The following is a 57671-nucleotide window of genomic DNA, read 5'->3' as shown; positions in this document are numbered from 1 at the left end:
ATCGCCTGCCGCCGGCCAAACTGCTGCGGACCGGGCCACCGGCGAAGACCCGCAGCAAGGCCAACGACGAGGTGATCGCCGCGCTGCAGGGGGTGTTCGAGCAGTTCGACGTCGACGCGGCGGTCACCGGGTTCACCCGTGGCCCGACGGTGACCCGCTACGAGGTGGAGCTCGGCCACGGGGTCAAGGTGGAGCGGATCACCCAGCTCTCCCGCAACATCGCGTACGCGGTGAAGTCACCGGACGTGCGGATCCTCAGCCCGATCCCGGGCAAGAGCGCGGTCGGCGTGGAGATCCCGAACACCGACCGGGAGGACGTGTCGCTCGGTGACGTGCTGCGCTCCCGGGCCGCCAGCGCCGACCACCACCCGATGTTGGTGGCGCTCGGCAAGGACATCGAGGGCGGCTTCGTGGTGGCCAACCTGGCGAAGATGCCGCATATCCTGATCGCCGGGGCGACCGGCGCCGGCAAGTCGTCCTGCCTGAACTCGCTGCTCATCTCGATCCTCAGCCGGGCCACCCCGGACGAGGTACGGCTGCTGCTGATCGACCCCAAACGGGTCGAGATGACCGGGTACGAAGGCATCCCGCACCTGGTCACTCCGATCGTGACCAACCCCAAGAAGGCGGCCGAGTCGCTGGAGTGGGTGGTACGCGAGATGGACATGCGCTACGACGACCTGGCCGCGAACGGCGTCCGGCACATCGACGACTACAACCGCAAGGTACGGGCCGGGGAGATCACCGCTCCCCCCGGCAGCGAGCGGGAGATCCGGCCGTACCCGTACCTGCTGGTGATCGTCGACGAGCTGGCCGACCTGATGATGGTCGCCCCCCGGGACGTGGAGGACTCGGTCGTCCGGATCACCCAGCTCGCCCGGGCCGCCGGCATCCACCTGGTGCTGGCCACCCAGCGGCCGTCGGTGGACGTGGTGACCGGCCTCATCAAGGCGAACGTGCCGTCCCGGCTGGCCTTCGCCACGTCGTCGCTGTCCGACTCGCGGGTCATCCTGGACCAGCCGGGCGCCGAGAAGCTGATTGGCCGGGGCGACGGCCTGTTCCTGCCGATGGGGGCGTCGAAACCGCTGCGCATCCAGGGTGCCTGGGTCAGTGAGAAGGAGATCGACGAGATCGTCGCCTTCTGCAAGAAGCAGCGCGAGCCGGAGTTCCGCCCCGACGTGCTCACCACCGCCCAGGAGAACAAGAAGAAAATTGACGAGGACGTCGGCGACGACCTCGACCTGCTGGTCCAGGCGATCGAGCTGGTGGTGACCTCGCAGTTCGGGTCGACCTCGATGCTGCAGCGCAAACTGCGGGTCGGGTTCGCCAAAGCGGGCCGGTTGATGGATCTGATGGAGACCCGGGGCATCGTCGGGCCGTCCGAGGGTTCCAAGGCCCGCGACGTCCTGGTCAAGCCGGACGAGCTGGAGGACGCGCTGGCGAGTCTGCGGGCCGTCGAGGCGAGCTGACCGCACTGGTACGGTCGGCTGACCGATCTGATCGTCCGGCACCGCGCCGCCCGGCCGCCGTACGTTAATGGCCCGGTACCCTCGTCAGGTGTCTGCTTTTCCCCCGCCTCCCGCCCAACCGCCCGGCCGGCGCGTCGCCCTGCTCACCCTGGGGTGTGCCCGCAACGAGGTCGACTCGGAGGAGTTGGCCGCCCGGCTGGACGCCGACGGCTGGCAGGTGACCACCGACGCCGACGGTGCCGACGTGGTGCTCGTCAACACCTGCGGCTTCGTCGAGAAGGCCAAGCAGGACTCGGTGCAGACGCTGCTCGACGCCGCGGACGGTGGGGCCAAGGTGGTGGCTGCCGGCTGCATGGCCGAACGGTACGGCCGGGAACTCGCCGAGCACCTGCCGGAGGCGCAGGCCGTCCTCGGCTTCGACGACTACCCGGATATCGCCGGCCGGCTGCGGGCGGTGCTGGCCGGCGAGCAGCTGCCCGCACACGCGCCCCGGGACCGCCGCACGATGCTGCCGTTGACCCCGGTTTCCCGGCAACGCTCCGGTGTCGTCGTGCCCGGTCACGCGACGGTCGACGAGCACACCCCCGCGCACCTTCGCGCGGTCCTGCGGCGTCGGCTGGCCAGCGGCCCGGTGGCGTCGCTGAAACTGGCCAGCGGCTGTGACCGCCGGTGCGCCTTCTGCGCCATCCCAGCGTTCCGGGGGGCGTTCGTCTCCCGCATTCCCGAGGAGCTGCTGGCCGAGGCCGAGTGGCTGGCCGGCACCAACGTTCGGGAACTCGTGCTGGTGAGCGAGAACTCGACCTCGTACGGCAAGGATCTGGGCGATCCGCGGCTGTTGGAGAAGCTGCTGCCACAGCTGGCCGCCGTCGACGGCATCGTCCGGGTGCGGGTCAGCTACCTGCAGCCGGCAGAGACCCGTCCGGGCCTGATCGAGACGATCGCCACCACGGCCGGCGTGGCACCGTACTTCGACCTGTCCTTCCAACACGCCAGTGAGCCGGTACTGCGCCGGATGCGGCGCTTCGGCTCCACCGGGCGGTTCCTCGACCTGCTGGCCTCGGCCCGGTCACTGGCGCCGCAGGCCGGCGCGCGAAGCAACTTCATCGTCGGGTTCCCCGGCGAGACCCGATCGGACGTCGACGAACTGGTCCGGTTCCTGTCGGCGGCCCAGTTGGACGCAATCGGGGTGTTCGACTACAGCGACGAGGACGGCACCGAGGCCGCTGGACTACCCGACAAGGTACGGGCCGCCACGGTGAAGCGGCGCTACGACCGGATCTGTGCGCTGGCCGACGAGTTGTGCGCGCAGCGGGCCGAGGAACGGGTCGGCACGTCGGTGGAGGTGCTGGTCGACAGCGTCGACGACGGGCTGGTGGAGGGTCGGGCCGCGCACCAGGCGCCGGAAGTGGACGGGTCGACGACGCTGGTGGCCGGCGCTGCCGCCGCCACCGGAGCCGGGGTCGACCTCGCCATGCTGCGCCCCGGCGACCTGGTCCGGGCGACGGTGACCGGGACCGAAGGGGTCGACCTGGTGGCAGTGCCGAGTGACGTGCTCTCGTCCGGTACGGCCGACCGGCCGCTCTCCACCGCGGTCAGGTGAGCTGATGACCGAGCCGGGCGCCTCCGCCGGTCCGCGTACCGCCGTCGCCGCAGTGCCGGTGGTCAACGCGGCCAACGCGCTCACCGGGCTACGCATGGTGCTGGTGCCGGTCTTCGTGGTCTTCGTGGTTCTCTCCGGGATGACCCATCCGGGCTGGCGGATCGCCGCCTGCCTGACGTTCGTCGTCGCGTCGGCGACCGACCTGATCGACGGCTGGATCGCCCGCCGGTACGCCTTGGTGACGTCGTTCGGCAAGGTCGCGGACCCGATCGCCGACAAGGCGCTGACCGGCACCGCGCTGGTACTGCTGTCCTGGTACGACCTGGTGCCCTGGTGGGTGACCGGGCTGATCCTGGTGCGTGAGTGGGGGGTCACGCTGATCCGGTTCTGGGTGCTGCGGCACGGGGTGATCGCGGCGAGCCGGGGCGGCAAGGCGAAGACGGCGCTGCAGATCACGGCGATCGTCTGGTACCTGCTACCGCTGCCATCGGTGCTTGCCGCGGTCGCTCCGTGGATCATGGCGGCTGCGCTGCTGGTCACCGTGGCGACCGGGCTGGACTACCTGGTCCGCGCGTTGCGGCTGCGCCGTACCGGGCCGGGCCGGTGACTTCGGCCGAGTCGGACCGGATGCCTCCGGCCGGCGCACCAGCGGGCGGGCGGCCGGCGCCGGACGGCGGCGATCTCGGCCTCGGGCGGTCGGCCAGCGGTAGCCCGGCGGCGGCGGTCGTGCACGCCCTGGCCGAGCGGGGCGAGACGCTGGCGGTCGTCGAGTCGCTCACTGGTGGCTTGCTGGCGTCCGCCCTGGTCGAGGTTGCCGGGGCGAGCCTGGTCTTCCGCGGCGGGCTGGTCGTGTACGCCACCGACCTGAAGCGCACCCTGGCCGGCGTGCCGGAGCGGTTGCTCGCCGACCGCGGACCGGTCGACCCGGACGTCGCGGTCGCCATGGCCCGGGGTGCCCGCATCCGGTGCGCCGCCGAGTGGGCGCTGGCGACCACCGGGGTGGCCGGCCCACAGCCGCAGGGCGGCAAGCCGGTCGGGCGGGTCTACGTCGCCCTGGCCGGTCCGGCTGGCGTGCACCAGGTCCGGCGGTTGGACCTCGGTGGTGGTCGAGATGCGGTACGCAGGTCGAGCGTGACCGCTGCCCTGCGGCTGCTGACGACGCAACTGCACGCCACGCGGCCCTGAGCGGGGGACACCCGGGACGCCGAGCGGATATAACTGACATCTGACTCTGATCGCCCTGTCGGTCCCGATTCGTGCTCTCGGGTGGGGTGTCGATCGGGTGACGAACGGATAAGGTTGCGGGAAGCCTCCGGCACTCGCCGGCCGGTCCCGGACAGGGGGAGGTGCGATGGTCCTGCTACGCCGCGTTATCGGTGACGCGCTGCGTGCCCGCCGGCAGGGTCAGCGCCGGACTCTGCGCGAGGTCTCCACCGCCGCGAACGTCAGCCTCGGCTACCTCTCCGAGGTCGAGCGCGGCCAGAAGGAAGCCTCGAGTGAGCTGCTCGCTGCGATCTGCGACGCGTTGGGTGCTCAGCTGTCCGAGCTGCTGCGTGACGTGAGCCACACCGTCGCCGTCGCCGAGCAGCGGCAGGGCCTGCTGGTTCCGTTTCCCGAGCAGTCCCCGACGTCGCCCGTCGCGTCGCCCGAGCGGGCCCTGGAGGAGCGGCCGAGCCACAGCGAGGTTCTGCGCTCCGCCTCGGACGGCGCTGTCGGGACGGCCGAGCGAGGCGACGCTTCGGTGCACCAGGTCGCCACCGAGGACGGGGTGACCGTCTCGGTCCGCAGCGACTCGCCGCTCAAGACGACGCTGCGGGCCTCCCGGCGGGTGTCGAACACCGGCGGTCGGGACCGTGACGTCGTCTGCGCCGCCTGAGCCGCGGCCGATCGAGCGGCAGGGTGCTGCCGGATCCTGGGCTCGCCACCGCTGGATCCGGGACACTAAGGTTGACCCTCAACCGGCCCACCCTGCCGGATCCCACCGACGGCGGCCTAAGCGGTGGCGACGGCCTGGGACGATGGTAGGGGTGCCGGCGCACCGTACCGCCCGGGTCGGGCCGCCGTGACCGCCTGACCGTTCGCGCCGCTAGTGAGGGGATACCGCAGAGATGGCGAACCCGTTCGTCAAGGGTTGGCGCTACCTGATGGCGCTGTTCGGCGCCAAGATAGATGAGCACGCCGACCCCAAGGTGCAGATCCAGCAGGCGATCGAGGACGCCCAGCGCCAGCACCAGGCACTGGTTCAGCAGGCCGCTGCGGTGATCGGCAACCAGCGACAGCTGGAAATGAAGCTCTCCCGGCAGATGAGCGAGGTCGAGCGACTGCAGGGGATGGCCCGGCAGGCGCTGGTGCTGGCCGACAAGGCCCGTGCCGAGGGCGACGAGGCGGAGGCGAACAAGTACGAGCAGACCGCCCAGACTCTCGCCACCCAGCTGGTCTCCGGCGAGCAGTCGATGGAGGACCTCAAGACCCTGCACGACCAGTCGTTGGCCGCCGCCGCCCAGGCCCGTCAGGCGGTGGAGAACAATCAGATGATTCTGCAGCAGAAGCTGGCCGAGCGGACCAAACTGCTGAGCCAGCTTGAACAGGCCAAGATGCAGGAGACCGTGGCCTCGTCGCTGGAGTCGATGTCGGCGCTCGCCGCGCCGAAGAACACGCCGTCGCTCGATGAGGTGCGGGACAAGATCGAGCAGCGCTACGCCACCGCGATGGGCCGGGCCGAGCTGGCTGGCAACTCTGTCGAGGGGCGGATGCTCGAGGTGCAGAAGTCCACCCTCGACATGGCCGGTTCGTCGCGGCTCGATCAGATCAGGGCCAGCATGGCAGGAGAGAAGCTTGCCGGGGCACCGCCAGGGCCGGCGGTCGAGCAGGCCCCGGCCGGTGTGGACAGTACGGCAGGCGCGGACACCGCCAGTGTCGCCCGCCTCGACCAGCTCCGTGCCTCGATGGCGAAGGACAAGAACACCGGTGACGCCTCCGCCGCCGGCTGACCATCGGGCCGGGCGCCCGGTGACCGACCCGGTTCAGCCGGTGCCGTAGGCAACCCGGGCCGGGGTGGTGGCGTCTCCGGCCGGCTTCGTCCGAGGGGGAGGGAAGGAGCAACGGTGGTGGATCCACGGGCCCGTTACTTCCGCAGGCTGCGTCGCCTGCGTCGGGGCGCCCGCCGGTGGACCGTGCTTGCTGGCGGCTTCGGTGGCGCGGCGGCGGTCCTGCTGCCGTACGCGGGGGTCAGCCCGGTCGACGCGGTGTGGGCGGCGGCGGCCGGTGCCAGCACGGCGTTGGCCTTCTGGCGCTGGTCCGATCTGCGGGCGCTGGCCGGGCAACCGCCGCCCCCCGAGCCGGATCCGGCCATCGCCGCCGAACAGGCCCGGCTAAAGCTGGTCGCCACCGTCGAGCGGATTCCGCTCGGCCGGGCCGCCGTCGGCGAGGTACGCCGACAGCAGGCGCTGCTGGAGTTGCGCGGAACGGCGGCGGCGGGCGTCTGGACCCGGCTGGACCGGGCCGCGCGTACCCTCGCCGGGCTGGTGCCGCGGCTGACCGGGCCGGGCGAGTCCGCCCAGCTCGAAGCCGCAGTGGCCGAGCAGTCCCTGCGCGACCTGGCGTACCGAGTGGCCAGCGTGGAGAAAGCGGTACGGCTGGCTCCGGCCGACGCCGGGTTGGCCAACTCGCACCGGGTGCTCGTCGAGCAGCTGGAAGCCGGCACCATCGCCTACGAAGGCCTGGTCGCGGCCGCCGCCAACTACGTCGCCGAGGACGGTCGGGCGATCGGGCAGCACCCGTCGGTGAGCCGGCTCACCGAGGCCGGTGATCTGCTGCGGGGGGTTGCCGCCGGGCTGGCGGAGCTGCGCCAGCCACCGGACCCGGCTGGCACGTCGGGCACCAGTAGGTGACCCGCCCCGCCGACTCGGTGCGTCGCACCGCCGTACCGCAGCGCCGGCACGGCCGCCGCCAGCGGCCGTACACGTAGGTGGCCTCCCCGGGCAGGCCGGTGATGCTGCGGCTGGCCCGCCCCCGGTTGGCGACCAGCAGCCGGCGTGCCAGGTCGACGACGGCGGCCAGGTCCGGCACCTCGCGGACCGGCGTACCGGGCGCGACACCACGCAGGAACAGCAACTCGCAGGCGTAGACATTGCCTATCCCGGCGAGATTGCGCTGGTCGAGCAGCGCCTCGGCGACAGGCGTATCGGGCCGAGCGGCGAGCCGGCGGACCGCTTCGGTCGCGTCCCAGTCGGCACCGAGCAGATCCGGCCCCAGCCCGGCGGTGAGTTCCGGCTCCCGTTCCGTCGCCATCAGCATCAGCTCGTGCAGGTGGTAGCCGACGGCGACGGATTCACCGGTGCGCAGCACCACACGGATCAGGTGTGCCGGCCGGGCCGCCCAGCGCTGCCCGACCCGGTAGGTCCGCCAACTGCCGTCCATCCGCAGATGAGAGTGCAGGGTGTACCGCCGGTCGTCGGGTGCCGCGAGCCGCAGCAGCAGGTGCTTGCCACGGCTCACGCAGCCCAGCACGGCCCAGCCGGACAGGTCGGTGGTCGCGAGCCGGGGGATCCGGAAGTCGCTGCCGGTGAGAAGCCGGCCGGCCAGCACTTCCCGCAGCCGGTAAGCGGTGTTCCAGACGGTGTCGCCTTCAGGCACGACCACAATCCTGCCGCAGGTCGTGACCGGGCGGGCCGGATCGCGCCGACTGCCCCGGGTCGGATAGTCGGCCGGATAGCCGACTGCCCGGGCCGGATAGTCGGCCCGGGCAGTCGGGTGACGATAACTTCTAGTAGCGTCGTCGGAACACGGCGAAGGTGGCAGCGGTGCCGAGCGCCAGCGCGCCAATCAGCACCACCCAGATCGTCGTCGAGTTGACGCCGTTGCTGAGCTCGGCGTTGGCCTGGACCGCAGCGATGAGGCTGTCGTCAACAGGTGCCGGCACGGCCACCGGGGGGAGCTCGCCGTACCGCACCAGACCGGTGCTCTCCAGCAGCGACATGTGGGTCTGGACGAAGCCGTTGGCGTCCTGCGCGAGCTGGCGGACGACGTCGTTGCGGGTGCTCGCCCGGACCGCACCGATGACTGGGAAGATGTTGCCGTGGGCGGCGCGGAGCCGTTCGACGAAGATCCGGTCGAACCGGGCGCCCTCCGAGATCTTCATCTCGTTGACCCAACCCTGCTGGGTGGGGGTCGGGTCGGTGGGCAGCTCCACGCCCAGCTGGTTCGCCGCCTCGACCACCAGCAGGTCGAGCTCGATATGCTGCTCGGCGATCGCGGCGCCGACCTCGCGGACCCGTTGCGTGCTGCCCTTTTCCGCCGCCAGCTGACCGGCGGGAATCTCCCACAGCCCGGCGAGCCGGACCCCGTTGAGTAGCTGGATGTCGGTGGCGGCGAGCTGGGTCGCCCCTGAGGGCTGGGCGAGCGCGACGCCGGGCAGTGCGAGCAGCCCGGCGACGAGACCCACCAGGACCACTGTCAGCCGGCGTGGGGTGTGTGCCGCAGATCGTGCCCGGGCCATAGTGTCTCAACCTCCGAGTGGGGTCGACAGAGCGGTTGGTGATCGATCAGAACGTTATGTCGAATACCGCCCCCGCGTCAATGCCGCCGGCTTGGAATCCGCAGAAAGAAAGAAACGTTCAATCATTTCCTGTGGCTAATCTGACTCAACTCGCCGGCATCGTCCGTTCGGCTGATGCCGGCGGTTCAACATCGAGGTCACCGGGGGTTTTCACCCAGTGCGAATCTGGCCGCTTGACATACCACGGCAGGAGTGCGGTTTGTGGCGCCGCGGTAACAGAGTGCCGACACCGTAGCAGAGTATCGGCCCATTCCTCACCCGGCGGATCACTGGAATCGCTACGGAGACTCGTCAGGACGCGGGGGCCGGACGATGTCGGCGTACCGCAGATGGCTGGCACCGTAGATTGCGAAGTTGAGCCGGGCATGGGACAGGCTCAAGTCGCCGTTCGGCCCGCCGCGCACCACCTCAGCGTCGTCATCGCCCTGGCCGTCGTCGGTCCAGAAGCAGACGGGGCAGGTGGTGCATCCGGTCCGGTAGCCACAGCAGGGGCATCTGTCGACGGAGTACGGGACCACCCGCTAAGCCTTCCACAGGAACGTTTCGGGCATGTGCCTGAGGTACCCCGTCGGCGGTCCGTCGGCAGCGCACCGCCGACGGCGGGGTACATCCGGCGTACCCCGCCCGTGCCGGCGGTGCCCGGCCCGACGTTTACGATCAGCCGCGTAGCCGCAGTCCACGTGGGGTGGCCCGGAAGCCGGCGGCGGCCAGCGCCGTCCGCAGCGGGGAGCTGTGTACCCGCTCCCCGTCGGCGCGTTCGACCGAGATGGTGCCGAGTGCCCCGGAGCTCACCGCGTCGGCTAGCGCCCGGGCCGCCGCCTCGAGCCGTTGTCCGTCCTGAGTGAAGCAGAGCAGACTGCGACCGCCGCGTTCGACGTAGAGCGCCGCCTCCGCGTCGACCAGGACCACCAGCGCCCCGGCCTTGCGCCCGGGTCGGTGCCCCGCCGCCGACTCGTCGGCGCTGTCCACCGGTCGCTCCGGCCAGGGCAGTGCCGCACCGTACGGGTTCGCCGGATCGGCTGCCGCCAGCACCACCGCCTCGGGCTGCCGGCGGTGCGCCGGATCGGAATTGGCGAGTTCCCGCAGCCGGTCCACCGCACCGGGTACGGCGAACTGGGCCGCACCGAGCCCGTCGACGAAGTAGCCCCGGCGGGCCGCGCCGCGTTCCTCCAACGCGGCCAGCACCGGGTACACGGCGGCGAAGCCACCTGGCTGCCCCTCGGCGGCGACCGCCCCCCGGGTCACCACCCCATGCCGTTCGAGCAGCACGTCGGCGGCGAGCGCCGCCCGCCGGGTCGGATCGGGGTCTCGGGGTGGCAGCAGTGACCACCGGCCGGCCAGCTGCGGTGCGGCGGTACGGGCGACGAACTCCTGACCGACCCGCCGGGCCCGACCCCGTGGCCCGGCGGCGGTGCGGACCCGTTGTCTCGAGTGTGGGCCGAGTACGGCCCGCAGTGGAGCCAGTGTGTCGTTGGTCAGCCAGCCGGCCCACACCAGATCCCAGATCGCCGTCTCGATCCGCCCGGCCGGATCGGCGTTGCCGGCGGGCGCGACGCCAGTGGTGTCGGCGAGCGCCGCGTCGACCCGGTCGGCCAGTTGCCGGAAGAACAGCGCCTGCTGGTCGGCGAGGGCGGCGAGCACCGCCTCGTGCACCGGGGTCAGCGTGAGCGCCGGGTCCGGCGGCGGTAGCAGCAGCGGCGCGGTCTCCGTGAACACCAACCGGATCCAGCCGTCACCGGCGCCGACCGCGCCGGCACCGGACCAGGTGACCTCGCCGGAGGCACAGAGCTCGTCCAGCTGCGCGGGGGAGTAGTCGGCCACCCGGGCCGGCAGGATCAGGCGTTCCACCGCTGCGGCCGGCAGGACCGCCCCCTGCAGTTGCTCGACGGCGGCCGCCACGCCGTCCACCCCACGACCCGGGTCGGCGACCTGCTGCCACCGGGGGAGGAACCGGACCAGGGCGGTGGCCGGCACCGGCTCGATCTCGCGGCGCAGCGCCGCGAGCGATCGGCGCCGCAGCAGCCGCAGCACGTCGGCGTCGCACCACTCGGTGCCGGCCCGCTCGGGAGTGAACTCGCCGGCCACGATCCGCCCGGTCGCGGCGATCCGCCGCAGGGTCTGTTCGACGACGAAGGCACCCAACCCAAACCGGGCGGCGCACCCGGCGGTGTCGAACGGCCCCCGGGTACGGGCGTAGCGGGCGACCAGGTCGCCGAGCGGGTCGGCCACCGGGGCGAGGTACGCCGCGGCGACGCCGACCGGCAGCGCGACACCGAGCGCGTCGCGCATCCGGCTGGCGTCCTCCACCGCGATCCACCGCTCCTGCCCGGCGATCCGCACCCGCAGCGCGCGCCGGGCCTGGGACAGCTCGGCCGGCCAGCCCGGGTCGATCTGCCGGGCCCGCAACTCGGCGTCGGACAGGTCGCCGACGACCCGCAGCAGCTCGGCCAGGTCCTCGGCGTCGCGTACCCGGCGGTGTCCGTCCAGCCACTGCAGCTGGCGGTGGGTCTCGTCGAGCACCGCCGGGTCGAGCAGCTCCCGCAGCTCGACCCGGCCGAGCAGCTCGCCGAGCAACGTCGAATCGAGGCTCAGCGCGGCGGCCCGGCGCTCGGCCAGCGGCAGGTCCCCTTCGTAGAGGAACGCTCCGACGTAGCCGAACAACAGGGACCGGGCGAACGGCGACGGTCGGGGTGTCTCGACCTCCACCAGCCGCAGTCGCCGTGCCACCAGGTCACCCATCAGCCCGGCCAATGCCGGCATGTCGAAGACGTCGCGCAGGCATTCCCGCGCCGCCTCCAGGGTGATCGGGAAGTCGGTGAACTCGCGCGCCACGTCGAGCAGTTGGGCGGCGCGTTGCCGCTGCTGCCACAGCGGCTGCCGGCGTCGCGGATCCCGGCGGGGCAGCAGCAGCGCCCGGGCGGCGCATTCCCGGAACCGGGCGGCGAACAGGGCCGACCCGCCGACGGCTGTTTCGACGAGCTGGCTCATCTCGTCGCTGTCGAAGGCGACCAGGTCGGCGCCGGGTGGGGTGTCGGCCATCTCGGGTAGCCGGATGACGATACCGTCGTCGGCGGGCAGCACCTGGGCGTCGACGCCGTACCGCTCGCTGATCCGGTGCCCGATCGCAAGTGCCCACGGGGCGTTGACCTGGGCACCGAAGACGCTGTGCACGACCAGGCGCCAGTCGCCGAGCTCGTCGTGGAACCGTTCGACGACGACCGTCCGGTCGTCCGGCAGGCTCCGGACGGCGGTGCGCTGGTCGTCGAGGTAGCGCAGCAGGTTGTCGGCGGCCCAGTCATCCAGACCGGACGACAACAGCCCGGCGCGGGCGGCGGTCGGGTCCTGTCGGCTGACCTGGCGCAGCCGGGCGCCCAGCGCCCGGCCCAGCTCGACCGGGCGACCAGGTTGGTCGCCTTTCCAGAACGGCATCCGGGCAGCCTGGCCCGGGGCGGGGGTGACCAGCACCCGGTCCGGGGTGATCTCCTCGATCCGCCACGACGTCGCACCGAGAAGGAAGACGTCGCCGGCCCGGGACTCGTAAACCATCTCCTCGTCGAGCTCGCCGACCCGTACCGGCCGTTCGGCCCCGGCCAGGAAGACGCCGAACAGGCCGCGATCCGGGATCGTGCCGCCACTGGTGACGGCCAGCCGCTGCGCGCCCGGCCGCCCGGTGAGCAGGTCGGCGTCGCGGTCCCAGAGCAGCCGGGGCCGCAGCTCGGCGAACGCGGTCGATGGATACCGGCCGGAGAGCATGTCCAGCACCGCGTGCAGCGCCGAGTCGGGCAGCTCGGCGTACGGGGCCGCGCCGCGCACCAGCGTCGCCAACGCGTCGACCGGCCAGGGATCGAGCGACACCATCGCGACGATCTGCTGGGCGAGTACATCGAGCGGGTTGCGCGGGTACCGCAACTGCTCGATCGCGCCGTTGGCCATCCGCTCGCTGACCACCGCACAGGCCAGCAGGTCGCCACGGTGCTTGGGCAGAATCACCCCGTGCGACAGCGCGCCCACCTGGTGCCCGGCCCGGCCGATCCGCTGCAGGCCGGCGGCGACGCTCGGCGGTGCCTCGATCTGTACGACAAGGTCGACCGCACCCATGTCGATGCCGAGCTCCAGGCTGGAGGTGGCGATCACCGCCGGCAGTTGGCCGGACTTCAACGCCTCTTCGATCTGCTGCCGTTCGGAGCGCGACACGCTGCCGTGGTGGGCGCGGGCGATCACGGCCGGGGCGCCGTGTGCGGTGTCCGACTGGGCCATGACCTCCGCCGGCATCCAGGTGCCGGACCGCCGGTCGCTGCCGCTGCTGTCGGCGCGGGGCGGTCCGGACCGCTGGTCCGTGTCGTCCGCCCGGTCTGCGGCGAGTTCGTTGAGCCGGGCGCAGAGCCGTTCCGCCGAGCGCCGGGAGTTGGTGAACACAATGGTCGACCGGTGCCGCCGGATCAGGTCGAAGACGCGTTCCTCGACGGCCGGCCAGATCGACCGGCCGGCCGGCGGCGGACCATCGGGGTCCTCTTGCGCCGTCTCGCGTTCGTCCAGCTGGTCGAGATCCGGCACCGGCACCTGGACGCTGACATCGATGGTCTTGGTCGTGGCCGGGGCGACCATCTGCACGGGCTGACGGCCACCGAGGAACTCGGCGGTCTCCTCGATCGGCCGGACCGTGGCGGACAGGCCGATCCGCTGGGCGGGTGCCGGCAGCAGCGCGTCCAACCGCTCCAGCGACAACGCCAGGTGCGCGCCGCGTTTGGTGCCGGCGACCGCGTGCACCTCGTCGACGATGACCGTACGCACGCCGCGCAGCGACTCCCGGGCGGCCGAGGTGAGCAGCAGGAACAGCGACTCGGGAGTGGTGATGAGGATGTCCGGCGGTTGCCGGAGGAAGGCGCGTCGCTGATCGGCCGGGGTGTCGCCGGTGCGGATACCGACGGTCACCTGCGGCGCCGGGGCACCGATGCGGGCGGCGGCCTGGCCGATGCCGACCAGCGGGGTACGCAGGTTGCGGTCGACGTCGACCGCGAGTGCCTTGAGCGGGCTCAGGTAGAGCACCCGGCACCGCAGCCGCGGATCGTCGGGAGCGGGCGAGCGGGTCAGCTGGTCCAGCGACCAGAGGAACGCGGCGAGGGTCTTGCCGGATCCGGTGGGTGCGACCACCAGGGCGTGCCGGCCGTCGCTGATCGCCTCCCACGCGCCGGTCTGCGCGGCGGTCGGGGCGGCGAAGGCGGCGGAGAACCACTCCCGGGTGGCCGCCCCGAAGCGCTCCAACACCGCGGTCATCGCTGGTCCCTCCATCGGTACATCCGGCTGCCTGCGTGAACCATCCTGCCCGCCGGGTACGACGAAGCTGGGCCGCCCGGGCGACCGGATCCACAAATTCGAGTGGAACCGGCAGGTCTGGCTTGCCCGACTTAGTAGTTATGGAGTAACTTTCCGTCATCGTCCGATCTCTCAAGGAGTACCTCCATGCCCGTTGTCGAGCGCGGCCTCCACCACGACACGGAGGTTCTACTCCGGAAGGTGGACGGCCTGGTGGCCCTGCTGCGGCTGCGGCACCACCGGCTCGACCCGGCGGCGGTGGACCGGTTCGCCGACACCCTGCGGGCCCTGGTCGTCGACAGCGGATCGGCGAGCGCCGCCGACCGGGCGCGGGTCCGCGCCACCGTGCACTACCACATGCTGCTGGTCAGCCGACGAGGTCTGCTGCCGCTCGCCGACGTGCCCGCACCCGCCGGACCCGCGACGCCGGCCAGTCCGGCGATGCCCGCCGCGACGGCGACGGCAACGGCTCCCACCGAACCAGCCGGCACATGACGGTAACCGTACGGTAATCACCGAATCTGCTTTGATCGCTTACCATCCAAGCTCCGGGAACCGGCGACGTCCAGGCCCGGCCACCGCCCGGCGGGCCGGCCAGTCAGGCGGCCGGCACCGGGAGACCGGTAGGCTGGCGGGGATCGACAGCGGAGGGGGGCACGGATGGCACAGCTGCGCCACCTCCCGGCTCCGCGCAGGATCGCCGTCGTTCTACTCGTCCTGCTCACCGTCACCGCCGTGCACGGCGCCGCCTCGGTCGCCGTACCGGCCGTCGCCGTCGCCGCCGGGCCGGCCTCCATCGGAGCCGCGCTGCTGCACCAGACCGTCTCGCCCGGTGGTCGCAACTGCGTCGACGACGCCGACCACCGGCAGCAGCAGAGCGTGTCGGCCCGGCCCGGCCCAGCCGGTGACGACCACGGCACTCCGACCGGTGCCGTCACCACGCCAACCTGGTCCGCCGCGCCATCCGTCACCGGCCAGGCGGCCCGGTCGTCGGCCGCCGGTCCGCTCCTGCGCCGCGGCACCCGGCCCTGCTCCAGCCGGGCACCACCCGACCAGCTGGCGGCGCAGCTGACCACTGCGGCCGCACACCTGCCCATTCTCGACTGAACCGGGCCACCGAACCGGCGGAGTCCGGGGCCGGACGTCCCGAGCCTTCGCCACTTCCACGTCACCCCTCCGCTACGGCCGCGACGCGCCGTCCGGCGTTCCTCTCCCGCTGGGCGGGCAAGCCCGGCAACGGACCCATGCCGACGCGTGGGCCCGCGACGATACCTACCTGGAGCCATCCGTGCTGGTATTGCTCATCGTCCACCTGGTGACGGCGCTCGTGGCGCCGGTGCTGGTCCGCTGGTGGGGTCCGCGTGCCTGCTACCTGCTGGCCGCCGCGCCCGGCGCCGCCGCCGGCTGGGCACTGGCCAACACCGGTGCGGTACGCGACGGTGCCACGCTCGACGAGACGTACCGGTGGGTGCCGCAGCTCGGCCTCGACCTGACGCTTCGGGTCGGCACCTTGTCCTGGCTCATGGTGCTGCTGGTCGGCGGCGTCGGAGCCCTGGTCCTGATCTACTGCGCCCGCTACTTCGCGTCGGGTGAGCCCGGCCTCGGCCGGTTCACCGCGAACTTCGTCGGATTCGCCGGAGCCATGCTCGGTCTGGTCCTCGCCGACGACCTGATCCTGCTCTACGTCTTCTGGGAGCTGACCACCGTCTTCTCCTACCTGTTGATCGGCCACCATACGGAGAAACGGGCCAGCCGCCGGGCCGCCGCCCAGGCGCTGATCGTGACCACCCTGGGCGGCCTGGCGATGCTCGTCGGGTTCATCATGCTCGGTGAGCAGGCCGGCACCTACCGCTGGTCGCAGATCGCGGCCAGCCCACCGCCGGGGGGCGGCTACCTGGCCGTCGCGCTGGTGCTGGTCCTCGTCGGTGCGCTGGCCAAGTCGGCGATCTTCCCGTTCAGCTTCTGGCTGCCCTCGGCGATGGCCGCGCCCACCCCGGTCAGCGCCTACCTGCACGCCGCCGCCATGGTGAAGGCCGGCATCTACCTGGTGGCCCTGCTGTCACCGGCGTACGCGGGCAACCCCTGGTGGTACTGGTTGATCGTCACCACCGGCACCGCCACCATGCTGGCCGGCGGCTGGGCGGCGCTGCGCCAGACCGACCTTAAGCTGCTGCTGGCGTACGGGACCGTGAGCCAGCTCGGTCTGCTGGTGGTGGTGACCGGCACGGGCGAACGCGGCCCGGCGTTGGCCGGGGCGACGATGCTGCTCGCCCACGCCCTGTTCAAGGCGACCCTGTTCCTGGTGGTCGGCATCGTCGACCGGTGCGCCGGCACCCGCGACCTCACCGAGCTGAGCGGGCTGGGCCGCCGGATGCCGGCGGTCGCCGTGGCCGCTACGCTCGCCGCCGCGTCGATGGCCGGGGTGCCTCCGCTGCTCGGCTTCGTCGGCAAGGAGGCGGTCCTGGAGGCGTTCGCACCGGACCCGGTCGTGTTGGCGCTGATCGTCCTCGGCTCGGTGTTCACCACCGCGTACAGTGCCCGGTTCATCTGGGGCGCGTTCGTCGGCAAGCCCGGTCGGGAGCCGACTGCCGCCGTGTCGGTCGGCCCGGTGTTCGTGCTGCCGGTCGGCGTACTGGCGCTGCTCGGTCTGCTGCTCGGGCCGGCGGCCGGCGTCGTCGACACGGTGCTCACCCCGTACGCCGGGCTGTTCGGTCCGGGCGACTACCACCTGGCGCTGTGGCACGGGTTCACCCCCGCGCTGGGGCTGTCCCTGGTCGCGCTCGTCGGCGGTGCCGCGCTGTTCCTGGCCCGGGACCGGGTGGCCGCCGTGCAGCGGCGGCTGCGTGCTCCGACCGACGGGGCGACCAGCTACGCCCAGGCGACCCACCTGCTGGACCGGATCTCGGTGGAGGTCACCGGCGCCACCCAGCGCGGGTCGCTGCCGCAGTACCTCGGCATCATCCTGCTGGTGCTGGTCACCGTGCCCGGTGGAGCGCTGCTGGTGACCCGGCCGTGGACCGGGCAGTGGCGCTGGTACGACACGCCGGTGCAGATCGCGGTGGCAGCGGTCCTGGTGGTCGCCGCGATCGCCACGGTCCGGGCGCAACGCCGACTGAAGGCAGTCATCCTGGCCGGAGTGACCGGTTACTGCACCGCGTTGATGTTCGTCCTGCACGGCGCACCCGACCTGGCGCTCACCCAGTTCCTCGTCGAGACGATCACCATCGTGGTGTTCGTCCTGGTGGTTCGTCGGCTGCCGATCTACTTTTCGGAACGTCCACTGCGTTCCAGCCGGTACGCGCGGATCGCCCTCGGTGTCGTCGTCGGCGTGGTGATGTCCGGCATGGCGATGGCGGCGGTCGGCAACCGGGACGCGGCACCCGTCTCAGCGGCCTACCCCGAACAGGCGGTGGAGTACGGCGGCGGGCGCAACGTGGTGAACGTGACGCTGGTCGACATCCGGGCCTGGGACACCATGGGGGAGATCTCGGTGCTGGTCGTCACGGCGACCGGCGTGGCGAGCCTGGTGTTCCTGCGGCCGCGTACCGGGCCGGGTCCCCGCCGGGTCGGCGCCGCGACCGCAGCCGGCCACGGTAACCGGCCGGGCGGCCCGTCCCCGCCGGCCCGGTCCCGGCGCCAACGGATCTGGCTGCGGGGCGGCGCGACCCAGACCCCGCGGGGCCGGTCGATCATCTTCGAGGTGGTCACCCGGCTGCTGTTCCACGCCATCCTGGTCTACTCGATATTCCTGCTCTTCTCCGGCCACAACGCGCCCGGTGGCGGGTTCGCCGGCGGGCTGGTGGCCGGGCTGGCGCTGGCGGTGCGCTATCTCGCCGGTGGCCGCCACGAACTCAACGAGGCGGCACCGGTGGACGCCGGGCTGGTGCTCGGCGTCGGTCTGTTCCTGGCGATCGGCGCCGGGCTGAGTCCGATCCTGGTCGGCGCCGACGTGCTGCAGAGCGCCATCGTGGACCTGCATTTGCCGGTGATCGGCGACGTCCACCTGGTCACCTCGCTCTTCTTCGACGTGGGCGTCTACCTGATCGTGGTGGGTCTGGTCCTGGACATCCTGCGCAGCCTCGGTGCCGAGGTCGACCGGCAGATCGCGCGGTCCGCCGAGCCGGACGTCGAGGTGGACGACACCCCGCCGGGCGAGCTCGCCGCCGCTGACGCCACCGCACCGGGTGCCGCCGGCGACCGGGTCGCCGGAGGAAGGAGCTGACATGCCGCCCAACATCGTGCTCGTCCTGGTCGTCGGGGTGCTCTTCGCCGCCGGCGTCACCCTGTTGCTGGAACGCAGTCTCACCCGGGTGGTGCTTGGGGTGGTCCTGCTCGGCAACGGGGCCAACCTGCTGATCCTGCTGGGCGGGCGGCCCGGCGGGGCGCCCATCGCCGAGGTGACCGCCGCCGAGGAGATGAGCGACCCGCTGCCACAGGCGCTCATCCTCACCGCGATCGTGATCACGCTCGGGCTCACCGCGTTCCTGCTCGCCATGGCGTACCGCAGCTGGTTGCTCTTCGGCCACGACGAGGTCCAGGACGACCTGGAGGACCGGCTCATTGTGCAGCGCGCCCTCGCCGACCAGGGACCCAACGCCGAGGACGACGCCGAGGACAGCGACGACAACGACACCGACCCGATCGACGCGATCGGTGCCCCCCGTACCGCCCCGGCCCGCGCCGGCGATCTCGATCGGAGCGACCCGTGAGCTTCCTGGTGCCGTTGCCGGTGATCGTGCCGCTGCTCGGCGCGGGTATCACCCTGGTGCTGGCCCGGCATCCGCGCGCCCAGCGGACCACCAGCGTCGCCGCCCTCTCCGTCAGCTTCGGCGTCGCGCTCGCCCTGCTGGTCACCGCCCACATCGAAGGACCCCAGGTGGTACGGGTGGGTGGCTGGCCGGTGCCGCTGGGCATCGTGCTGGTCGCCGACCAGCTCGCCACCCTGATGCTGGTGGTCTCCACCGCGGTGACGCTCTGCGTACTGCTGTACTCGATCGGCGAAGGTCGTGCCGACGGCCGGGAGAGCACACCGGTGGCGATCTACCACCCGACGTACCTGATCCTCACCGCCGGAGTGACCAACGCGTTCCTCTCCGGGGACCTGTTCAACCTGTACGTCGGGTTCGAGATCCTGCTCGGTGCCAGCTACGTGCTGCTCACCCTGGGCGGCACCGAGGTACGGATCCGGGCCGGCACCACGTACGTCGTGGTCAGCATCCTCTCCTCGGTCATCTTCCTCACCGCGATCGGGCTGGTCTACGCCGCCACCGGCACGGTGAACCTGGCGCAGCTGGCCGACCGGCTCGACGGACTTCCCGACGATCTGCGGCTGGTGCTGCAGCTGATGCTGCTCCTCGCGTTCGGCATCAAGGCGGCGGTGTTCCCGCTGTCGGCCTGGCTGCCGGACAGCTACCCGACCGCGCCGGCTCCGGTCACCGCCGTCTTCGCCGGTCTGCTGACCAAGGTCGGCGTCTACGCGATCATCCGTACCGAGACGTTGCTGTTCCCCGGCGGACGCACCCGCGACCTGCTGCTGGTGGTCGCGTTGCTGACCATGGTGGTCGGCATCCTCGGTGCCGTCGCGCAGTCGGACATCAAGCGGCTGCTCTCGTTCACCCTGGTCAGTCACATCGGCTACATGCTGTTCGGGATCGCGCTCGGCACCGCCGCCGGACTGGCGGCGGCGATCTTCTACGTGGTGCACCACATCACCATCCAGACCACGCTGTTCCTGGCGACCGGGCTGGTGGAGCGCCGGGGCGGCAGCACCAACCTGGAACGTCTCGGCGGGTTGGCCCGGGCCGCGCCGCTGCTCGCCGCGCTGTTCTTTCTGCCCGCGTTGAACCTGGCCGGCATACCACCGTTCTCCGGGTTCCTCGGCAAGCTCGGGTTGCTGCAGGCCGGGGCCGCCGACGGCGGACCGCTGGTCTGGGTGGTCGCCGCCGGCGCGGTGGTGACCAGCCTGCTCACCCTGTACGCGGTGACCCGGGTGTGGAATCTCGCCTTCTGGCGCAAGACGGCCCCGCAGGCCGCAGCGGGCGGTCCGGCGCCGGCACCGGCACCTGCTACGGCCCCGCAGCCGGCAACGGTGCCGTCCGTCACCCGGGCGGTGTCCGGTGTCCGGGTGCCGTCCACCGACTCGGCCTCCACCCCGCTCGCCGCCGACGGCCCGGGGTCGGTGGAACCGATGCCGCCCCTGCTGGTCGGCGCGACCACCGCACTGGTGCTGCTCGGCCTGGCGCTGACCGTGCTGGCCGGACCGTTGTACCAGATCGGCACCGAGGCGGCAGCCAACCTGGTGAGTCGGACGCCGTACGTTGACGCGGTGTTCCCGCAGGGAGGAGCCCGATGAGTCCGGTGTCCAGGGCCGCGCGCTGGCGTACCCAGATCGTCGCGGTCGCCGCTCTGGTGGTGCTGTGGAACCTGTTCTACGGGCGGTTCTCCGTCGGCAACCTGCTCGGCGGGACGTTGGTGGCACTGGTGGTGGTCACCGTCTTCCCGCTGCCGCCGGTCGCCTTCGAGGGCCGGATTCGGCCGCTGGCGGTGCTGCGCTTCCTCGTCCGGTTCGTCGTCGACCTGTTCATCGCGAGCGCGCAGGTGGCCTGGACCGCCGTCCGGTTCGGGCACACCCCGCGCAGCGCGGTCCTCGCGGTGCGGCTCCGGGTCCGGACCGACCTGAACCTGACCCTCACCGCGGAGGCGTTGTCGTTGATCCCGGGCAGCCTCATCGTCGAGGCCGACCCGGCCAGCGGCACCCTTTACGTCCACGTGCTCGACGTCGTCGACCACCACGACGTCGAGCGGGCCCGGCGGAAGGTGCTGGCGTTGGAGGAGCGGATCGTCCGGGCCGTCGGCTCGGCGGACGACGTGCGTCACCTCGCCGACCTTCCTCGCCCGGCCGACCATCCATTTCCAGGAAACGATCCCCGCCCAGGGAACGGAGAGAATCGATGACCTTCGTGGCCGTCGTGGTGACCGTCCTGCTGGCCGTGGCGGCCCTGCTGACCGTCGGGCGGATCATCCGTGGTCCGACACTGCTCGACCGGGTGGTGGCCGCCGAGGTGCTGATCGCCATCATCGTCGGTGGGCTCGCCGCCGAGGCGGCGGTCAACCGGCACGCCACCACCCTGCCGGTGCTGGTGGTGCTGTCCCTGCTCGGGTTCGTGGGCTCGGTCAGCATCGTCCGGTTCGTCGCCGCCCGCCCGCCCGCGGTGGCCGCCGCCGAACGGGAGCAACGGTGAACGGGGTGCTGACCGTACTGTCCGGCACGCTGCTGATCGGCGGCGCGTTGCTCAGCCTGGCGGCCAGCATCGGTCTGCTGCGCTTCCCCGACGTCGCCGCCCGGATACACGCGGCGACCAAGCCGCAGGTTCTCGGCCTGCTACTGGTCCTCAGTGGGCTGGCGTTGCGGCTGCAGAGCGGCACCGAACTGGCCACTCTGCTGATGGTGGCGGTCTTCCAGATGGCGACCGCGCCGGTCGCGGCCCACATCATCGGTCGGACCGCCTACCGGGCCAATCTGGTCCGGCGCGACCTGCTGGTCACCGACGAGGCGGACGGAATGGCGGTCGACAGCACCGGCGGCGACGGTACCGGTGGGCAGCGGCGGACCACTATATAATCCGGCCATGACCGATGCTCCTGCCCAGGAGGGCAGCAGTAGCCAGCCGGGTAGCACCCGGCTGCCGACATTCCGGCCGCCGGTCGCCGGAGCGCTGAGCCCCCGGTGCTGATCGTCTTCGGTCTCTTTCTGATCACCGTGTTGACGGTCGCGACCGGGTACTTCGTCGCCCAGGAGTTCGGCTACGTCGCCGTCGACCGGGGTCGGCTGCGGACCCTGGCCGACCGGGGCGACCCGGCCGCCGCCCGGGCGCTGCGGGTGACCAGCCGGCTGTCGTTCATGCTCTCCGGTGCCCAGTTGGGGATCACGGTCACCGCGTTGCTGGTCGGCTACGTCGCCGAGCCGTACCTCGGCGCCGGACTGTCCGAGCTGCTCGGTGGGGTCGGTGTTCCGCCGGCCGCCAGCCTGACCATCTCGGTCGGGCTGGCGCTGATCATCTCGACCGTGGTGCAGATGGTCCTCGGTGAGCTGGCCCCCAAGAACCTCGCCCTCGCCCGGGCCGAGACGTTGGCCCGGGCGCTCAGCCGGTCGACCCTGATCTACCTGGCCGTCGCCGGACCACTGATCCGGATGTTCGACATCGCGGCCAACCGGTTGCTACGGCGGGTCGGCATCGAGCCGATCGAGGAGCTGCCCAGTGGCGCCACCGCCGAGGACCTCGGCCAGATCATCGCCGAGTCCCGCCAGGAGGGGCACCTCGACTCGGCGATGTCCACGCTGCTCGACCGAGGGCTGCACTTCCGGCAGCTGACCGCCGGCGAGGCGATGGTGCCGCGGGTCGACGTGCACACGGTACGGGTCGACGCGCCGCTGACCGGGCTGGTGGAGCTGCTGGACACCGGGCACTCCCGGTTCCCGGTGCACGGCTCGGACGGCGTCGACGACTTGGTCGGCATCGCCAGCATCGCGGACGTGCTCACCGTGCCGCCGTCGCGACGGGCGGTGACGACGGTCGCGGCGGTGATGGTCCCCCCGCTGCTGGTGCCGGAGACCCTGCCGCTGCCGGCGGTGCTGGACCGGCTGCGTAAGGGGCACCGGCAGCTGGCCTGCGTGGTCGACGAGTACGGCGGCTTCGCCGGGGTGATCACCTTGGAGGACATCGCCGAGGAGCTGGTTGGCCCGATCCGGGACGAGGACGACCCGCCGGAGCCGGCCCCGGCCCGCCAGCCGGACGGCTCCTGGCTGGTGCCGGCCCGCTGGCGAATCGACGAGGTCGCCGACACCACCGGTGTCGAGCTGCCGACCGCCCCCGAGTACGACACCCTCTCCGGCCTGGTCATGCGGGAACTAGGCCGGGTGCCCGAGGTCGGCGACCAGATCTCGATCAGCCTGGAGGAGATGACCGCCGGCAACGGCCACCATCCGGCCCGGCGGGCCGTACTGCACGTGATCTCCGTCGACCGGCACGTGCCTGACTCGGTACGGCTGGAGGTGATCGGGTGAGCACCGGGTGGGCGTTGCTGACCTCACTGGTGCTGCTCGCACTGAACGGGTTTTTCGTGGCCGCGGAGTTCGCCCTGGTGGCGAGCAAGCGGTATCGCCTGGAACAGGCCGCGGCGGGCGGCTCGCGGGCGGCCCGGGCAGCGCTGGACGGTTCCCGCGAGCTGTCGCTGATGCTCGCCGGGGCGCAGTTGGGCATCACCGTCTGCACCCTCGGCCTGGGCGCGTTGGCCGAGCCGGCGGTGGAGCGGCTGATGGCGCCGCTGTTGGAACGGGCCGGTCTGCCGTACGCGGCCAGTCACCTGGTCGCGTTCCTGTTCGCCCTCGCCCTGGTGGTCTTCCTGCACCTGGTGGTCGGCGAGATGGCACCGAAGTCGTGGGCGATCACCCACCCGGAGCGGTCGGCGCTGCTGCTGGCGCTGCCGTTCCGGGCGTTCGCCCGGGTGTCCCGGCCGGTCCTGTCCGGGTTGAACGCGATCGCCAATGCCGTGCTGCGGGCGTTCCGGGTCGAACCGCAGGACCAGCTCGCCCAGGTGCACGGCCCGGACGAGCTGCGCATCCTGCTGGAACAGTCGCGGGAGCACGGGCTGCTGCCGCCGGACCAGCACGAGCTGCTGGCCAAGATGCTCCAGCTGGAGCGCACCACTGTCCGTGACGTGATGCAGCCGGTGGACCAGGTTGTCGCGGTGGCCCGGACGGACACCGCCGAGCGGGTGGAGGAGCTGTCCCGGGGCAGCGGCCGGTCCCGCCTGGTGGTCTGCGGGGAGGCCGGCGATCTGATCGGCATCGTGCACGTACGCGACGCGGTACGGGCGAACACCTGTGACGGCGCGCCGACCGCAGAATCGCTGATGAGCCGGCCGTTCCTGCTGCCGGCGACGGCAACCGTCACCGAGGCGGTGGCGGCGATGCGCGCCGACCAGGTCCAGCTAGCGCTGGTCACCAACGGTGCCGGTGCCGACCGGCCGATCGGTTTCGTGGCGTTGGAGGACCTGCTGGAGGAGGTCATCGGCGAGTTCGACGACGAGACGGACACCGTACCGAGGGGACGGCGGATGCGCTGAGCTGCGTGCCGACGGTGGCGGTTGGCCGCTCAGCGGTCAGTCTGTTCCTACGGGTCGGGCTGTTCCGGCGGCCATGCTCCGGCGGTCAGGCTGCTCCGGCGCTGGCGGTGGCGAGCTTGACCCCGAAGCCGAGGAACAGAGCGCCCACCCCGCTGGTGACCGTCGCGGCGAGCCGTCGCCGCTGCCGGAACTGCATCGTCAGTGCGGAGAGCAACGGCGGTGGACAGGACGAACAACGAGTTCGGCCCGGGCAGCAGGACGATCGCCACGGTGCCCAGGACGTACGTCCAGATGTCGGTGGTGCCCAGCATGGGGGCATCCTCACCTGTCCGCCGGTCCGTTGGCGAGAGAAATCTCGCTGGTGGTGAAGTAGGTCGGCACCGCCCGGGTGACTCCGGCGGCGGATTGCGGCGGGTCGGCGACGGTGCGCATTGGCACCACCCCGGCCCAGTACGGCAGCGCGAGGTCGGCCTGTTCGTCGACGGGGTCGCCGGCGCGGGCCTTGACCGATACCTCGTCGAGAGCGACGGCGAGCACCGCTGTCTGCGCGAGTTCCCGGCTGGTCGGTGGCCGGCTGTCCGCGGCCCGGCCCGGTGCTGCCTTGTCGATCAGGGCGTCGAGTGCCCGCCGCTTGTCGGCCGGGTCGCTGACCAGCCGGGCGGTGCCGTGCACGACGACTGACCGGTAGTTGGCACTGTGGTGCGCCTGGGCGCGGGCATAGACCAGGCCGTCGAGCAGGGTGACGGCCACACAGACGGCGAGCCCTTGTGGGTCCCGGGCGGCCAGCAGGGGGGTGCTCGCGGTGGAGCCGTGCAGGTACAGGGTCTCGTCGATGCGTACGTGCAGAGTGGGCAGTGCCCGGGGCGCGTTGTCGGCGACGAACGCCAGGCAGCAGTGGTACGCCTCGTCGAGGATGCGGTGTGCCTCGGTGCGCTGGTAGGTCACCCGGCTGAGGTGTCGCGTGGCGGTGGTGCGGGCGGTGGCGGGGTACACTTGGTCTCCTGAGATTGTGCTAGTACAATATGATATTTGTGTCAGAACAATATCAGCCGACCGGTGCGACCGCGACCGAGATCTCGGCCAGCGTCGAGGCCGGTGTCCGTACGGGTGCGTTGGCACCTGGTGCCCTGCTGCCGGCGGTGCGTACGCTCGCCGACGCACTCGAGGTCAGCCCGGCCACCGTCGCCAAGGCGTACCAGGCGCTGCGCCAACGGGGGATCGTCGACACCGACGGCCGACGCGGCACCCGGGTCCGCGCCCGCCCACCGGTCGCCGTGACCCGGCCCGGTCCGTCCGCGCCGGCCCCGCCGGGCACCCTGGACCTGTCCACCGGCGAGCCGGATCCACGGCTGTTGCCGCCGCTGGCGACACATCTCGCTGCGGTCGCCCGGCAGCTGGCCGACACCTCGTCCGGGCAGGGCTACGCCGACGCCGGCCTGCTGCCCGACCTCGCCGCGCTCGCTGCGGTCCGGTTGGCCGACGACGGCCTACCGGCTGCCGGTCTGACCGTCACCAGTGGCGCGCTGGACGGGATCGAACGCCTGCTCACCAGCAATCTGCGCGCTGGCGACCGGGTCGCGGTGGAGGACCCCGGCTGGGCCAACCTGCTGGATCTGATCGCGGCACTGGGCCTCACCCCGGTGCCGATGACGGTGGACGACCGTGGCCCTACCGAACCGGGCCTGCGGGCGGCGCTGTCCGCCGGTGTGTCCGCCATCGTGGTCACCACCCGGGCGCAGAACCCTACCGGTGCCGCCCTGGACGGCGACCGGGCCGACCGGCTGCGACGGCTGCTGCGCGAGACCGACGACGTGCTGCTCATCGAGGACGACCACGCCGCCGAGCTCTCCGACGGTCCGCCGCACGTGCTGGCCGGCGCGACATCCCGATGGGCGTTCGTCCGCTCCGCCAGCAAGCCGTACGGCCCGGACCTGCGGATCGCCCTGTTGACCGGCGACGAGACCACACTGAGCCGGGTTGCCGGTCGGATGCGTACCGGTTCCGGCTGGGTCTCCACGGTCCTGCAGCGGCTGCTCGGACAGTTGTGGCGCGACCCCTCGGTCACCGCCTCGGTGGCCGGGGCCGGCCGGGTCTACCAGCGCCGTCGGGAGGCGCTGCGGGCCGCGCTCGCCGCCCACGGCGTGGCCAGCCACGGCGGCAGCGGGATCAACGTCTGGGTGCCGGTGACGGACGAGACCCACGTGGTGACCGCGCTGCAGACAGCCGGATTCACCGTCTCCGCCGGAGCCCGCTACCGGCTACGCGGCGCGCCGGGGATCAGGATCACCGTCAGCGGGCTCGACGAGCACCGGGCCGGCGAGCTCGCCGCGGCGGTGCGCGACGCGCTGCGCCCAGCAGGACGCACCGGGGTCGGCAGGTGAGGTACGCGGGCCGCGCCCGGACCCGTCAACCCAGGCGCACCGGGCGATCCGCAACCGGGTAGGAAGGACCCGTGACCGTGCACGAATCCACCGTCGGAGCCGATGGGTACGTCCCCGCCGGTGCCCGTAGCCTCGCCGACCTGCGCGCTGCCGCCCCCGGCTGCCGGGGATGCGAACTGCACCAGCCCGCCAGCCAGGTGGTCTTCGGTCGGGGCAACCCCGATGCCCGGGTGGTGATGGTCGGCGAGCAGCCCGGGGACGTCGAGGACCGCCAGGGTCTGCCGTTCGTCGGCCCGGCCGGCCGGCTGCTGCGCCGGGCGGTGGACGACGCCGGGATCCCGGTCGACCAGATCTATCTGACCAACGCGGTGAAGCACTTCCGCTTCGTGTCGCGCGGCGGTCGACGGATCCACCAGACCCCGGACCGGGTGCACATTGTGGCCTGCCGGCCCTGGCTGGTCGCCGAGTTCGCGATGCTGCGCCCGGCCGTCGTCGTGGTGCTCGGCGCGACTGCGGCCCGGGCGCTGCTCGGTCCGGCGTTCCGGGTGACCCGCTCGCGTGGCGTACCGCTGCCGTGGCCGGCCTCGGCCGAGCGGCCCGAGGAGTTCCCGGTGGGCCCGGCTCAGCTGGTGGCCACCATCCATCCCTCGGCGGTGCTGCGCGCCGACGACCAGCAGATTGCCTACCGAGGGCTGGTCACCGACCTCGGCGTCGTCCGCGGACTGCTCGCCGGTCTGGGCAACCCGACCCCGGCGGTACGCCGATGACCGCACTCACCGCACCGCCGTCGGTGACCGATCCGCCGCCACCCGGTGACGTCACCCGCATCCAACGCCGTACGCTGCGGCTGCTCGCCGGTACCCAGATGATCGGCGGCGTAGGCGTCACCATCGGGATTTCGGTCGGTGGCCTGCTCGCCGCCGAGCTTGGCGGGGTGACCGTCTCCGGCCTGGCGCAGAGCGCCGCGGTGGTCGGCGGGGCGCTGCTCGCCGTACCCGTGGTCCGGCTCATGAACGGGCACGGCCGCCGTCCCGGCCTGGTCTTCGCGTACCTGACGGGTGCGACCGGGGCGGTGCTGGTGGTGGCCGCCGCGGCGGTGCGCTGGGTGCCGCTGCTGTTCGTCGGCATGGTCCTGTTCGGCGGTGCGACGACCGCCGGGCTCCAGGCCCGGTACGCGGCGGTCGACCTCGCCGAGCCGCGTCGTCGGGGCCGGCAACTGTCGCTGGTGGTCTGGGCGACCACGGTCGGCGCGGTGACCGCCCCCAACCTGGCCGGGCTGGCCGACCGGTCGGCCAGTGGGGTCGGGCTGCCGCCGCTGGCCGGTCCGTTCGCCGTCAGCACGCTGGCGTTCCTGCTGGCCGCGCTGTTGGTGCTGATGTTGCTGCGACCGGATCCGCTGCTGACCGCCCGGCGGATCGCCGGCCCCGCGTCGGCGACCGCCCCGGTGCGGTCCGGTCGGGGTCTGCGGGCCGGGTCCGGCCGAGGCATGCGGGCGGCGTTCGCGGTGGTCATGGCCCGGCCAGCCGCGCGGCTCGGGGTCTGCGCTGTCGCTGTCGGCCACCTGGTGATGGTGGGGGTGATGGCGATGACTCCGGTCCACATCGGGATGGGGCATTCCGGTGGTGACCTGCTGCGCACCGTCGGGCTGGTGCTGAGCCTGCACATTGCCGGGATGTACGCGCTGTCGCCGGTGGTAGGTTGGCTCACCGACCGGTCCGGTCGCCGGCCGGTGATCGTCGGTGGGGCCGGGCTGCTACTGGCCGCGTGCGCTGTGGCGGGCACCGCCGGTCACGACCCGGTACGCCTGGTGATCGGGCTGGTGCTGCTCGGGCTCGGCTGGTCGGGCACCATGGTCGCGGGCTCGACCCTGCTGTCGGAGTCGGTGCCGGTCGACGTCCGTCCGTCGGTGCAAGGCCTGTCGGACCTGGTGATGGGCCTGGCCGGCGCATCCGCCGGCGCGGTCAGCGGAATCATCGTCGGGCTGTCCGGTTACGGCGTCCTGACGTTGCTGTCGGCGCTGGCCACGGTGCCGTTGCTGGGGTTGGTGCTGCGCCCGGTGTCGGCTCCGTCGAAGCAGTAAGGAGGTAGGGATGCGGTTGACGGACTTCTGGGGCCGGTTGGACGAGGCGTTCGGGCCGGCGTACGCCCGCAGCATCGCCACCGATCAGGTGCTGGCCCAGCTGGGTGGGCGCACCATCGCCCAGGCGCTGGCGGCGGGTGAGGAGACGGCGGTGGTCTGGCGGGCGGTCTGCGCCGCGTACCCCGACCGGGTTCCCGGCCGGTTGCGCTGAACGGCGAGTGCCGGTCGAGCTGGGATTCACGAGTCTCGGGGTATCCGGGAGCCGGCCTGTGTGTGTAGCACGTCGCTTGCCGGCCGGTCGTACCTCTGTCGGCTGGTCGTGCCTTTGCTTGACGGGTAGGTACCTCTGCTTGACGGGCGCGCGTTCGCGTAGCTGCATTCACTCTTTGCGGTCGAATGGCTGCTTTGGGTGGTGAGATTCGTGGGCGTGTCTGGTTTTCCACTCGTACATCTGTTCGGCTATTGTCCACAGCTAGGTGCTCATCCACAGGTTGCGGCCCGTCGGCTGTTTTCTGTCGGACCCAGCGCCTAGCGTGACCCGGGTGACGAGAAGCTCGGCCAGGACGCCTGGGAAGTCGGCGAACGTAGGGGTGGCAGCAATGGCGGCAGTGCCAGATAAGGAAAAGGCGCTCGATCTGGCGCTGGCTCAGATCGACAAACAGTTCGGCAAGGGCTCGGTGATGCGGCTGGGCGAGCGGCCGGTGATCCAGACCGCAGTGATCCCCACCGGCTCCATCGCGCTCGACGTGGCACTCGGCGTCGGCGGCCTGCCCCGGGGTCGGGTGGTCGAGGTCTACGGCCCGGAGAGCAGCGGTAAGACCACGGTCGCCCTGCACGCGGTGGCCAACGCCCAGCGTTCCGGCGGCATCGCGGCGTTCATCGACGCCGAGCACGCGCTCGACCCGGACTACGCCAGGGCGCTCGGCGTGGACACCGACGCCATGCTGGTCTCCCAACCGGACACAGGCGAGCAGGCGCTGGAGATCGCCGACATGCTGATCCGCTCCGGCGCGCTGGACATCATCGTGATCGACTCGGTCGCGGCCCTGGTGCCCCGCGCCGAGATCGAGGGCGAGATGGGGGACAGCCACGTCGGTCTGCAGGCCCGGCTGATGAGCCAGGCGCTGCGCAAGATCACCGGTGTGCTGAACAGCACCGGCACCACCGCGATCTTCATCAACCAGCTGCGGGAGAAGATCGGCGTGATGTTCGGTTCGCCGGAGACCACCACCGGTGGCCGAGCGCTGAAGTTCTACGCCTCGGTGCGGCTCGACGTGCGACGGATCGAGAGCCTCAAGGACGGCACCGACGTGGTCGGCAACCGGACCCGGGTCAAGGTCGTCAAGAACAAGGTCTCCGCACCGTTCAAGCAGGCCGAGTTCGACATCATGTACGGCAAGGGCATCTCCCGGGAGGGGTCGCTGATCGACGTCGGTGTCGAGCAGTCGATCATCCGCAAGTCCGGCGCCTGGTACACCTACGAGGGCGACCAGCTCGGTCAGGGCAAGGAGAAAGCTCGGGAGTTCCTCCGGGAGAACCCGGACGTGGCGGCTGAGATCGAGAAGAAGATCCTGGAGAAGCTCGGCGTCGGTGCGCTCGGTGCCGACGAGGCCGGCGGGCCTGAGTTGCCGCCGGTCGACTTCTGATCCGGATGGCTGGTCGACGACGCGGTGCACGGACGGGCAGGGGCTGGGATGCGGCTCCGCCCCGTCCCCGCGCCTCCCGTGCCGGCCGCTCCGCCGAGGCGGCCGGGTCCGCCGACCATGCCACCGGGTCCACCGCTACCGGCCGGCAGCCGGTGGACGAGGCGCAGCAGGCCCGCGACATCTGTCTGCGGCAGCTCGCCGTCCGCCCCCGGACCCGGGCGGAGCTCGCCGCCGTACTGCGGCGACGCGGCATTTCCGAGGCCACGGCCAGGTCGGTCCTCGACCGGTACGACGAGGTTGGGATGATCGACGACGCGGCGTTCGCCCAAGCCTGGGTGACCAGCCGGCATCACGGTCGAGGGCTGGCCCGGCGCAACCTAGCCGCCGAGTTGCGTCAGCGCGGCGTGGATCCGCAGATTGCCCGGGATGCGCTGGACGGGCTGGACGAGTCGACCGAGCGGGCCACCGCGGCGGAGCTCGTCGAGCGCAAGCTGCGTACCGCCCGGGGTGCTCCGGACGTGGTGTTCCGGCGGTTGGTCGCGATGCTCGCCCGCAAGGGTTACTCGGCGGGGGTGGCTGTGCCGGTGGTCCGGGAGGCGTTGGTCGCCCGGTCCGCCGAGGCGGCCGAGTTCACCGACACGGTGGATGCCGAGGCACTGACCGGCGAGGTTCCCGACCCGGATGCTGAGCAGCCCTGGTCCACCTGACGGGACGCCATCCCCCTGCGGGGTGTGCCAAATTTCCGACTCATCCCGACGCGTCCTGAGCGCGACATGCTGCCTGTGAGCGCGCCGATGCCCTACGTTCCGTTGTCGGTCTGATCATGACTTCTTGACCGAACGGCCCCTCGCGACCTAGCCTCGCGTTACAGACGAACAACCGACCCGTCGCAGGCTAACCGCACAACATAGATCGCATAACAGTACGGCATCACTTCGCAGCAGCAGCTCAGTAGCCAGACATGCCGCAACCGGACAGGCCGGTCCGGCTGCGACAGCACGCACAACGGCCGTTTCGCCGTGGTCGTGCCCGCACCCACGTCGGTGCTGTCTGGTCGTTGGTCAGCCGCCACGGTCGGGCGTTCCCATAGCCGTGGCCGGCCGGAGCGAGAAGCTTCCGGTAAGGCCGACGGCGGACTGGAGGCGGTCGTGGCGCAGCGCAGGAAGCCGGCGGGACACGCGAGTGTCGGTAGGCCCGGAGGGTCGGCATGACCGGGCTGGAGTGGATGCTCTTCGCCGCGGTCGTCGGGCTGGCCGGCCTGGTGCTCGCCGGCCTCGCGCTCGGTGCCCGCGCGCTGCGTCGGCTCACCACACCGGCGGCCGCGCCGCCGGTCGAGGAGGACCCGGCCTTCATCGCCGCCCGCGACCAGCAGGAACGCTCCCTCGCCGCGCTGCGTACCGCGGCCGACGAGGCGTCCTCCGCCGTCGAGCAGGCCAAGGCCGCCGCCGCTGCGGCCCGTACCGACGCCGCCGCCGCCAAGGCCGAAGCGACCGCCGCCCGGGCCGAGGCACGTCGGGTGCTCGACGCCGCCCGGGCCGAGGCGGACACCATCCTGGAGCGGGCCCACCGGCAGGCCGAGACCGAGGCCGAGCAGGTCCGGGCAGCGGCCCGGCGCAGCGGCGAACGGGAGATCGCGATGCTCTCCCGGACGGTCAAGGAGCAGTCCGCCGAGCTGGACCGGCGCGGCCAGCGGATGGACGAACGGGAACGTCAGCACGCCGAGGAAGCCGACCGGGTCGCCGAGCGGGACCGCCGGTTGACCGCCACCGCCGCCGAACTCGCCGAGCGCAAGGCAGCCCTGGCCGCCCGGGAAGCGGACCTGGCGGCCGCCGAGGAGCGATGGCAGCGCGAGCTGGAACGGGTCGCCGGGCTGACCGCCGAGGCGGCCCGCGGCGAGCTGGTCGAAGCGATCGAGGGCCAGGCCAAACGGGAGGCGGCGATCCTGGTCCGCGACATCGAGGCCGACGCCCGCAACACCGCCGACCAGCGGGCCCGGCACATCGTGGTGGACGCCATCCAGCGGGTCGCCAGCGAACAGACCGCCGAAAGCGTGGTCAGCGTCCTGCATCTGCCCGGCGACGAGATGAAGGGCCGGATCATCGGGCGGGAAGGCCGCAACATCCGGGCGTTCGAATCCGTCACCGGGGTCAACCTGATCATCGACGACACACCCGAGGCGGTCCTGCTGTCCTGCTTCGATCCGGTACGCCGGGAGACCGGCCGGCTCACCCTGGAGAAGCTGGTGCTCGACGGCCGGATCCATCCGCACCGGATCGAGGAGGTCTTCGAGACCGCCCGGCAGGAGGTGGAGCAGCTGTGCCACCGGGCTGCCGAGGAGGCGCTCGTCGACGTCGGCATCACCGAGATCCACCCTGAGCTGGCCACCTTGCTGGGCCGGCTGCGCTACCGGACCTCGTACGGCCAGAACGTGCTCAAGCATCTGGTGGAGACCGCGCACATCGCCGGGGTGATGGCCGCCGAGCTGCGTCTGGACGTCCCGTTGATCAAGCGGTGCGCGTTCCTGCACGACATCGGCAAGGCGCTCACCCACGAGGTCGAGGGCAGTCATGCGCTGATCGGCGCCGACCTGGCCCGCAAGTACGGTGAGTCCGAAGAGGTGGTGCACGCCATCGAGGCGCATCACAACGAGGTGCCGCCGCAGACCGTCGAGGCGGTGCTCACCCAGGCCTCCGACGCGTGCTCCGGTGGTCGTCCCGGCGCCCGGCGGGAAAGTCTGGAGGCGTACGTCAAACGGCTGGAACGCATCGAGGAGATCGCCGCCGGCAAGATCGGGGTGGAGAAGGTCTTCGCCATGCAGGCCGGCCGGGAGATCCGGGTGATGGTCAAGCCGGACGACGTGGACGACATCGGTGCCGCGGTGCTGGCCCGTGACGTGGCCAAGCAAATCGAGGAGGAGCTGACCTACCCGGGGCAGATCCGGGTGACCGTGGTCCGCGAGTCCCGGGTCACCGAAATCGCCCGCTGACCGGCCGGACGCCGGTCAACGGGCGGGCCCGTCCGGTCAGCTGCTGTCCGACGTAGCCGTGCCGCCGGTGGCGCTGCCGCCGGTGCCGGCCGCGGTCTGTTGGCCGGCCACCGTCGACGCCGGTGCCGCCGGTGGCTGGGGTGTGGCGCTGGTCCGCCGGCCCTGAGCCAGCCGCCGCTGCACCGACTCGGCGAGCTTGGACAGCGCGTAGTTAACTGCGATGAACAGCACCCCGATCACCAGATACACCTGGATCGGGTTACGCAGGTTCTGGATGATCGTCCGGCCGACCAGCAGCGTCTCCTGGTAGCCGATGATGAAGCCCAACGAGGTGTCCTTGAGCACCACGATCAGCTGGCTGATCAGAGCCGGCAGCATGATCCGGAACGCCTGCGGCAGCAGGATCATCCGGGTGGTCTGGAACGACGTCAGCCCGATCGCGGCGGCCGACTCGCGCTGCCCCGACGGCAGACCCTCCATCCCGGAGCGCAGGATCTCGGCGATCACCACGCCGTTGTAGATGGTCAGACCCAGCACCAGGTACGGCAGCATCTCGTGGCCGAACGGGAGGACGATCTCCAGGCCGAGGTCCGGCAGGCCCCGGGCGACGAAGAAGATGGTGATGACCACCGGCAGGCCGCGGAACACCTCGACGCAGAACCGGGTCACCAGGTTCAGCAGCCAGCTCAACGCCCGCAGCGCCAGCGCGAACGAGGTGGCGAGCCCGGTGAACCGGCGGCGCAGCAGCGCCTTCAGCTGGATCCGTAGCACCGCCAGCGCGGTGCCGAACAGCAACGACAGCACGATCGCCAGGCCGGCGGCGGTCAGCGTGGCGGTGACCCCCTCGCCGAGCAGTGTCCAGACCTGACCGAACACCTCGTTGCCGGGATCGATCAGTGGACCCCACTTCTCCATGGTGAACTGCTCGCGTTCGGCCAGCGGCCGGTAGACCAGGAAGTAGCCGGCGGTGACGGCGGCGACAGCCGACAGCACGCTGACGATCAGCGTGACCCGCCTGGCCCGAGGCCCGGGGGCGTCGTACAGCACGCTCTGCTGCTGGCTCATGGTGCGGTTCCTCCGGTGACGGCTGCAGCGCTAACGGGGATCCGGGCGGTCATCTGGCCACCGCCCGGCGGGCCTCGACCCGGTCGAGCAGCAGCCCGAGCGGCACGGTCATGATCAGGAAGCCGATCGAGATGCCGACGAAGACCGGGATGATCGGCTCGCCGAGGGCGCTGGTCAGGTTCTGCGCCGAGTTGGACAGGTCACCGACCACCCCGAAGAAGCCGGCCAGCGCCGAATTCTTGATCATGGCGATGATGACGCTGCCCAGCGGAACGACCGCGGCCTTCCACGCCTGGGGGAGTACCACGTACCGCAGGTTCTGGGTGAAGGTCAGGCCGATCGCGCGGGCGGCCTCCGCCTGACCAGGTGGCACCGCGTTGATCCCGCTGCGGATCGCCTCACAGACGAACGCGCCGGTGTAGACGCTCAGCGCGATGATCGCGAACCGAAAGTACGGCAGGTCGATGCCGAGCCGGCTGAACACGGTGCTCAGCCCGGGGATCCGCAGGAAGTCGGCGTTCGACCCGAGCGCCGGCAACCCGAAGGCCGAGAAGAACATCACGACGGTCAGCGGCACGTTGCGCAGCACCGTCACGTACGCCCCACCGAGCCAGCGCAGCGGCGGCACCGGTGAGATCCGCAGGATCGCGACGAGCGTGCCGATCAGCAGGGCGCCGGTCGCGGACAGCAGGCACAGCTGCAGCGTGAGCCAGAAACCTCCGACGAAGACGTCGAAGTGGTCGACGAGCACTCTCACACGAAAGACCCTTCTGCGAACCGTCCACCTGGGCTACCGGCCGGCCCGGAGTTGACGCCGCCGGGCCGGCCGGGATCGATCAGGTGCGACCGTCGACGGTCAGTAGCGGTCGACCGCCGGACCGGTCGGGGTGTTGTCGTCGAACTCGCCAGCGGTGGACTCCCACGCCTGCGCGTACGAGCCGTCGCCGTAGATCTTCTCCAGGGTGTCGTTGATGAAGTCGCGGAACGCGTCGTCGCCCTTCTTCACCCCGATGCCGTACGGCTCCTCGGTGAACTGCTCACCGGCCAGCTTGAAGTCGCCCTCGTTGTCGGCGATGAAGCCGAGCAGGATCACGTTGTCGGTGGTGACCGCGTCGACCTGACCGCCGCGCAGCGCGTCCACGCACTTCTCGTAGATGTCGAAGAGCACCAGCTGCTCGCCGACATCCGCCAGGTACTCCTGGATGTTCTCCGCTGGCGTCGAACCCTGCACCGAGCAGATCTTCTTGTCCCCGGACTCGAACGATTCCGGCCCGGTGATCGAGTCGTCATCGGCGCGGACCATGATGTGTTGGCCGGCGACGTAGTACGGGCCGGCGAAGTCGATCCGCTCCTTGCGGGTGGGGTTGATCGTGTAGGTGGCCACCACGATGTCGACCCGGTCCTGCTCCAGCAGCTCCTCGCGGACCGCGGACGGCGCCTCGACGTACTCGATGTCGTCGGCGGCGATGCCCAGCTCGGCCGCGATCAGCTTGGCGATCTCGACGTCGAAGCCGGCCGGCTCACCGTCGAGGCCCAGCTTACCGAAGCCGGGCTGGTCGAACTTGGTGCCGACGGTCATCGTGCCGGCCTCGCTCAGCTCGGCCATCGTGGTGCCGGCCTCGAAGCTCGGCGTCGCCACGTCGGGGTTCTCACCGCCGGTGTCGTCCCCGCCGCTGTCGCCACAGGCCGCCATGGACACCGCTAACGCGGCCGATGCGGCTACCGCCGCGATACGTGACATACGCATTGCTCAGTTTTCTCCTTCACGATGGGAAGCCCGCCGGGTCGCGGCGCCTCCACGTTGGATGCAATCGTCCTCGAGCGGGGATGTCAGTGGGTGAGGATCTTGGACAGGAAGTCCTTCGCCCGGTCGCTACGTGGGTTGGTGAAGAACTCGGTCGGCGGGGCGTCCTCGACCAACTGCCCGTCGGCCATGAAGATGACCCGGTTCGCGGCGTGCCGGGCGAAGCCCATCTCATGGGTGACGACGACCATCGTCATCCCCTCGGCGGCCAGCGAGGTCATCACGTCCAGCACCTCGCCGACCATCTCCGGGTCGAGCGCGCTGGTCGGCTCGTCGAACAGCATCGCCTTGGGCTGCATCGCCAACGCCCGGGCGATCGCCGCCCGCTGCTGCTGACCGCCGGAGAGCTGGGCCGGGAACTTGTCCGCCTGGTTGGCGATGCCAACCCGATCGAGCAGCTGCAGTGCCCGCTCGCGGACCACCGACGCCTTCTCCCGGCGTACCTTCATCGGGCCGAGCGTGACGTTGTCCAGGATCGTCCGGTGCGCGAACAGGTTGAACGACTGGAACACCATGCCGACCTCGCTGCGCAGCCGGGCCAGGGCCCGGCCCTCCGCCGGCAGCGGTCGGCCGTCGAACAGGATGGTCCCGGAGCTGATCGGCTCCAGACGGTTGATCGCGCGGCACAGAGTGGACTTGCCGGAGCCGGACGGCCCGATCACCACCACCACTTCACCACGGTCGACCGAGAGGTCGACGTCCTGGAGCACGTGCAGTGGACCGAACCACTTGTTGACTCCGCTGAGCACGATCAGCGGCTCTCTGGTTGTCACCGTCATGCACCGTCCCTGTCCATGCACCGTCCTCGTCGTCACGATCGGTCGAGGTCACCTCACGTGGTCCCGCCACTTTAGGCGGCGTGATGTGTCGGTGGGCAACTCAAATGGTCACGGAGCGGTAACACAGCCCACGTGCCGGCTGCTGTCCGGGCAACATGATCGTATGGCGATTGCACCGTTCTGCACCACGCTGTGGAACTGGTCCGTCGACGGACCGCTCGCCCCAGGTCAGATCCGAGCCACCCTCGCGGCGATCATCGGTCGTCCGGTGGAGTCGCTGGGTGGGGCTTCGGCGGAGCGGTTCCCCGACGGCGTGGTGCTCTGCGACGTCTGGGACGGGGCCGGGGACTTCCCGGTGAACGTCGACTGCTACGCCGCGCCGGTCGACCCGCCCGAGCACCGGGTGCTCGCCGCGTTCGCCCGCCGGACCGGACGTCGCTGCGTACTCGCTGACGACACGCTCGACGCGACCCGCCACCTGCTGGTGTCCCCGGACGGCACGGTCCGCCCGGTGCACCTGGACATCGAACCGACCAGCGTCGGTGACCGCCGCACCAACCTGCGGCTGTGCAGCCTGACCGACCCCGGCTGCCAGGCCGGGCTGTTCTGCGGCGGCTCGCGGTGGGGGCCCGACTCGGTGGCTCCGACACTCGCCGCGTGATCCCGGCGGCGGGCGGCCAGCTACGCTATCTGATGTCATGACTACCAGCGCAGCACACGCCCGCCACCCACGTACCTACCAGGTGCGCACCTACGGCTGCCAGATGAACGTGCACGACTCCGAACGGATCTCCGGCCTGCTGGAATCGGCCGGCTACGTCCGGGCGGGGGAGTCCGACGATCCGGACGTCGTCGTCTTCAACACCTGCGCGGTGCGGGAGAACGCCGACAACCGGCTGTACGGCAACCTCGGTCACCTGCGACCGGTCAAGGAGAAGCGGCCACAGATGCAGATCGCGGTCGGCGGCTGCCTGGCCCAGAAGGACCGGGGCGAGATTGTCCGCCGGGCCCCCTGGGTCGACGTCGTCTTCGGCACGCACAACATCGGTGCGCTGCCGACCCTGCTGGACCGGGCCCGGCACAACTCTGCCGCCGAGGTGGAGATCCTCGAGTCGCTGGAGGTCTTCCCCTCCACCCTGCCGACCCGGCGGGAGTCGACCTACGCCGGCTGGGTGTCGATCTCCGTCGGCTGCAACAACACCTGCACCTTCTGCATCGTGCCGTCGCTGCGCGGCCGGGAGAAGGACCGCCGGCCCGGCGACGTCCTCGCCGAGGTGCGGGCCCTGGTCGACGAGGGTGTGCTGGAGGTGACCCTGCTCGGCCAGAACGTCAACTCCTACGGCGTCGAGTTCGGCGACCGGTTCGCGTTCGGCAAACTGCTGCGCGCCTGCGGTGGGATCGACGGGCTGGAACGGGTCCGGTTCACCAGCCCGCACCCGAAGGACTTCACCGACGACGTGATCGCCGCGATGGCCGAGACCGACAACGTCTGCCACTCGTTGCACATGCCGCTGCAGTCCGGTTCGGACCCGGTGCTGCGGGCGATGCGCCGTTCCTACCGCGCCGACCGCTATCTCGGCATCATCGACAAGGTACGGGCGGCGATGCCCGATGCGGCGATCACCACCGACATCATCGTCGGCTTCCCCGGTGAGACCGACGCCGACTTCGAGCGCACCCTCGACGTGGTACGGGCCGCCCGGTTCTCCTCGGCGTTCACCTTCCAGTACTCGAAACGCCCCGGTACGCCGGCCGCCGACATGCCCGGTCAGTTGCCGAAGCCGGTGGTGCAGGAGCGCTACGACCGGCTGATCGCCTGTCTGGAGGAGATCACCTGGGCGGAGAACCGTCAGCTGCTCGGTCGGACCGTCGAGGTGCTGGTCGCGGTCGGCGAGGGCCGCAAGGACGGGCGGACCGGGCGGTTGTCCGGCCGGGCCCGGGACGGCCGGTTGGTGCACTTCGACGCCGGTCGGCTCGCCGGGCGCATTCGTCCCGGTGACCTCGTCGAGGTGGTCGTCAGCTACGCGGCACCGCACCACCTCAACGCCGACGGCGAGCCGGTCGCCCACCGTCGGACCCGGGCCGGCGACGCGTACGAGGCGGGGCAGACGGCGCGTACCGGTGCGGTGCTGCTGGGGCTGCCGACGGTGGGTGCGCCACCCTCGGCGCCACTGGCCGCCTCGGCCTGCGACCGCTGAGTCTGTCAGCCGCCGCCTGCGCCGGCGCCCGCCAGCTGCTGATGCCGGCCGCGCCGTCTCCCGGCCGCGCATCGCGGCCGGGAGACGGACGTCATTGGGTCAGAGGCCGATCTTTCCAGCGCCGGCGCCGTTCGTGACGACGGATTTGACCTGGCTGGCGGAGGTCAACGAGTAGGAGTACGGGATGCTCGCGACTCCACCGGCGGTTTCCGGGGTGCCGGAGTTCACGAAGTGGTTGTTGCGGGCGACGAGGGTGCCCGGGTCCGACGCGGCGTAGCCGACGTGCGTCGGGTCGTCGACGTCTTCGAAGTAGTTGCCCTCGACGAGTACCCCAGCGTCCTCGGTGGAGGCGACGCCGTAGTCATTGTCGTAGTAGTAGTTGTTGAACACGTGCACCGGGTTGCCGAACCGGACTCGCGGATGCCGGGATCCGGAGCCATCAAACCAGTTGTGGTGGTAGGTGACCCGCAGGTGACCGCGGTCCTGGCTGCCGTTGTTGTCCGAGTGGCCAAGGAGCATCGACTTGCTGTGGTTGAACACTCGGTTCCACGACACCGTGATGTAGTCGGAACCGCGCTTGATGTCCACGGCGCCGTCGTACCCGTTGGAGAAGCTGTTGTGGTCGACCCAGACGTTTCGGGACTCGGTCTGGACGTTGATGGCGTCATCGTTCCAGTTGCGGAAGTTGATGTTGCGGATGATCACGTTTCGCTGATCGCTGATGTTGAAGCCGCAGCCGGAGATCGTGGCTGAGGAGCCGATGCCGACGATCGTCTTGTTGCTGCCGACCTTCAGCATGCCGGAGCAGGAGATGGTGCCGGACACCCGAACGACGGCCGAGCCGGATCCGCTGATCGCCGAGGACAGCGCCGAGGAGTTGGTGACGGTGGTCGGGGAGGCGTTGCCACCGCCGGTCGTGCCGCCGTTCTGGGTGGCCCAGCCGACCAGGCCGGTCGGCGTCTGGCCGGGTGGCGGTGTGGTCGGGTTCGGTGGCGGTGTCGTCGGGTTCGGTGGCGGTGTGGTCGGGTTGGGCGGCGGTGTGGTCGGGTTGGTGCCACCGGTGCAGGCCACGCCGTTGAGGCTGAAGCTGCTCGGTGCCGGGTTGGACGAGTTGTTCCACGACCCGTTGAAGCCGAACGAGACGCTCGCGTTCGAACCGAGATCGCCGTTGTAGCTCGCATTGCGAGCGGTGACGGAGCTCCCGCTCTGCGAGATCTCGGCGTTCCACGCCTGAACGACCTGTTGGCCGGCGCCAAAGGTCCACTGCAGGGACCAGGACGACATCGCGTCGCCGAGGTTGGTGAGGACGACGTTGCCGGTGAAACCGCCCGGCCACTGGGAGGCGACCGAGTAGCTGACTCGGCAGCCGGTAGCGGCGTGGGCGGTGCTTGCGCTGACGACCGTGGCCCCGGTCAGGGCGACGGCAGCGACCGCAGTGGTGGCCAGCGCCGTGCGGCGCCGTGCTGCGTGCATTGAGATCTCCTTACGGCATGGCGAGGTGCGTCGCCGGTGCGAGGAGCCAGCCCGGGTTGGCTCGCAGGTGCGGGGTGCTGGCGGTGCACCACGCCGCAGGTATGACAGGACGGCTCCCGCTGGACGTGTGGGGAAGCGCTTTCCTTAGCGAAACATAGAAGTGTGGCGATGTCAAAGGGTCGTGTCATGAGGAGACGGTAGGGCGACGTGGCCTCCGCAAGGGCCCGGCTACCGGAATGCGGTCCGGTGCTCCGGCCTTCGGGCCGGGGGTGAAGGCCCGCGCTGGGCGGGCCGCCGGGGCCCAGCAGTGCTCTGACCTGGCCGGTTTTGCTGCTCGATGTACTGCTTCACGATGCCCGGTGGCGGCGGCCGACGGAGCCGGCGAAGTACGAGTCTGACCAGAGCTTGTTGGCCCGGTGGTAGTGGCGCACCAGGTCGGGAGATTCCTGCCGCGGGCGGCGCGAGGAGACGCCCTTGAGCGACCAGTTCGGCCTCGGAGTCGCGGCACACGTCACGCGTGATCTGTTCCATCCGGGTCAGGTGGCGGTCGGCGAACACCGGGTGCCGGAACGTTGTCACGAGAACCAGATGAACATGCGTCGCGGGAACACGGTGCCTACCGGTGCGGATACCGTCGAGTTCTGGCATAGGCAACTTGGTGTCGTGTGTTTCGTGCGGCTCCGGTACCGGTTCCGGGGCTGTCCGGCGCCCGGCCAGCGGGTCGCGCTGGCGAAGGTGTTCGGATGTGCCCGGGTGGTGTTCAACGACGGGCTGCGCGTCCGGCAGACCGCCCGCGGGCAGGGCCTGCCGTACGTGTCGGGACGCCGAGTTGTCGAAGTGGGTCATCACGTGGGCCAGGGCGATTCCGGAGCGGGCGTGGCTGGGCGAGGTGTCGGCGGTGGTGTCGTGGCAGGCCCTCGCGGACCTGAACGCCGCGTACCGCGACTTCTTCCACTCCGTGTCGGGCAGGCGCGAGGGTGCGATGGTGGCGCCGCCGGGGTTCCGGTCCCGTAAGGACGACCGGCAGGCCATCCGTTTCACCCGCGATTCCCGGTTCACGGTGCTGGACGACGGTCGTCTGGGGCTGACGCGTTTCGCGGTCGTGTCGGACGGTACGAAGGGACCGTGGAGCGCGGGTAGGACCGGCGACCCGTCCCGGCACCGCGTGGTGAAATGATGACCTGCCAGAACGCTGCGCGTGTCACGCGCGGCGTGGCTGGAACCGCCGCCGTTTAGGGCGGCGAGGATGTCATTTGGCCTGCTCCGCGAGTGCCAGGAACTGCCGCTTGCCGGCGAGTGCCTTCTCCGCTTCGCGGATCCGCCTGGCGTCACCAGCCGCCCGCGCCCGCTCAAGCCGCTGCTCGGCCTCGGCAACCTGCTCGCGCATCTGGGTCAACAGGGGATTGGCCGACGGCTCGGTACGCCGCCACGCCGAGTCCATCGTTTCCCGTACCCGGTCCTCGACCGCTCGCAGTCGACGGTCCAGCCCCGACGCCGACTCGCGCGGCACCCGGCCGATGTCATGCCACTGGCCCTGCACCTCACGCAGCTTCGCCTGCGCGGTACGCGGATCCGCGTCGATGTCGACGGCCTCCAGTTCGGTCAGCAGCGCCTGCTTGCGCTCCAGATTGGCGCGCTGCTCGGCGTCGCGGGCCGAGAAGACCTCGCTGCGACGGGTGAAGAAGGTGTCCTGCGCCGAACGGAACCGTTCCCACAGCTTCTGCTCCGCCTCCTTCGAGGCGCGTGGGGCGGCCTTCCACTCGGCCATCAGCTCCTTGAGCCGGCTCGCGGTGCTGGCCCAGTCGGTCGACTCGGCCAGCGCCTCGGCCTCGGCGACCAACTCGTTCTTGGCCGACTGGGCCTGCTTGCGCTGCGCGTCGAGGGTGGCGAAGTGCGCGCCCCGTCGGCGGGTGAAGCCGTCCCGGGCGGCAGCGAACCGCTTCCACAGCTCCCCGTCGGCCTTCTTGTCGACGCCGCGGATCGTCTTCCACTCGTCGAGAATCTCCCGGAACCGGTCGCCGGTGCTCTTCCACCCGGTGGACTCGGCCGCGAGCTGCTCGGCCTCGACCACCAGCTCGGTCTTGCGGGCCAGCGCGGCGGCGCGGGCGGCGTCGCGCGCCGCTCTGGCCTGCGCCGCCTTCTCCTCTGCGAGGGTCGCCAGCTTGTCCAGCCGGTCGGCCAGCGAATCGAGATCGCCGACCACATGGGCCTCGGCCAGTGACCCGCGCAGTCGTCGGATCGTGCTGAGCGAATGTGTCGCGTCGGCGGCGCCGGATTGCAACCGGGCCTCCGTCAAGTCGACCTCGGTCACCAGGTCGGCGAACCGGCGGGCGAAGTGTGCCAGGCCTTCCTCCGGCGCTCCAGCCTGCCAGGACCCGACCGCGCGCTCCCCTTCGGCAGTCTTGACGTAGACCGTGCCGTCCGCATCAACCCGTCCGAAGGAAGTCCAGTCGCTCATGTGCCCATCCTCGTTCTCCCGGCGTCGCAGGATCGAGATGTCCCGATGGACGCCGCCGCGGCGCAGTTAGGTTGCGGGTAAGTTTCCCCTGCGCATTGTCACAGGTCCAACCCTGCCGGCGTCGAGCGCCTGTCGCCGACCGTGACCATACGGTGTCCTTGTCGGTGGTTGGCCCACGAGTCGGTGTCAAAGGGGCCAAATTTCGACACTGAAGGTGATTGGTCGACTGCGTGGAGCAACAGGACTACGGGTTACCGTGGAAGCCGTGCCCCCGCTGCGCGTCGCCTTCTGCCCACACCCGCCGGTGATCGCTCCCGAACTGGCCGGTGGGGCCGCCGCCGAGCTCGACGAGCTGCGGCGCGCCGCGACCGACGCCGTCCGGTCCCTGGCCGACTGCCCCGCCGAGCGGATCGTGGTCATCGGCACCGACGATCCGGCGACCGATCTCGATTCGGCGGAGCGGGTCTGGCGGCCACCGTTGTCCGCCAGCTTCCGACCCTGGGGGGCGGCGGTCGACGTACCCCTGGGCACGTCCCCGAACCCCGCGGCCGCCGTCGTCGATGCCGTACCCGCCCCCGACGCGACGTCGACCGGTGCCAGCCGCCGCCTGCCGCTGAGCCTGACCGTCGCGGCGTGGCTGCTCGCCCGCGCCGACGTCGACCCCGCCCGCACGGCGGTCGAAATGGTCGCGGTCCCCGCTGGTACGCCACCCGAACAGTGCCGACGGCGCGGGCGGCTGCTCGCCGGGTCCGCAGCGGCGGGACCCCGGAGCGCCGACCGACCGTGGGCGGCCCTGGTGATGGGGGACGGCTCCGCCTGCCGGGGCCTCGCCTCACCCGGCTACCAGGACGACCGGGCAGAACCCTTCGACGACGAGGTCGCCGCCGCCCTCGCCGCCGCCGACCCCCGGAGACTCGCCCGCCTGGACCCGGCCCTGGCCGGTGCGCTGCGGGTCGCCGGCCGGGCCGCCTGGCAGGTGGCCGCCGGTGCGGCGACTGCTGGCACTGAAGCCGCCGGTGCCCCGAACACCGGCGCGGTGGCCGGCGACATGGCCGACTGGACCGGTCGGCTCACCTACTACGCCGCACCGTACGGCGTGGCGTACTTTGTCGCCTCGTGGGACCGGAACTGACCAAGGGCCGCGGCACCGGGCCGCGCCGACCACCGACGATCCGCCCGGACCGGGTGGTGGCGGTGATCGGCCCGACCGCCGCCGGCAAGTCCGCGCTGAGCATCGCCCTCGCCGAGCAACTCGACGCCGAGGTGGTCAACGCCGACTCGATGCAGCTGTACCAGGGGCTGGACATCGGCACCGCCAAGCTCACTGTCGACGAACGGTCCGGCATTCCGCACCACCTGCTCGACATCTGGCCGGTCACTGCGCCGGCCAGCGTCGCCGAATACCAGCGGTTGGCCCGCACCGCCATCGACGACATCCTGCGCCGGGGACGGCTGCCGCTGCTGGTTGGCGGCTCCGGCCTGTACGTCCGGGCGGTACTGGAGAAGTTCGACTTCCCCGGCACCGACCCGGCACTGCGCGACCGGCTCGAAGCCGAACTCGCCGAAACCGGCCCGGCTGCGCTGCACGCCCGGCTGGCTGCGGCCGACCCGGCGGCCGCAGCCGCGATTCTGCCCGGCAACGGGCGGCGGATTGTCCGGGCGCTGGAGGTGATCGAGCTGACCGGGCGGCCGTTCACCGCCGCTCTGCCGGAACCGGTGCCTTACTACGACGCCGTACAACTCGGTGTGGACCTGCCCACCGGTCCACTCGGCGAGCGGATCGCCCGTCGGGTGGACCGGATGTGGCAGCAGGGCCTGGTCGACGAGGTCCGCGCGTTGCTCGAGCGGGGCCTACGGGACGGCCGTACGGCGAGCCGGGCGCTCGGCTACCAGCAGGTGCTCCGGATGCTCGACGGTGAGTACGACGAGGAACAGGCCCGGGCGGACACGGTACGGGCGACCCGCCGGTTCGTCCGCCGGCAACGTTCCTGGTTCCGCCGCGACGCCCGGGTGTGCTGGCTCGACGGCGCAGACCCCGACCTGGTCCGGGCGGCGCATGCCGCGTTGCGCGCTCCGGGCAGCTGATCGTAGCCGGCTCAGCCAACCCGGTCCGGCCGCCGCCAGCCGCCCAGAGTCAGTTGTCGGCCGCCGCCGACCGTTGCTGGATGGTGGGCATACTGACCGGAGCGGTGGCCAAGGCCGTCTGTGTGGGTGCGGCCACGTCCGTCTGTGCGGCCAGGTCCGGGGCCAGCGCCGCGGCTCGGACCGCAGCGGCCACCGCCGGCGCCACCCGGGGATCGAACACGCTCGGCACGATCACCGTCGGGTTGATTCGGTCCTCACCCACCACGTCCGCGATGGCCCGTGCCGCCGCCAACGCCATGTCGTCGGTGAATGTCTCGGCGTGCGCGTCCAGCATCCCCCGGAAAACCCCGGGGAAGGCGAGCACGTTGTTGATCTGGTTCGGCTGGTCGGACCGCCCCGTCGCGACGACGGACGCGTGCCGGCGGGCCTCGCGCGGGTCCACCTCGGGATCCGGGTTCGCCAGCGCGAACACGATCGAGTCCGGGGCCATCGTCGCGATGTCGTCGCCGGTCAGCAGATTTGGCGCGCTTACCCCGATGAACACGTCCGCGCCGCGCAACGCGCCGGGCAGATCTCCGGCGTACCCGGTTGAGTTGGTGTGCTCGGCCAGCCACTGCCAGGTGGGGTTGAGCCCACTCAGCCCTCGGTGCAGCGCCCCCGGCCGGTCGTAGGCGATGACGTCGCCGACGCCCTGGCGCAGCAGCAGCTTGATGATGGCGGTGCCGGCTGCGCCCGCTCCGGAAACCACCACCCGTACGTCGCCGAGCTGCTTGCCCACCACCCGCAGCGCGTTGGTCAGTGCGGCCAGCACGCAGATCGCCGTGCCGTGCTGGTCGTCGTGGAACACCGGGATGTCGAGCAGTTCCCGCAGCTTCGACTCGATCTCGAAGCAGCGGGGCGCGGCGATGTCCTCCAGGTTGATCCCACCGTAGCCCGGGGCGATCGCCCGTACGATCGACACGATCTCGTCCGGATCCTGGGTGTCCAGCACCACCGGCCAGGCGTCGACGCCGCCGAACCGCTTGAACAGCGCCGCCTTGCCCTCCATCACCGGCAGCGCGGCCGCTGGGCCGAGATTGCCCAGCCCGAGCACTGCCGAGCCGTCGGTCACCACCGCCACGGTGTTGCGCTTTATGGTCAGCCGGCGCGCGTCGGCCGGATTGTCGGCGATCGCCAGGCACACCCGAGCCACCCCCGGCGTGTACGCCCGGGACAGCTCGTCCCGGTTCCGTAGCGACACCTTCGGGGCCACTTCGATCTTGCCGCCCAGATGCAGCAGGAACGTCCGGTCCGACACCTTGCGGACCTCGACGCCGTCGAGCGCCTCGAGCTCCTTGACCACGTCGTCGGCGTGCGCCGCGTCGGCCGTGTCGCAGGTCAGGTCGACCACCACGCTGACCGGGTCGGAGTCGACCACGTCGAGAGCGGTGACGATGGCACCAGCATCGCCGACACAGGTGGTCAACCGGCCGATCGCGGACGCGTCGGCGGGGATGCTGATCCGGATGGTGATGGAGAAGCCGGCACTGGGCAGGCGGGTGGTCGCCACGGGATCCCTCCGTCGTTGGTGGGGGCGGCCGGACCGGGCCGCTGCACCATTCTTGCGCGTGATCCGCACCAGGCCCGCTCCGCCCCGCGTACGGCGTGCCGTAGCCGTTCAGCCGCAGGTCGCGGCGCGACCACCCGGCCCGGCGTCGGCTGCGAACGGACCGGCGCGCGGCCGCGACCCGACCAGGTACCGGCCGTGCGGGCAGCCCTCGTCCTGATATGTAGGTGCGGCGCGGCCGTCGGCGTGTCACGATCGAATCCTGAGGAGGCAGCTTTTGCGTACATATCGTGCCGAGGAGACGGTTCACCCGCCGTTCCACCTGTCGACCGCCGCCGACCTGGACGGCCCAACCGGGCCCGATGGTCAAACCGGGCCGGACGGTCCGATCAAGCCGACGGACGACGACACCACCGTCGGCGACCTTGAGCTGGCTGACCGGCACGCGCTGCGCCGCGTCGCCGGGCTCTCCACCGAACTCGCCGACATCACCGAGGTCGAGTACCGCCAGCTGCGGCTGGAGCGCGTGGTGCTGGTTGGAGTGTGGGAGAGCGGGACGGTGACCGACGCGGAGAACTCGCTCACCGAGCTCGCCGCGCTCGCCGAGACCGCCGGGTCCCAGGTGTTGGAGGGCCTGATCCAGCGCCGCGACCGGCCTGACCCGGCCACCTACGTCGGCCGGGGCAAGGTCGGCGAACTCAGCGACGTGGTGCTTGCCTCGGGCGCGGACACGGTGATCTGCGACGGCGAACTCTCCCCGTCACAGCTGCGCAACCTGGAGCAGAAAGTCAAGGTCAAGGTCATCGACCGGACCGCGCTGATCCTGGACATCTTCGCCCAGCACGCCAAGAGCAAAGAGGGCAAGGCCCAGGTCGAGCTGGCCCAGCTGGAGTACCTGCTGCCCCGGCTGCGCGGCTGGGGCGAGACGCTGTCCCGGCAGACCGGCGGCAGTGGCCGTGGCGGCGGTGCCGGCGGCGGCGTTGGTCTGCGCGGCCCCGGTGAGACCAAACTTGAAACGGACCGGCGCCGGATCCGTACCCGGATCGCCCGCCTGCGGCGGGAGATCAAAGGTATGCGGACGGTACGCGAGACCAAACGCGCCCGCCGTACCCGCAACGCGGTGCCGGCGGTGGCGATCGCCGGCTACACCAACGCCGGCAAGTCCAGCCTGCTGAACCGGATCACCGGTGCCGGGGTGCTGGTCGAGGACGCGTTGTTCGCCACCCTCGACCCGACCACCCGCCGGGCGCACGCCGCCGACGGCCGGGTCTACACCCTGTCGGACACCGTCGGTTTCGTCCGGCACCTGCCGCACCAGATCGTCGAAGCGTTCCGCTCCACCCTGGAGGAGGTCGCCGAGGCCGACCTGGTGGTGCATGTGGTCGACGGTGCCCATCCTGATCCGGAGGAACAGGTTCGCGCGGTCCGTGAGGTGCTCGCCGAGGTGGGTGCCGACCGTCGCCCCGAGTTGCTGGTCGTCAACAAGATCGACGCGGCCAGCGAGGAGGAGCTGCTGCGGCTCAAGCGGCTCTGGCCCGACGCGGTCTTCGTCTCCGCCCGGCAGGCCCGGGGCATCGACAGCCTGCGCGCCGCGATCGAGCAACGCCTGCCACGACCGGCCATCCAGGTCAGCGTGATGCTGCCGTACCACCGGGGTGACCTGGTGTCCCGGGTGCACCACCGGGGTGAGGTCCTCGGTACCCGGCACACCGCCGCCGGTACACTGCTGCAGGCGCGCGTAGACGAGGCACTGGCCGCCGAACTCCAACCGTTCCTCACCCCGGGCGAGTGACATTTTTTCAGCAAACCCAGTGGTCCGCCGGAGACTTCACGTGATGGATCACGGTGTAACAGTTGGGCTCAGGCCGGCGTGCGACACTCGTCGGATGCGTCGGCTCCTGACCCCGGCCGCGATCGCCGTCGGACTACTCACGATTCACTTCCTGGCTCCGGCCGGCCCGGCCATGGCCCTGCCCGCCCAGGACCCCTCCCCGCCCGCTGCCCAGCAGGTGACACCGGGCGAGCCGGTCTGCGAGATCACCGACGAGCGGCTGCGGGAGATCTCCGGTCTCGTCGCCACCGCCGGCGGCTACGTCGTGGTCAACGACAGCACCGAGACCGACAGCAACGAGCGGGTGTTCTTCCTCGACTCGTCCTGCGACGTCGCCAACGCCATCCAGTACCCGACTCCGCCACTGGACCCGGAGGACCTGGCGATCTCCCCGGACGGGCAGACCCTCTGGATCGCCGACGTCGGGGACAACCCGACCGCCGACGAGCGTCGCGAACGAATCGCGCTGTGGTCCCTGCCAGTTGACGGCTCCGCCCAACCGGTCATCCACCGGGTGAGCTACCCGGACGGCCCGCACGACGCCGAGGCGTTGCTGATCGCCAACGACGGCACCCCGCTGATCATCACCAAGGAGACCGGCCCGTCCGGCCTGTACCGCCCGGTCGAACAACTCCGCAGCGACAACGACGACCCGGTGCCGATGGAGCGGGTCGGCGAACTCGAACTGCCCACCACCAGCACCCCGAACCTGTTTGCCGCCGCCGGCCGGCTCACCGTCACCGGCGCGGCCCGGGCCCTGGACGGCAGCCGGATCGCCCTGCGCACCTACGCCGACGCCTTCGAGTGGGACCTGCCGGCCGACGGCGACATCGTCACGACGCTCACCACCGAACGCCCCCGGGCCACCCCGCTCACCGACCCGTTCGGCGAATCGATCGCCTACTCCACGGACGGGACCACCTTCCTCACCGTCTCCGACGTCGCCACCCTCGACGAGGAAACCCCGGTGGAGATCCTGCGTTACACCCCGAGCACCGAGGTCGCGGCCGAGGTCGACGACACCGGCGGCGGCAGCGACCGGGACGCACCGTCCTGGCTCAACCAGATCAGCCTGCAGGAGATCAATCTGCTGATCGCGGCGGTCGGCGTGCTCGGCGCACTGCTGGTTGGGCTCGGCATCTTCGGCATTGTCCGGGCCCGACGGACGGCACGGTCGGCGGCGACCGGTTTACGCGGCGGAGGCCGCGCCGACCGCGACCCGGACCGGTCCGACCGCGACCCGGGGGACCGCGACCGCGCTGCGGCCTACGCCAGCGATTCGCTGGGCAGCGGTGCCTACGCCAGCGGGGCATTGGGCAGCGGCGCGCTGCCCGGTGGCGGACCGGCCCCGGCCGGCCGCAAATCCGGCGGTGTCTACGGCGCGGCGAAACCCGCCGCCGGGTCGGCCGCCCCGGGCGGCCTCTACGGCGGGGCGGCGGCAAGACCGCCCGCCGGCGGCGGGACCTACGGCGCAACCAAGCCCGCCACCGGTGGCCGGGCCGGCGTCTACGGGGCCGCGGCGGCACCGCCGCCGGACACTGGCGGCTACCGCCCGGCTGGCGGGGTCGACTCCGGGGCGGTGTACGGGGCGGCCAAACCGGCGCCACCGGCCCGGCCCGGCGCGGCCGGCGTCTACGGCGGCACCGGGCACTCCGGCCGATCAGGCGACCGCAGGGACGCTCGCGAGTCAGGCGGATCCTGGGACCTCGGCGGCGACTACCCGGGCGACGGCTACCCGGCCGACCGCTACGACCAGCCACGGGCTGGCTCGCCGCGCCCACCAGCCGGGCGTGGCGAGCGGGAACCCGGCGTCTACGGCCGGCCCGTGCCTGAGGATCCGGACGAGTGGCACGGCTGACGCACCGCTCCCGCTGCTGACACCCCGCCGAGCTCTGGTGCCCGCCGGTCAGACCCGGCGTAGCACCGCCACCACCCGCCCCATGATGGTGGCCTCGTCACCGGGGATCGGGTCGAAGGCGGCGTTGTGCGGCATCAACCAGACGTGCCCGTCGCGCCGCCGGTAGGTCTTCACCGTGGCCTCGCCGTCGATCATCGCGGCGACGATCTCCCCGGAATCGGCGGTCGGCTGCTGGCGTACCACCACCCAGTCGCCGTCGCAGATCGCCGCGTCGATCATCGAATCGCCCTTGACCTGCAGCATGAACACCTCACCCTCGCCGACCAGCTCGCGGGGCAGCGGGAAGACGTCCTCCACCGCCTGCTCGGCCAGGATCGGCCCACCGGCGGCGATCCGGCCCAGCATCGGCACGTACGCCGGAGCTGGCCGCAGCGCCCGTTCGGCCTCGTCGTCGGCGGCGTCGTGCGGCGGACGCACGTCGACCGCCCGGGGGCGGTTCGGATCCCGGCGCAGGAAGCCTTTCCGCTCCAGCTCCTTGAGCTGGTAGGCGACGCTGGACGGGGAAACCAGGCCGACCGCCTCGCCGATCTCCCGCACGCTGGGCGGGTAACCGTGCCGGTCCACCCAACTGCGGATGAACTCCAGGATCCGGCGCTGCCGGGCGGTCAGCTCGCCGCTGACCGGCTCGGGGAAGGCGCTCACCACCGGTGTCACGGCGCGCAACCGGGACTCGCCGGAGCGGCTGCCCCGCCGTCCACGAACCGACGCACCGGCGTTGACCGTCGTCGCGCCGCTGCTGCCGCTACCCTGCTGGGGCGGGCCCGCCCTGTCGTCGCTCGACACATCCGTCCTCTCCCCGGCCGTCAGATCGCGTCCTGATCGGCACCATTGGTATCGACCAAGACGGTAACCAGAGTTTCGGTCAGGTTCAAACATCTGTACGAGATGTCGGTGCGTGTCGTCCTGGCAGTAGTTTATCGTACGCATGTTCGACTTATTTCGGTGGTGGCATGGCCGGTAACCCTCGGGCAGGGATCGGTGTTGGCAGAGTGACGACGCGCCGAAGGGCGTCGGTCAACTTGACCGGACCCCGGTTGCGGCCTAACGTCGACCCCAACATCTAGTAGTTACAAGGGCGTAAGTTGTCCACAGGTTGGGTCTCCTGACTGAGAGTAACGTCTCCAGCAGGTTGGCCCCGCACACCGTGGTAACCCGCGGTGACCGCTGTGCGCCCGTTCGACCCCGCGGCTCGACGGAAGGGACATCGGCATGCGCTGCCCGTACTGCCGGCACGCCGACTCGCGCGTGGTCGACTCGCGGGAAGCCGACGACGGCCAGCTCATCCGCCGCCGCCGGTCCTGCCCGGAGTGCGGCAAGCGGTTCACCACCGTCGAGGAGGCGGTGCTCGCCGTGGTCAAACGCAGCGGCGTCACCGAGCCGTTCAGCCGATCCAAGATCATGGGCGGGGTGCGCAAGGCCTGCCAGGGCCGACCGGTGGACGACGATGCCATTGCCCTGCTGGCCCAGAAGGTCGAGGAGACCGTACGGGCCAAGGGTGCGGCCGAGATCCCCAGCCACGATGTCGGGCTGGCGATCCTCGGGCCGCTGCGCGAGCTGGACGAGGTGGCGTACCTGCGGTTCGCCAGCGTCTACCGGTCCTTCGACTCGCTGGACGACTTCGAGCGCGAGATCGAGACGCTGCGGGCCGCCGCCGGGGCGCGGCAGGCCGCGACGACCCCGGTGGCGGCCGGGCCCGGGCCCGGCTGACCGGCCCCGCGGCAAACCTGGAACAGCAAGGCGTACGGCCGACCGCCGGTCCCGGTGGGGCGGGTACGGCCGAGAAAAAAAGCTGACGGCAAGACGGAAACGACCGCGTGGCACGACGCTGCGCGAGAGCCTGAGGGGGCGATCAGATGGCGGGGGAAGGTGTGACCGCGAAGACAGGCGGTAGCGGTAGCGGCGGCACGGCGAAGGCCAACGGCAAGGCCGGGTCGACCAACGGCAAGGCCGGATCGGCCGCGGGCTCCAACGCGCGGGTACGGGCCAAGGCCGGCGCGGGCGGCCTGACCGTCGAGCGGGTGTGGACCTCCGAGGGTGTGCACCCGTACGACGAGGTGACCTGGCAGCGCCGCGACGTGGTGATGACCAACTGGCGCGACGGCACGGTCAACTTCGAGCAGCGCGGCGTGGAGTTCCCGGAGTCGTGGAGCGTCAACGCGGCCAACATCGTCACCACCAAGTACTTCCGTGGAGCGGTGGGGACCCCGCAGCGGGAATGGTCGCTCAAGCAGCTGATCGACCGGGTGGTGAAGACCTACCGGGCAGCGGGGGAGCAGCACGGCTACTTCGCCACCGGCGCCGACGCCGAGATCTTCGAGCACGAGCTGACCTGGATGCTGCTGCACCAGGTGTTCAGCTTCAACTCGCCGGTCTGGTTCAACGTCGGCACCGCCTCCCCGCAGCAGGTATCAGCGTGCCAGCCGTACCACTCGCTCGTGAGCACGCCGGCCGGCCTCGTCCCGATCGGCAAGCTGGTCGAGGAGAACGCCGTCGGAGCCAAGGTCTACGACGCACACGGGCTGACCCGAATTCTCGCGGTCCAGGCCAACGGCATCAAGGACGTATTGCGCCTGCACACCAAAGCCGGCTACACCCTGGACGTCACCGCAGACCACCTGGTCTGGAAATCGACCGGCGAGGGCACCGGTCGGTTCGTCGAAGCCGGCACCCTGGTCGCTGGCGACACTCTCGAATGGCACCGGCGGGGCAGCGACGGCGAGGCGGAGTTCCACCCCGGCGACGTCCACGAGGCCGCGCTGGCCGGTTGGCTGCAGTCAGACGGCTTCGTCGGCCAGTGCGATCAGGGCACCAACCGGTCGTTGACGATCGAGGCGATGACCGTCAACGACGACGAACTCAGCTGGGTCGTCGCCGCGATCGACCAGGTCTTCCCTGGCGCACACCGCCATGAACGCCGTGTCGTCGCCCAGGACGTCACCCTCGACTGCCGGCGGACCCGGTTGTCCGGGGAGAATCTGCGCCCGTTCATCGACAAGTGGGGCCTGCTTGCCCGGGGCACCGAGATGGAGGTGCCGGCAACGCTGTTCACCGCGCCGCTGCCGGTCGTCGCCGCCTATCTGAAGAGCATCTTCCAGGCAGAGGGCTATGTCTCGGCGCGTGAGGCGTCCACCTCGGTCGGCGTGGACATGGTCGGCGAGCGGTTGATTCGCGGGCTGCAGCGGCTGCTGCTGCGCTTCGGGATCTTCGCCCGGGTCGGTTTCAAGGCCGACCCGCGACCGAACCGGCACGGCACCTGGTCGTTGCGCATCCAGAACCACGGCGACCGGGACACCTTCGCCGCAGAGATCGGGTTCGTCGACGCCCGCAAGTCCGGCAAGCTGGAGGAGAGCTTTGCCAAGGTGGGCCGGTCCGCCAAGGCGACGAAACGCCTCGTCATCGACCGGGTCGAACCGCTCGGGGCGATGGAGGTCTACGACATCCAGACCGAGTCGGGGGAGTACCTCGCCGACAACCTGCGAGTGCACAACTGTTTCATCCTCGCCGTCGACGACTCGATGGATTCCATCCTCGATTGGTACAAAGAGGAAGGGCTGATCTTCAAGGGCGGCTCCGGGTCCGGGGTGAACCTGTCCCGGATCCGCTCCTCCAAGGAGTTGCTGTCCAGCGGTGGCACCGCCTCCGGCCCGGTCAGCTTCATGCGCGGCGCCGACGCCTCGGCCGGCACCATCAAGTCGGGCGGCGCCACCCGCCGGGCCGCCAAGATGGTCATCCTCGACGTGGACCACCCCGACATCGAGGAGTTCGTGCAGACCAAGGCCCGCGAGGAGGACAAGATCCGGGCGCTGCGCGACGCCGGGTTCGACATGGACCTCGGCGGTGCCGACATCGTCAGCGTCCAGTACCAGAACGCCAACAACTCGGTCCGGGTCTCCGACGAGTTCATGCGGGCGTACGAGGACGGGGGCAACTTCGACCTGCGGGCCCGGCTCGACGGCTCGGTGATCGACACCGTCGACGCCAAGAAGCTGTTCGGCACCATCGCACAGGCCGCCTGGGAATGCGCCGACCCGGGTCTGCAGTACGACGACACAATCAACGACTGGCACACCTGCCCGGAAACCGGACGTATCACTGCATCTAACCCATGCAGTGAATATGTCCATTTAGATAATTCGTCGTGCAATCTTGCGTCGCTCAATCTGATGAAATTCCTGCGGGCCGACGGCGGCTTCGAGCTGGAAAAGTTCGTCCACTCCGTCGAGTTCATTATCACCGCGATGGACATCTCTATCTGCTTCGCCGACTTCCCGACCCAGAAGATCGGCGAGACCACTAGGGCGTACCGGCAGCTCGGCATCGGCTACGCCAACCTCGGTGCGCTGCTGATGGCGTCCGGCCTGCCGTACGACTCGGAAGCCGGCCGGTCCTACGCCGCCGCCATCACCTCGGTGATGACCGGTACGGCGTACCGTCGTTCGGCGGAACTGGCCGGCGTGGTCGGCGCCTACGACGGCTACGCCCGCAACGCCGAGGGCCACAAGCGGGTGATGCGTAAGCACGCCGCTGCCAGCGATGAGATCCGCCCGACCGGCCCGACCGCCACCGCCCTGGCCCGGGAAGCCGCCCGGCAATGGGAAATCGGCAACAAGATCGGCGAAAAAAACGGCTGGCGCAATTCCCAGGCAAGTGTACTCGCGCCCACTGGTTGCCTCACCGCGGACACAATGGTGACCACCGACCGCGGGCTGATGCGACTCGGTGAGATCGGCGACGTCTACGGCGACCGCTGGCAGGACCTCGACATGATGGTGTCGACCGACGAGGGAGCCCGCCAGGCGACGAAGTTTTTCGTCAACGGTGAGGAGCCCACTCGCCGGGTGGTCACCAACGGCGGCTACCAGATCCAGGGCACCCTGGCCCACCGGGTCAAGGTGGTGGAACCGGCGACCGGCGAATGGGTCTGGAAGCGGATGGCCGAGGTTGCCCCCGGCGACCTGGTACCGGTGCAGCTCGGCACCCTGGTCGGCGAGCCACGTCGGGTGCCGCTGCCGGTGCTCGACCAGGCATACTACGCCGGCGACCGGCGACTGTACGTGCCGGACGCGGTCGACGCCGAGCTGGCCGAACTGGTCGGCTACTTCATGGGTGACGGCAGCCTGCACGCCAAGGGGCTGCGGTTCGCCGTAGCCGACACCGACCTTGACGTGGTGGAACGGTTGCGGGTGCTCGGCAAGGGCCTGTTCGGGCTGGAACCGGAGGTCGCGGCGCGCACCGGCTACCAGGAGGTCGTCTTCTCCTCGGTGCGGCTGGCCCGCTGGTGGCAGGCAGCCGGGTTCGCCAAGACGCTGCCGCACCCGGAACACACCGGCAAGGGCTGGTCGCCCCGGGTGCCGTCGGCGATCCTGGAGACCAACGACGTCACCGTCTACATCGCGTTCCTGCGCGGCCTGTTCGAGGCCGACGGGACGGTGATCGAGGGAGTGCCGTCCGTGTCGACGTCCGCCGAGTCGTTCGCCGCGGAGATCCGTACCCTGCTGCTGACCCTCGGGATGGCGACCACCACCCGGCGGACCCGCAGCGGCATGGGCAGCGACATCTGGCAGGTGCGGCTGCGCAATACCGACCACGCGATCCGGTACGAGGAGACGATCGGCTTCATCGGCGCCCGCAAGGCGGAGCAGATCGTCGCCGCGCCGCAGCAGACCGGCAACCGGGACCGAATCCACCTGCCGCGTGAGCTGTGGGATCTGCTGGTGCCGGCCGGACACCCGATGCGCGGTGCGGTCGTGCAGTCGCTGGCGAAGACCGGTGGCGTGTCGCGGACGCTGGCCGGCGAGATCTACGGCGAGGTGCTGGACGACCGCCTCGGGCACGCGCTCGGCTACCTCTACGAGACAGTGGCGGCGAACGAGGACGGTGGCGTGCAGCCGACGTACGACCTGTCGGTGCCGGCCAACGTCACCTACGTCGCCGGCGGGTTCGTCAGTCACAACACCATCGGTCTGATGATGGACTGCGACACCACCGGGGTGGAGCCCGATCTGGCGCTGGTCAAATTCAAGAAACTGGTCGGCGGTGGCTCGATGCAGATCGTCAACCAGACGGTGCCGCGCGCGCTGCGCAGCCTCGGCTACCCGGAGGAGCAGGTCGAGGCGATCGTCGAGCACATCGCCGACCACGGGCACGTGGTCGACGCGCCGAGCCTGCGCACTGAGCACTACCCGGTGTTCGACTGCGCGATGGGGGAGCGGTCGATCGCGCCGATGGGGCACGTGCGGATGATGGCGGCGGTGCAGCCGTTCATCTCCGGGGCGATCTCCAAGACGGTCAACATGCCGGAGGCGGCGACCGTCGCCGACGTCGAGCGGATCTACTTCGAGGGCTGGAAACTGGGCCTCAAGGCGCTGGCGATCTACCGGGACAACTGCAAGGTGGGCCAGCCGCTGTCGGCGGCCAAGTCGGACAAGGACAAGGAGACCGCCGCCGCCGAGCAGGCCAAGGTGATCGAGAAGGTCGTCGAAAAGGTCGTCGAGTACCGCCCGGTGCGTAAGCGGCTGCCGAAGAAGCGCCCGTCGGAAACGGTGTCGTTCTCGGTCGGCGGTGCCGAGGGCTACCTGACCGCCTCGTCGTACCCGGACGACGGCCTCGGCGAGGTCTTCCTCAAGATGTCGAAGCAGGGTTCGACGTTGGCCGGGGTGATGGATGCCTTCTCGGTGGCGATCTCGATCGGCCTGCAGTACGGCGTACCGCTGGAGACGTTCGTCGCGAAGTTCACCAACATGCGCTTCGAGCCGGCCGGCATGACCGACGACCCGGACGTGCGGATGGCGGCGTCGGTGATGGACTACATCTTCCGTCGCCTGGCGTTGGACTTCCTGCCGTACGACCGCCGGGCCGAGCTGGGCATCTTTACCGCCGCCGAGCGGACCGCGCAGATGCGGGCCGAGGCGGAGGCGGAGAACGCGGCGTCGGAGCTGTCGGAGATGGCGGTGTCCGCGCCGGTCGAGCCGAAGCATCCGGAGGCGTCGGCACCGTCGTCGGCCGACTCCGGCAGCGGTACGGCGACCGAGCCGGCCCCCGCGAGTACGCCGGCCCCTTCGTCGGTGCACTCGTCGACGGAGCTGTTGGAGGCGGTGATCGGCAAGGCGGCCGACGCGCCGCTCTGCTTCACCTGCGGCACGAAGATGCGCCCGGCCGGTAGCTGCTACGTCTGTGAGGGCTGCGGTTCCACCTCCGGCTGCAGCTGATCGAACACGTGTCACGGGGAGCCGGATGTGATCCGGCTCCCCGTTCGCGGTTCAGCTGACGACGGCACCTCCCGGGCAGGGTGATCATCTAGTGCCGCGTCAGGCAACGTTGGCCCTGTTGACTACCTCGCGTAGGCGTTCGTCGGCGG

General features: G+C 71.0%; 45 protein-coding genes and 4 pseudogenes (1 of these 49 running past the window's edge). 34 read left to right on the top strand and 15 right to left on the bottom strand.

The genetic code is table 11. The features are described 5' to 3' along the window. The 7 genes and pseudogenes from ACFHW1_RS06165 to pspM form a co-directional block, all read left to right on the top strand. Positions 1–1469 (top strand): annotated as a pseudogene (locus ACFHW1_RS06165) (DNA translocase FtsK); its annotated part reaches 226 nt to the left of the window's first position; the annotation flags it as partial. A 67-nt stretch (positions 1470–1536) separates the two neighbouring features. Next, positions 1537–3069 carry a 30S ribosomal protein S12 methylthiotransferase RimO gene (rimO, locus tag ACFHW1_RS06160; RefSeq protein ID WP_416615034.1) on the top strand — a complete coding sequence of 511 codons (1533 nt, stop codon included), beginning with the start codon at positions 1537–1539 and terminating at the stop codon, positions 3067–3069. Positions 3070–3073: 4 nt separating this feature from the next. Next, the gene (pgsA, locus tag ACFHW1_RS06155; RefSeq protein ID WP_416552858.1) at positions 3074–3676 is read left to right on the top strand and encodes a CDP-diacylglycerol--glycerol-3-phosphate 3-phosphatidyltransferase; all 603 of its coding nucleotides are present in this window, start codon (positions 3074–3076) and stop codon (positions 3674–3676) included. A gap of 20 nt (positions 3677–3696) precedes the next feature. Beyond that, on the top strand, positions 3697–4254 hold the full coding sequence (locus tag ACFHW1_RS06150) for a CinA family protein (protein WP_416553150.1): 558 nt from the start codon (positions 3697–3699) through the stop codon (positions 4252–4254). A gap of 166 nt (positions 4255–4420) precedes the next feature. Beyond that, the gene (locus tag ACFHW1_RS06145; protein WP_416552856.1) at positions 4421–4945 is read left to right on the top strand and encodes a helix-turn-helix domain-containing protein; all 525 of its coding nucleotides are present in this window, start codon (positions 4421–4423) and stop codon (positions 4943–4945) included. A gap of 232 nt (positions 4946–5177) precedes the next feature. Continuing rightward, the gene (locus ACFHW1_RS06140) at positions 5178–6059 is read left to right on the top strand and encodes a PspA/IM30 family protein (protein WP_416552854.1); all 882 of its coding nucleotides are present in this window, start codon (positions 5178–5180) and stop codon (positions 6057–6059) included. Between the two features lie 114 nt (positions 6060–6173). Continuing rightward, on the top strand, positions 6174–6959 hold the full coding sequence (gene pspM, locus ACFHW1_RS06135; RefSeq protein WP_416552852.1) for a phage shock envelope stress response protein PspM: 786 nt from the start codon (positions 6174–6176) through the stop codon (positions 6957–6959). Here the strand turns inward: pspM and ACFHW1_RS06130 are convergent. The 4 genes from ACFHW1_RS06130 to ACFHW1_RS06115 form a co-directional block, all read right to left on the bottom strand. Continuing rightward, positions 6862–7704 (bottom strand): DNA-formamidopyrimidine glycosylase family protein, encoded by an 843-nt coding sequence (locus tag ACFHW1_RS06130; protein ID WP_416552850.1) that lies wholly within the window; start codon positions 7702–7704, stop codon positions 6862–6864. The two genes, pspM and ACFHW1_RS06130, sit on opposite strands and share 98 nt — an antisense overlap. 130 nt (positions 7705–7834) lie before the next feature. Beyond that, on the bottom strand, positions 7835–8512 hold the full coding sequence (locus tag ACFHW1_RS06125) for a DUF4142 domain-containing protein (RefSeq protein WP_416552848.1): 678 nt from the start codon (positions 8510–8512) through the stop codon (positions 7835–7837). A 392-nt stretch (positions 8513–8904) separates the two neighbouring features. Continuing rightward, entirely contained in the window at positions 8905–9144 is a 240-nt protein-coding gene (locus ACFHW1_RS06120) for a CPCC family cysteine-rich protein (RefSeq protein WP_282229947.1), read from the bottom strand. Between the two features lie 139 nt (positions 9145–9283). Then, positions 9284–13900: an ATP-dependent helicase gene (locus tag ACFHW1_RS06115; protein ID WP_416615032.1), complete on the bottom strand. Its 4617-nt coding sequence runs from the start codon at positions 13898–13900 to the stop codon at positions 9284–9286. 186 nt (positions 13901–14086) lie between these two features. Here ACFHW1_RS06115 and ACFHW1_RS06110 point away from each other — a divergent pair, with 186 nt between their 5' ends. The 10 genes from ACFHW1_RS06110 to ACFHW1_RS06065 all read left to right on the top strand — a co-directional run bounded on the left by ACFHW1_RS06110 (position 14087) and on the right by ACFHW1_RS06065 (position 24064). Next, positions 14087–14434, top strand: coding sequence for a hypothetical protein (locus ACFHW1_RS06110; protein WP_416552844.1), 348 nt, complete (start codon positions 14087–14089; stop codon positions 14432–14434). Positions 14435–14599: 165 nt separating this feature from the next. Next, positions 14600–15046 carry a hypothetical protein gene (locus tag ACFHW1_RS06105; RefSeq protein WP_416568151.1) on the top strand — a complete coding sequence of 149 codons (447 nt, stop codon included), beginning with the start codon at positions 14600–14602 and terminating at the stop codon, positions 15044–15046. A gap of 181 nt (positions 15047–15227) precedes the next feature. Beyond that, positions 15228–18161, top strand: a complete 2934-nt coding sequence (locus ACFHW1_RS06100; RefSeq protein WP_416568152.1) for a Na+/H+ antiporter subunit A — start codon at positions 15228–15230, stop codon at positions 18159–18161. Between the two features lies 1 nt (position 18162). Further along, the gene (locus tag ACFHW1_RS06095; RefSeq protein ID WP_416552838.1) at positions 18163–18648 is read left to right on the top strand and encodes a Na(+)/H(+) antiporter subunit C; all 486 of its coding nucleotides are present in this window, start codon (positions 18163–18165) and stop codon (positions 18646–18648) included. Next, positions 18645–20291: a Na+/H+ antiporter subunit D gene (locus ACFHW1_RS06090; protein ID WP_416552836.1), complete on the top strand. Its 1647-nt coding sequence runs from the start codon at positions 18645–18647 to the stop codon at positions 20289–20291. The genes ACFHW1_RS06095 and ACFHW1_RS06090 overlap by 4 nt, the downstream gene beginning before the upstream one ends. Continuing rightward, positions 20288–20893: a Na+/H+ antiporter subunit E gene (locus ACFHW1_RS06085; protein ID WP_416552834.1), complete on the top strand. Its 606-nt coding sequence runs from the start codon at positions 20288–20290 to the stop codon at positions 20891–20893. The genes ACFHW1_RS06090 and ACFHW1_RS06085 overlap by 4 nt, the downstream gene beginning before the upstream one ends. Beyond that, positions 20890–21180 (top strand): monovalent cation/H+ antiporter complex subunit F, encoded by a 291-nt coding sequence (locus tag ACFHW1_RS06080; protein WP_123600656.1) that lies wholly within the window; start codon positions 20890–20892, stop codon positions 21178–21180. The genes ACFHW1_RS06085 and ACFHW1_RS06080 overlap by 4 nt, the downstream gene beginning before the upstream one ends. Continuing rightward, positions 21177–21560, top strand: a complete 384-nt coding sequence (mnhG, locus tag ACFHW1_RS06075) for a monovalent cation/H(+) antiporter subunit G (RefSeq protein WP_416552831.1) — start codon at positions 21177–21179, stop codon at positions 21558–21560. The genes ACFHW1_RS06080 and mnhG overlap by 4 nt, the downstream gene beginning before the upstream one ends. Positions 21561–21665: 105 nt before the next feature. Continuing rightward, positions 21666–23003 (top strand): hemolysin family protein, encoded by a 1338-nt coding sequence (locus ACFHW1_RS06070; RefSeq protein WP_416552829.1) that lies wholly within the window; start codon positions 21666–21668, stop codon positions 23001–23003. Beyond that, the gene (locus ACFHW1_RS06065; RefSeq protein ID WP_278168030.1) at positions 23000–24064 is read left to right on the top strand and encodes a hemolysin family protein; all 1065 of its coding nucleotides are present in this window, start codon (positions 23000–23002) and stop codon (positions 24062–24064) included. Before ACFHW1_RS06070 ends, ACFHW1_RS06065 begins: the two co-directional genes overlap by 4 nt. 88 nt (positions 24065–24152) lie before the next feature. Here the strand turns inward: ACFHW1_RS06065 and ACFHW1_RS06060 are convergent. Both ACFHW1_RS06060 and ACFHW1_RS06055 read right to left on the bottom strand, forming a co-directional pair. Beyond that, a pseudogene (locus tag ACFHW1_RS06060) lies at positions 24153–24375 on the bottom strand (hypothetical protein); the annotation flags it as partial. A gap of 10 nt (positions 24376–24385) precedes the next feature. Further along, the gene (locus ACFHW1_RS06055; RefSeq protein WP_416552827.1) at positions 24386–25057 is read right to left on the bottom strand and encodes a pyridoxamine 5'-phosphate oxidase family protein; all 672 of its coding nucleotides are present in this window, start codon (positions 25055–25057) and stop codon (positions 24386–24388) included. A 38-nt stretch (positions 25058–25095) separates the two neighbouring features. Here ACFHW1_RS06055 and ACFHW1_RS06050 point away from each other — a divergent pair, with 38 nt between their 5' ends. From ACFHW1_RS06050 to rny, 7 genes are all read left to right on the top strand, one after another. Next, a complete protein-coding gene (locus ACFHW1_RS06050; RefSeq protein ID WP_416552825.1) occupies positions 25096–26445 on the top strand; it encodes an aminotransferase class I/II-fold pyridoxal phosphate-dependent enzyme in 1350 nt (449 codons plus the stop codon). A 77-nt stretch (positions 26446–26522) separates the two neighbouring features. Further along, on the top strand, positions 26523–27212 hold the full coding sequence (locus tag ACFHW1_RS06045; protein ID WP_416553148.1) for a UdgX family uracil-DNA binding protein: 690 nt from the start codon (positions 26523–26525) through the stop codon (positions 27210–27212). Continuing rightward, entirely contained in the window at positions 27209–28525 is a 1317-nt protein-coding gene (locus tag ACFHW1_RS06040; protein ID WP_416552823.1) for an MFS transporter, read from the top strand. Before ACFHW1_RS06045 ends, ACFHW1_RS06040 begins: the two co-directional genes overlap by 4 nt. A 10-nt stretch (positions 28526–28535) precedes the next feature. Then, entirely contained in the window at positions 28536–28736 is a 201-nt protein-coding gene (locus ACFHW1_RS06035) for a DUF3046 domain-containing protein (protein WP_281554019.1), read from the top strand. 388 nt (positions 28737–29124) lie between these two features. Continuing rightward, positions 29125–30171 carry a recombinase RecA gene (gene recA, locus ACFHW1_RS06030; RefSeq protein ID WP_278168039.1) on the top strand — a complete coding sequence of 349 codons (1047 nt, stop codon included), beginning with the start codon at positions 29125–29127 and terminating at the stop codon, positions 30169–30171. Positions 30172–30176: 5 nt separating this feature from the next. Then, positions 30177–30878: a regulatory protein RecX gene (locus tag ACFHW1_RS06025; protein WP_416552820.1), complete on the top strand. Its 702-nt coding sequence runs from the start codon at positions 30177–30179 to the stop codon at positions 30876–30878. Positions 30879–31378: 500 nt separating this feature from the next. Next, positions 31379–33157: a ribonuclease Y gene (rny, locus tag ACFHW1_RS06020; RefSeq protein WP_416615030.1), complete on the top strand. Its 1779-nt coding sequence runs from the start codon at positions 31379–31381 to the stop codon at positions 33155–33157. Positions 33158–33193: 36 nt separating this feature from the next. Here rny and ACFHW1_RS06015 read toward each other — a convergent pair whose 3' ends face one another. The 4 genes from ACFHW1_RS06015 to ACFHW1_RS06000 form a co-directional block, all read right to left on the bottom strand. Beyond that, positions 33194–34222 (bottom strand): amino acid ABC transporter permease, encoded by a 1029-nt coding sequence (locus ACFHW1_RS06015; protein ID WP_416552816.1) that lies wholly within the window; start codon positions 34220–34222, stop codon positions 33194–33196. A 49-nt stretch (positions 34223–34271) separates the two neighbouring features. Then, positions 34272–34979, bottom strand: coding sequence for an amino acid ABC transporter permease (locus ACFHW1_RS06010; RefSeq protein ID WP_416552814.1), 708 nt, complete (start codon positions 34977–34979; stop codon positions 34272–34274). Between the two features lie 99 nt (positions 34980–35078). After that, the gene (locus tag ACFHW1_RS06005; protein WP_416552812.1) at positions 35079–35969 is read right to left on the bottom strand and encodes a glutamate ABC transporter substrate-binding protein; all 891 of its coding nucleotides are present in this window, start codon (positions 35967–35969) and stop codon (positions 35079–35081) included. A gap of 83 nt (positions 35970–36052) precedes the next feature. Then, entirely contained in the window at positions 36053–36805 is a 753-nt protein-coding gene (locus tag ACFHW1_RS06000; protein WP_416552810.1) for an amino acid ABC transporter ATP-binding protein, read from the bottom strand. A 163-nt stretch (positions 36806–36968) separates the two neighbouring features. On the opposite strand from ACFHW1_RS06000, the gene ACFHW1_RS05995 reads away from it, so the two are divergent. Both ACFHW1_RS05995 and miaB read left to right on the top strand, forming a co-directional pair. Continuing rightward, positions 36969–37466: a hypothetical protein gene (locus ACFHW1_RS05995; protein ID WP_416552808.1), complete on the top strand. Its 498-nt coding sequence runs from the start codon at positions 36969–36971 to the stop codon at positions 37464–37466. Positions 37467–37503: 37 nt separating this feature from the next. Then, positions 37504–39003 (top strand): tRNA (N6-isopentenyl adenosine(37)-C2)-methylthiotransferase MiaB, encoded by a 1500-nt coding sequence (gene miaB, locus ACFHW1_RS05990; protein ID WP_416590205.1) that lies wholly within the window; start codon positions 37504–37506, stop codon positions 39001–39003. A gap of 99 nt (positions 39004–39102) precedes the next feature. On the opposite strand, the gene ACFHW1_RS05985 is transcribed toward miaB, so the two are convergent. Together ACFHW1_RS05985 and ACFHW1_RS05980 are read right to left on the bottom strand one after the other, a co-directional pair. Continuing rightward, positions 39103–40476, bottom strand: coding sequence for a cellulose binding domain-containing protein (locus ACFHW1_RS05985; RefSeq protein WP_416552804.1), 1374 nt, complete (start codon positions 40474–40476; stop codon positions 39103–39105). Between the two features lie 318 nt (positions 40477–40794). After that, positions 40795–41124: pseudogene (locus tag ACFHW1_RS05980) on the bottom strand (transposase); the annotation flags it as partial. Between ACFHW1_RS05980 and ACFHW1_RS05975 the strand changes: the two are divergent. Continuing rightward, positions 41065–41217, top strand: a pseudogene (locus ACFHW1_RS05975) (hypothetical protein); the annotation flags it as partial. The pseudogenes ACFHW1_RS05980 and ACFHW1_RS05975 sit on opposite strands and share 60 nt — an antisense overlap. Positions 41218–41305: 88 nt before the next feature. Then, entirely contained in the window at positions 41306–41653 is a 348-nt protein-coding gene (locus ACFHW1_RS05970) for a hypothetical protein (RefSeq protein ID WP_416553170.1), read from the top strand. A 72-nt stretch (positions 41654–41725) separates the two neighbouring features. Here the strand turns inward: ACFHW1_RS05970 and ACFHW1_RS05965 are convergent, their stop codons facing one another. Further along, on the bottom strand, positions 41726–42934 hold the full coding sequence (locus ACFHW1_RS05965; RefSeq protein ID WP_416552802.1) for a DUF349 domain-containing protein: 1209 nt from the start codon (positions 42932–42934) through the stop codon (positions 41726–41728). Between the two features lie 265 nt (positions 42935–43199). On the opposite strand from ACFHW1_RS05965, the gene ACFHW1_RS05960 reads away from it, so the two are divergent. Then, the gene (locus ACFHW1_RS05960; RefSeq protein WP_416615029.1) at positions 43200–44066 is read left to right on the top strand and encodes a hypothetical protein; all 867 of its coding nucleotides are present in this window, start codon (positions 43200–43202) and stop codon (positions 44064–44066) included. Next, positions 44063–45019 (top strand): tRNA (adenosine(37)-N6)-dimethylallyltransferase MiaA, encoded by a 957-nt coding sequence (gene miaA / locus ACFHW1_RS05955; protein ID WP_416553146.1) that lies wholly within the window; start codon positions 44063–44065, stop codon positions 45017–45019. Before ACFHW1_RS05960 ends, miaA begins: the two co-directional genes overlap by 4 nt. Positions 45020–45068: 49 nt before the next feature. Here miaA and ACFHW1_RS05950 read toward each other — a convergent pair whose 3' ends face one another. Next, positions 45069–46568: an NAD-dependent malic enzyme gene (locus ACFHW1_RS05950; RefSeq protein WP_416552798.1), complete on the bottom strand. Its 1500-nt coding sequence runs from the start codon at positions 46566–46568 to the stop codon at positions 45069–45071. Positions 46569–46953: 385 nt separating this feature from the next. On the opposite strand from ACFHW1_RS05950, the gene hflX reads away from it, so the two are divergent. Then, entirely contained in the window at positions 46954–48357 is a 1404-nt protein-coding gene (gene hflX, locus ACFHW1_RS05945) for a GTPase HflX (protein WP_416553144.1), read from the top strand. Positions 48358–48451: 94 nt separating this feature from the next. After that, entirely contained in the window at positions 48452–50254 is a 1803-nt protein-coding gene (locus ACFHW1_RS05940; RefSeq protein ID WP_416552796.1) for a hypothetical protein, read from the top strand. Positions 50255–50302: 48 nt separating this feature from the next. Here the strand turns inward: ACFHW1_RS05940 and lexA are convergent, their stop codons facing one another. After that, positions 50303–50977 carry a transcriptional repressor LexA gene (lexA, locus tag ACFHW1_RS05935; RefSeq protein ID WP_416553142.1) on the bottom strand — a complete coding sequence of 225 codons (675 nt, stop codon included), beginning with the start codon at positions 50975–50977 and terminating at the stop codon, positions 50303–50305. A 546-nt stretch (positions 50978–51523) separates the two neighbouring features. Between lexA and nrdR the strand changes: the two genes are divergently transcribed. Both nrdR and ACFHW1_RS05925 read left to right on the top strand, forming a co-directional pair. Next, positions 51524–52021, top strand: a complete 498-nt coding sequence (nrdR, locus tag ACFHW1_RS05930) for a transcriptional regulator NrdR (protein WP_416552794.1) — start codon at positions 51524–51526, stop codon at positions 52019–52021. A 311-nt stretch (positions 52022–52332) separates the two neighbouring features. Beyond that, positions 52333–57522 carry an adenosylcobalamin-dependent ribonucleoside-diphosphate reductase gene (locus ACFHW1_RS05925; RefSeq protein WP_416553140.1) on the top strand — a complete coding sequence of 1730 codons (5190 nt, stop codon included), beginning with the start codon at positions 52333–52335 and terminating at the stop codon, positions 57520–57522. Positions 57523–57671: the final 149 nt, after the last annotated feature.

Origin of the sequence: Micromonospora sp. LOL_014 (genome assembly GCF_048060245.1) — a bacterium.
Taxonomy (GTDB): Bacteria; Actinomycetota; Actinomycetes; order Mycobacteriales; family Micromonosporaceae; genus Micromonospora_E.
This window is presented reverse-complemented; position numbering and strand designations above follow the sequence as displayed.

Coding starts and splice junctions, on each gene's coding strand:
- ACFHW1_RS06095 (WP_416552838.1), top strand. CDS start 18,163: ATGCCGCCCAACATCGTGCTCGTCCTGGTCGTCGGGGTGCTCTTCGCC.
- ACFHW1_RS06025 (WP_416552820.1), top strand. CDS start 30,177: ATGGCTGGTCGACGACGCGGTGCACGGACGGGCAGGGGCTGGGATGCG.
- miaB (WP_416590205.1), top strand. CDS start 37,504: ATGACTACCAGCGCAGCACACGCCCGCCACCCACGTACCTACCAGGTG.
- ACFHW1_RS06080 (WP_123600656.1), top strand. CDS start 20,890: ATGACCTTCGTGGCCGTCGTGGTGACCGTCCTGCTGGCCGTGGCGGCC.
- nrdR (WP_416552794.1), top strand. CDS start 51,524: ATGCGCTGCCCGTACTGCCGGCACGCCGACTCGCGCGTGGTCGACTCG.
- ACFHW1_RS06140 (WP_416552854.1), top strand. CDS start 5,178: ATGGCGAACCCGTTCGTCAAGGGTTGGCGCTACCTGATGGCGCTGTTC.
- ACFHW1_RS06145 (WP_416552856.1), top strand. CDS start 4,421: ATGGTCCTGCTACGCCGCGTTATCGGTGACGCGCTGCGTGCCCGCCGG.
- ACFHW1_RS06105 (WP_416568151.1), top strand. CDS start 14,600: ATGGCACAGCTGCGCCACCTCCCGGCTCCGCGCAGGATCGCCGTCGTT.
- ACFHW1_RS05995 (WP_416552808.1), top strand. CDS start 36,969: ATGGCGATTGCACCGTTCTGCACCACGCTGTGGAACTGGTCCGTCGAC.
- ACFHW1_RS06040 (WP_416552823.1), top strand. CDS start 27,209: ATGACCGCACTCACCGCACCGCCGTCGGTGACCGATCCGCCGCCACCC.
- ACFHW1_RS05940 (WP_416552796.1), top strand. CDS start 48,452: ATGCGTCGGCTCCTGACCCCGGCCGCGATCGCCGTCGGACTACTCACG.
- ACFHW1_RS06150 (WP_416553150.1), top strand. CDS start 3,697: ATGCCTCCGGCCGGCGCACCAGCGGGCGGGCGGCCGGCGCCGGACGGC.
- rimO (WP_416615034.1), top strand. CDS start 1,537: ATGGCCCGGTACCCTCGTCAGGTGTCTGCTTTTCCCCCGCCTCCCGCC.
- ACFHW1_RS06035 (WP_281554019.1), top strand. CDS start 28,536: ATGCGGTTGACGGACTTCTGGGGCCGGTTGGACGAGGCGTTCGGGCCG.
- ACFHW1_RS05985 (WP_416552804.1), bottom strand. CDS start 40,476: ATGCACGCAGCACGGCGCCGCACGGCGCTGGCCACCACTGCGGTCGCT.
- recA (WP_278168039.1), top strand. CDS start 29,125: ATGGCGGCAGTGCCAGATAAGGAAAAGGCGCTCGATCTGGCGCTGGCT.
- ACFHW1_RS06005 (WP_416552812.1), bottom strand. CDS start 35,969: ATGCGTATGTCACGTATCGCGGCGGTAGCCGCATCGGCCGCGTTAGCG.
- pgsA (WP_416552858.1), top strand. CDS start 3,074: ATGACCGAGCCGGGCGCCTCCGCCGGTCCGCGTACCGCCGTCGCCGCA.
- rny (WP_416615030.1), top strand. CDS start 31,379: ATGACCGGGCTGGAGTGGATGCTCTTCGCCGCGGTCGTCGGGCTGGCC.
- ACFHW1_RS06015 (WP_416552816.1), bottom strand. CDS start 34,222: ATGAGCCAGCAGCAGAGCGTGCTGTACGACGCCCCCGGGCCTCGGGCC.
- ACFHW1_RS06110 (WP_416552844.1), top strand. CDS start 14,087: ATGCCCGTTGTCGAGCGCGGCCTCCACCACGACACGGAGGTTCTACTC.
- ACFHW1_RS06000 (WP_416552810.1), bottom strand. CDS start 36,805: ATGACGGTGACAACCAGAGAGCCGCTGATCGTGCTCAGCGGAGTCAAC.
- ACFHW1_RS06085 (WP_416552834.1), top strand. CDS start 20,288: ATGAGTCCGGTGTCCAGGGCCGCGCGCTGGCGTACCCAGATCGTCGCG.
- ACFHW1_RS06115 (WP_416615032.1), bottom strand. CDS start 13,900: ATGACCGCGGTGTTGGAGCGCTTCGGGGCGGCCACCCGGGAGTGGTTC.
- ACFHW1_RS05965 (WP_416552802.1), bottom strand. CDS start 42,934: ATGAGCGACTGGACTTCCTTCGGACGGGTTGATGCGGACGGCACGGTC.